Origin of the sequence: Streptococcus parasanguinis (assembly GCF_015556095.1) — a bacterium.
Taxonomy (GTDB): domain Bacteria; phylum Bacillota; class Bacilli; order Lactobacillales; family Streptococcaceae; genus Streptococcus; species Streptococcus parasanguinis_Q.
On record NZ_JADNLT010000002.1, the window covers coordinates 57,672 to 115,342 of the forward strand.

Annotated in this window: 54 protein-coding genes (1 of these 54 only partly in view); 50 read left to right on the forward strand and 4 right to left on the reverse strand. The window is 42.9% G+C overall.

What is annotated here, in order from left to right:
* Positions 1-99: 99 nt before the first annotated feature.
* The 19 genes from I2E70_RS03470 to I2E70_RS03560 all read left to right on the forward strand — a co-directional run bounded on the left by I2E70_RS03470 (position 100) and on the right by I2E70_RS03560 (position 16,630).
* The gene (locus tag I2E70_RS03470; protein WP_024056335.1) at positions 100-408 is read left to right on the forward strand and encodes a hypothetical protein; all 309 of its coding nucleotides are present in this window, start codon (positions 100-102) and stop codon (positions 406-408) included.
* A 13-nt stretch (positions 409-421) separates the two neighbouring features.
* The gene (locus I2E70_RS03475) at positions 422-631 is read left to right on the forward strand and encodes a helix-turn-helix transcriptional regulator (protein ID WP_024056334.1); all 210 of its coding nucleotides are present in this window, start codon (positions 422-424) and stop codon (positions 629-631) included.
* Between the two features lies 1 nt (position 632).
* The gene (locus I2E70_RS03480; protein ID WP_155167555.1) at positions 633-1,430 is read left to right on the forward strand and encodes a DUF3169 family protein; all 798 of its coding nucleotides are present in this window, start codon (positions 633-635) and stop codon (positions 1,428-1,430) included.
* An 11-nt stretch (positions 1,431-1,441) separates the two neighbouring features.
* Entirely contained in the window at positions 1,442-2,335 is an 894-nt protein-coding gene (locus I2E70_RS03485; protein WP_155167557.1) for an ABC transporter ATP-binding protein, read from the forward strand.
* Positions 2,332-3,546, forward strand: coding sequence for an ABC transporter permease (locus tag I2E70_RS03490; protein WP_195423452.1), 1,215 nt, complete (start codon positions 2,332-2,334; stop codon positions 3,544-3,546). Before I2E70_RS03485 ends, I2E70_RS03490 begins: the two co-directional genes overlap by 4 nt.
* A gap of 181 nt (positions 3,547-3,727) precedes the next feature.
* Positions 3,728-4,006: a hypothetical protein gene (locus I2E70_RS03495; RefSeq protein WP_049475332.1), complete on the forward strand. Its 279-nt coding sequence runs from the start codon at positions 3,728-3,730 to the stop codon at positions 4,004-4,006.
* 2 nt (positions 4,007-4,008) lie between these two features.
* Entirely contained in the window at positions 4,009-4,356 is a 348-nt protein-coding gene (locus I2E70_RS03500; protein ID WP_083312226.1) for a hypothetical protein, read from the forward strand.
* Complete coding sequence (locus I2E70_RS03505; RefSeq protein WP_070674400.1) at positions 4,347-5,951, forward strand: virulence protein; 1,605 nt, start codon at positions 4,347-4,349, stop codon at positions 5,949-5,951. The genes I2E70_RS03500 and I2E70_RS03505 overlap by 10 nt, the downstream gene beginning before the upstream one ends.
* A 10-nt stretch (positions 5,952-5,961) precedes the next feature.
* The gene (locus I2E70_RS03510; protein WP_070674403.1) at positions 5,962-6,570 is read left to right on the forward strand and encodes a hypothetical protein; all 609 of its coding nucleotides are present in this window, start codon (positions 5,962-5,964) and stop codon (positions 6,568-6,570) included.
* Positions 6,567-7,196, forward strand: a complete 630-nt coding sequence (locus I2E70_RS03515; protein WP_003007942.1) for a hypothetical protein — start codon at positions 6,567-6,569, stop codon at positions 7,194-7,196. The genes I2E70_RS03510 and I2E70_RS03515 overlap by 4 nt, the downstream gene beginning before the upstream one ends.
* Positions 7,193-7,825 (forward strand): hypothetical protein, encoded by a 633-nt coding sequence (locus I2E70_RS03520; protein WP_070846038.1) that lies wholly within the window; start codon positions 7,193-7,195, stop codon positions 7,823-7,825. Before I2E70_RS03515 ends, I2E70_RS03520 begins: the two co-directional genes overlap by 4 nt.
* Positions 7,822-8,451, forward strand: a complete 630-nt coding sequence (locus I2E70_RS03525) for a hypothetical protein (RefSeq protein ID WP_024056326.1) — start codon at positions 7,822-7,824, stop codon at positions 8,449-8,451. The genes I2E70_RS03520 and I2E70_RS03525 overlap by 4 nt, the downstream gene beginning before the upstream one ends.
* The gene (locus tag I2E70_RS03530; RefSeq protein ID WP_195423453.1) at positions 8,448-9,056 is read left to right on the forward strand and encodes a hypothetical protein; all 609 of its coding nucleotides are present in this window, start codon (positions 8,448-8,450) and stop codon (positions 9,054-9,056) included. The genes I2E70_RS03525 and I2E70_RS03530 overlap by 4 nt, the downstream gene beginning before the upstream one ends.
* Positions 9,057-9,167: 111 nt before the next feature.
* On the forward strand, positions 9,168-10,091 hold the full coding sequence (locus I2E70_RS03535; RefSeq protein ID WP_195423455.1) for an aldo/keto reductase: 924 nt from the start codon (positions 9,168-9,170) through the stop codon (positions 10,089-10,091).
* A 148-nt stretch (positions 10,092-10,239) separates the two neighbouring features.
* Positions 10,240-10,815, forward strand: coding sequence for a TetR/AcrR family transcriptional regulator (locus I2E70_RS03540; protein WP_003002793.1), 576 nt, complete (start codon positions 10,240-10,242; stop codon positions 10,813-10,815).
* Positions 10,812-11,492, forward strand: coding sequence for an ABC transporter ATP-binding protein (locus I2E70_RS03545; protein WP_070466246.1), 681 nt, complete (start codon positions 10,812-10,814; stop codon positions 11,490-11,492). Before I2E70_RS03540 ends, I2E70_RS03545 begins: the two co-directional genes overlap by 4 nt.
* 3 nt (positions 11,493-11,495) lie before the next feature.
* Positions 11,496-12,641: an FtsX-like permease family protein gene (locus I2E70_RS03550; protein ID WP_195423457.1), complete on the forward strand. Its 1,146-nt coding sequence runs from the start codon at positions 11,496-11,498 to the stop codon at positions 12,639-12,641.
* Between the two features lie 385 nt (positions 12,642-13,026).
* Positions 13,027-14,772 carry an ABC transporter ATP-binding protein gene (locus tag I2E70_RS03555; RefSeq protein ID WP_045759643.1) on the forward strand — a complete coding sequence of 582 codons (1,746 nt, stop codon included), beginning with the start codon at positions 13,027-13,029 and terminating at the stop codon, positions 14,770-14,772.
* Positions 14,762-16,630, forward strand: a complete 1,869-nt coding sequence (locus tag I2E70_RS03560; protein ID WP_195423459.1) for an ABC transporter ATP-binding protein — start codon at positions 14,762-14,764, stop codon at positions 16,628-16,630. The genes I2E70_RS03555 and I2E70_RS03560 overlap by 11 nt, the downstream gene beginning before the upstream one ends.
* Positions 16,631-16,903: 273 nt before the next feature.
* Here I2E70_RS03560 and I2E70_RS03565 read toward each other — a convergent pair whose 3' ends face one another.
* The gene (locus I2E70_RS03565; protein WP_195423461.1) at positions 16,904-17,386 is read right to left on the reverse strand and encodes a glutathione peroxidase; all 483 of its coding nucleotides are present in this window, start codon (positions 17,384-17,386) and stop codon (positions 16,904-16,906) included.
* Between the two features lie 159 nt (positions 17,387-17,545).
* Here I2E70_RS03565 and rexB point away from each other — a divergent pair, with 159 nt between their 5' ends.
* From rexB to I2E70_RS03585, 4 genes are all read left to right on the forward strand, one after another.
* Positions 17,546-20,812 carry an ATP-dependent nuclease subunit B gene (gene rexB, locus I2E70_RS03570; protein WP_195423463.1) on the forward strand — a complete coding sequence of 1,089 codons (3,267 nt, stop codon included), beginning with the start codon at positions 17,546-17,548 and terminating at the stop codon, positions 20,810-20,812.
* Positions 20,809-24,474 (forward strand): helicase-exonuclease AddAB subunit AddA, encoded by a 3,666-nt coding sequence (gene addA, locus I2E70_RS03575; protein WP_195423580.1) that lies wholly within the window; start codon positions 20,809-20,811, stop codon positions 24,472-24,474. The genes rexB and addA overlap by 4 nt, the downstream gene beginning before the upstream one ends.
* A 3-nt stretch (positions 24,475-24,477) precedes the next feature.
* A complete protein-coding gene (locus tag I2E70_RS03580) occupies positions 24,478-24,795 on the forward strand; it encodes a DUF4298 domain-containing protein (RefSeq protein ID WP_024054950.1) in 318 nt (105 codons plus the stop codon).
* A gap of 346 nt (positions 24,796-25,141) precedes the next feature.
* Complete coding sequence (locus tag I2E70_RS03585) at positions 25,142-27,067, forward strand: LPXTG cell wall anchor domain-containing protein (protein ID WP_195423465.1); 1,926 nt, start codon at positions 25,142-25,144, stop codon at positions 27,065-27,067.
* A gap of 45 nt (positions 27,068-27,112) precedes the next feature.
* Here the strand turns inward: I2E70_RS03585 and I2E70_RS03590 are convergent, their stop codons facing one another.
* Positions 27,113-27,283 carry a DUF3042 family protein gene (locus I2E70_RS03590; protein WP_003002781.1) on the reverse strand — a complete coding sequence of 57 codons (171 nt, stop codon included), beginning with the start codon at positions 27,281-27,283 and terminating at the stop codon, positions 27,113-27,115.
* Positions 27,284-27,366: 83 nt separating this feature from the next.
* Between I2E70_RS03590 and miaA the strand changes: the two genes are divergently transcribed.
* From miaA to I2E70_RS03640, 10 genes are all read left to right on the forward strand, one after another.
* Positions 27,367-28,254, forward strand: coding sequence for a tRNA (adenosine(37)-N6)-dimethylallyltransferase MiaA (gene miaA / locus I2E70_RS03595; protein WP_195423467.1), 888 nt, complete (start codon positions 27,367-27,369; stop codon positions 28,252-28,254).
* A complete protein-coding gene (gene hflX, locus I2E70_RS03600; protein ID WP_195423469.1) occupies positions 28,247-29,494 on the forward strand; it encodes a GTPase HflX in 1,248 nt (415 codons plus the stop codon). The genes miaA and hflX overlap by 8 nt, the downstream gene beginning before the upstream one ends.
* Positions 29,478-30,107, forward strand: a complete 630-nt coding sequence (locus tag I2E70_RS03605; protein WP_195423471.1) for a cystathionine beta-lyase — start codon at positions 29,478-29,480, stop codon at positions 30,105-30,107. The genes hflX and I2E70_RS03605 overlap by 17 nt, the downstream gene beginning before the upstream one ends.
* Positions 30,108-30,110: 3 nt before the next feature.
* Positions 30,111-31,040 (forward strand): ribonuclease Z, encoded by a 930-nt coding sequence (gene rnz / locus I2E70_RS03610; protein ID WP_003011107.1) that lies wholly within the window; start codon positions 30,111-30,113, stop codon positions 31,038-31,040.
* A gap of 1 nt (position 31,041) precedes the next feature.
* On the forward strand, positions 31,042-31,797 hold the full coding sequence (locus tag I2E70_RS03615) for an SDR family NAD(P)-dependent oxidoreductase (RefSeq protein ID WP_195423473.1): 756 nt from the start codon (positions 31,042-31,044) through the stop codon (positions 31,795-31,797).
* Between the two features lie 10 nt (positions 31,798-31,807).
* Positions 31,808-32,518, forward strand: coding sequence for a class I SAM-dependent methyltransferase (locus I2E70_RS03620; protein WP_195423474.1), 711 nt, complete (start codon positions 31,808-31,810; stop codon positions 32,516-32,518).
* Between the two features lies 1 nt (position 32,519).
* Positions 32,520-32,924 (forward strand): GNAT family N-acetyltransferase, encoded by a 405-nt coding sequence (locus tag I2E70_RS03625; RefSeq protein WP_195423476.1) that lies wholly within the window; start codon positions 32,520-32,522, stop codon positions 32,922-32,924.
* 241 nt (positions 32,925-33,165) lie between these two features.
* Positions 33,166-34,644: a hypothetical protein gene (locus tag I2E70_RS03630; protein ID WP_229060254.1), complete on the forward strand. Its 1,479-nt coding sequence runs from the start codon at positions 33,166-33,168 to the stop codon at positions 34,642-34,644.
* 188 nt (positions 34,645-34,832) lie between these two features.
* Positions 34,833-36,224 (forward strand): hypothetical protein, encoded by a 1,392-nt coding sequence (locus tag I2E70_RS03635; RefSeq protein ID WP_195423480.1) that lies wholly within the window; start codon positions 34,833-34,835, stop codon positions 36,222-36,224.
* Positions 36,225-36,258: 34 nt separating this feature from the next.
* Positions 36,259-37,023, forward strand: coding sequence for a hypothetical protein (locus I2E70_RS03640; RefSeq protein WP_195423481.1), 765 nt, complete (start codon positions 36,259-36,261; stop codon positions 37,021-37,023).
* A gap of 191 nt (positions 37,024-37,214) precedes the next feature.
* On the opposite strand, the gene I2E70_RS03645 is transcribed toward I2E70_RS03640, so the two are convergent.
* Positions 37,215-39,401: an LPXTG cell wall anchor domain-containing protein gene (locus I2E70_RS03645; RefSeq protein ID WP_195423483.1), complete on the reverse strand. Its 2,187-nt coding sequence runs from the start codon at positions 39,399-39,401 to the stop codon at positions 37,215-37,217.
* Positions 39,402-39,880: 479 nt separating this feature from the next.
* Here I2E70_RS03645 and recJ point away from each other — a divergent pair, with 479 nt between their 5' ends.
* The 5 genes from recJ to I2E70_RS03670 all read left to right on the forward strand — a co-directional run bounded on the left by recJ (position 39,881) and on the right by I2E70_RS03670 (position 45,106).
* Positions 39,881-42,106: a single-stranded-DNA-specific exonuclease RecJ gene (gene recJ / locus I2E70_RS03650; RefSeq protein WP_195423485.1), complete on the forward strand. Its 2,226-nt coding sequence runs from the start codon at positions 39,881-39,883 to the stop codon at positions 42,104-42,106.
* Positions 42,103-42,696: a TipC family immunity protein gene (locus I2E70_RS03655; protein WP_195423488.1), complete on the forward strand. Its 594-nt coding sequence runs from the start codon at positions 42,103-42,105 to the stop codon at positions 42,694-42,696. The genes recJ and I2E70_RS03655 overlap by 4 nt, the downstream gene beginning before the upstream one ends.
* Before the next feature lie 158 nt (positions 42,697-42,854).
* Positions 42,855-43,367 carry an adenine phosphoribosyltransferase gene (locus I2E70_RS03660; protein WP_195423490.1) on the forward strand — a complete coding sequence of 171 codons (513 nt, stop codon included), beginning with the start codon at positions 42,855-42,857 and terminating at the stop codon, positions 43,365-43,367.
* Positions 43,368-43,468: 101 nt separating this feature from the next.
* Entirely contained in the window at positions 43,469-44,413 is a 945-nt protein-coding gene (gene metA, locus I2E70_RS03665; RefSeq protein WP_195423492.1) for a homoserine O-acetyltransferase MetA, read from the forward strand.
* A 9-nt stretch (positions 44,414-44,422) separates the two neighbouring features.
* The gene (locus I2E70_RS03670; protein WP_195423494.1) at positions 44,423-45,106 is read left to right on the forward strand and encodes a DnaD domain-containing protein; all 684 of its coding nucleotides are present in this window, start codon (positions 44,423-44,425) and stop codon (positions 45,104-45,106) included.
* A gap of 38 nt (positions 45,107-45,144) precedes the next feature.
* Here the strand turns inward: I2E70_RS03670 and add are convergent, their stop codons facing one another.
* The gene (gene add, locus I2E70_RS03675) at positions 45,145-46,164 is read right to left on the reverse strand and encodes an adenosine deaminase (protein ID WP_195423495.1); all 1,020 of its coding nucleotides are present in this window, start codon (positions 46,162-46,164) and stop codon (positions 45,145-45,147) included.
* 136 nt (positions 46,165-46,300) lie between these two features.
* Between add and yghU the strand changes: the two genes are divergently transcribed.
* The 12 genes from yghU to dnaX form a co-directional block, all read left to right on the forward strand.
* Complete coding sequence (gene yghU, locus I2E70_RS03680) at positions 46,301-47,089, forward strand: glutathione-dependent disulfide-bond oxidoreductase (RefSeq protein ID WP_195423497.1); 789 nt, start codon at positions 46,301-46,303, stop codon at positions 47,087-47,089.
* A gap of 270 nt (positions 47,090-47,359) precedes the next feature.
* On the forward strand, positions 47,360-48,049 hold the full coding sequence (locus I2E70_RS03685) for a tRNA (adenine(22)-N(1))-methyltransferase (protein ID WP_070595013.1): 690 nt from the start codon (positions 47,360-47,362) through the stop codon (positions 48,047-48,049).
* Positions 48,036-48,833 (forward strand): Nif3-like dinuclear metal center hexameric protein, encoded by a 798-nt coding sequence (locus I2E70_RS03690; RefSeq protein WP_195423499.1) that lies wholly within the window; start codon positions 48,036-48,038, stop codon positions 48,831-48,833. Before I2E70_RS03685 ends, I2E70_RS03690 begins: the two co-directional genes overlap by 14 nt.
* Positions 48,834-48,839: 6 nt before the next feature.
* Positions 48,840-49,931, forward strand: a complete 1,092-nt coding sequence (locus I2E70_RS03695; protein ID WP_195423501.1) for an NAD(P)/FAD-dependent oxidoreductase — start codon at positions 48,840-48,842, stop codon at positions 49,929-49,931.
* Positions 49,932-50,480: 549 nt separating this feature from the next.
* Positions 50,481-51,350, forward strand: a complete 870-nt coding sequence (gene rfbA / locus I2E70_RS03700) for a glucose-1-phosphate thymidylyltransferase RfbA (RefSeq protein WP_003016930.1) — start codon at positions 50,481-50,483, stop codon at positions 51,348-51,350.
* Positions 51,350-51,943, forward strand: a complete 594-nt coding sequence (locus tag I2E70_RS03705; RefSeq protein WP_195423503.1) for a dTDP-4-dehydrorhamnose 3,5-epimerase family protein — start codon at positions 51,350-51,352, stop codon at positions 51,941-51,943. Before rfbA ends, I2E70_RS03705 begins: the two co-directional genes overlap by 1 nt.
* A 268-nt stretch (positions 51,944-52,211) precedes the next feature.
* Positions 52,212-53,258, forward strand: coding sequence for a dTDP-glucose 4,6-dehydratase (gene rfbB, locus I2E70_RS03710; protein ID WP_195423505.1), 1,047 nt, complete (start codon positions 52,212-52,214; stop codon positions 53,256-53,258).
* A gap of 126 nt (positions 53,259-53,384) precedes the next feature.
* Positions 53,385-54,497, forward strand: a complete 1,113-nt coding sequence (locus tag I2E70_RS03715; protein ID WP_195423582.1) for a hypothetical protein — start codon at positions 53,385-53,387, stop codon at positions 54,495-54,497.
* A gap of 141 nt (positions 54,498-54,638) precedes the next feature.
* The gene (gene udk, locus I2E70_RS03720) at positions 54,639-55,277 is read left to right on the forward strand and encodes a uridine kinase (protein WP_003002524.1); all 639 of its coding nucleotides are present in this window, start codon (positions 54,639-54,641) and stop codon (positions 55,275-55,277) included.
* A 193-nt stretch (positions 55,278-55,470) separates the two neighbouring features.
* On the forward strand, positions 55,471-56,151 hold the full coding sequence (locus I2E70_RS03725) for a YoaK family protein (protein ID WP_195423507.1): 681 nt from the start codon (positions 55,471-55,473) through the stop codon (positions 56,149-56,151).
* A 482-nt stretch (positions 56,152-56,633) separates the two neighbouring features.
* Positions 56,634-57,131 (forward strand): GAF domain-containing protein, encoded by a 498-nt coding sequence (locus tag I2E70_RS03730; RefSeq protein WP_118397466.1) that lies wholly within the window; start codon positions 56,634-56,636, stop codon positions 57,129-57,131.
* Positions 57,131-57,671: the start of a DNA polymerase III subunit gamma/tau gene (gene dnaX / locus I2E70_RS03735; protein WP_195423511.1), read on the forward strand. Its footprint extends 1,136 nt past the window's final position; only the first 541 of its 1,677 coding nucleotides appear in the window; its start codon is at positions 57,131-57,133; the stop codon falls past the right edge of the window. Before I2E70_RS03730 ends, dnaX begins: the two co-directional genes overlap by 1 nt.

Consider the following 57,671-nt stretch of genomic DNA (forward strand, 5'->3'; position numbering starts at 1 on the left):
CTATTATTGACAAATATTTTTATTTTTTTGACAAATATGCTTGTCAAAAAGAAAAAGAAGTGTTACAATGTTTTTAGTTGAAAGAAGGGGAGGTTTCTTATGGGAGCCATATGGATTCTATTTATCCCTTTTCTGGTTATCGTTTATGCAAGCTCAGAAAAGAAGATAAAAGGATTGAACAGACGCATCAGACGATTAGAAAAACAAGTGAAAGGAAATCAAGACATGTCTAGACTTTTAGAAGAATTGAAAGGCCAAACGGCCACTGTTACAGTAGATGGTGTTGGATTTGAGTATGAAATTATAGATATCGATGAAGATTGGGTCAAACTGACCCGTGTGATTCATAAACAACAGAGGGAAACCAAGTTAGTCCGTATCGAAGATATTCAAGGTATTCAACTATAAGGGGGCTGATGCCATGATTTTAAAAAATCGATTGAAAGAGCTGAGGGCGCGTGATGGACTCAACCAATCCGAGCTAGCCAAGCTAGCAGGGGTCTCGCGCCAGTCCATCAGTCTCTTGGAACGTGGTGAGTATACACCTTCTGTCATTATCGCCATGACCATTGCCCAGATCTTCAATGAACCAGTGGAGAATGTCTTTAGTCTAGTAGAGGGAGAAGAATAATATGAAAAAGCAACAACAAGAACGATCCGCTCGTTTTCGTTTTTGGAGAAATGTAGGGATCATTACAGTTTCCGGCTTGATAGGAGGAGTTATCAGTTTTTTGACAGGAATGTTTGGATCCGAAAAGCCCCTAGAAATCCAATCCTTCTTTAGTAAAGAAGTACTTCTTTTGGGCTCAGCAGTTTTATTCTTAGTCGCATTTATACTCACGATAACCTTACTGATGTGCGCGAGAAAAGTCCATCAAAAAATGCTCCAAATAGAAGACGATGATGAAGCCTATCACTATGACATCCAGAAGAAAAAACTATATGGCTTAGCGACCATTTTTAAAGGCATCATGATCTTGCCCTACTTTTTATTCGTCATTTTTTATAGTCAATTGGTTTACTTAGATAGACCTGGCGCTGGGGACATGGCTTTTATCTTTGGAGACTTTACCATGCTCTATCTCTTTCTTGTCTTGATTGCCCTATTTTTCCTATCGGATATCTTCTTTCGCAAGACCTTCCATCTGATTTATGGAAAACCGATTCCCCGCAATGCCAATGCCAAGGAAGTGCGTGAATTTATGATGAGTATGATGGATGAAGCAGAAAAGCAGATTAGCTACGAGGAAAACTATGAAATTATCATTAAGTTAAGCAATTATATCTTACCGATTTCCTTAATTGCGATATTCTTAGTTGGCATTGCTTTCCATACAGATATCTTGTTAGCATTAGTAGTGGTATCACTGATTTATGTCTATATCTTGGTCTCACAATACAAGATTACCAAACGTTATTATAAAGAGTAGAGGAGTCATCTATGTTAGAAATTAGACATTTAGAAAAAAGCTTTGGGAATAAGCAGGTTCTCTTCGGAGTAGATCTGACAGCTCAACAAGGGCATATCCTTGGCTTAGTTGGGAAAAATGGGGCCGGGAAAACAACTATTTTCCACAGTATCTTGCGCTTTTTGGACTACAGCGGCGAGATTCGCCTAGGTGGCAAAGCGATCACCCAAGAAACCTACAAGGAAATTGGCTATTTGCCAGAAGAACGTAGTCTTATGCCAAAACTCACGATTTTTGAGCAGGTCCGCTATTTGGCTGCCTTAAAAGGAATGAGCACTGCTGAGGTCAAGGAAAAATTACCGACCTGGATGGAAAAACTCCAAGTAAAAGGAAAATTGACCGATAAAATCAAGAGTCTCTCAAAAGGGAACCAACAGAAGGTTCAATTGATCATCACCTTGATCCATGAGCCTAAATTGATCATTTTAGATGAACCCTTTAGTGGCTTGGATCCGGTCAATACAGAAGTGCTCAAGCAGGTCATCTTTGAAGAAAAAGAGCGTGGGGCAACCATTATCTTTTCTGACCACGTCATGACCAATGTCGAAGAGTTGTGTGATGATATCCTAATGATCCGTGATGGTTCGGTTGTTCTATCAGGACCTGTCCAAGAGGTCCGGAATAGCTATGGCAAGACTCGCCTCTTTGTCTCTAACGACTTTAGCAAAGAAGAGCTAGAAGCTCTGCCACACGTGACCAAGGTCAGCATGACCAAGCAAGGGACTTGGAAGCTGATCTTGGATGATGCGTCAGCTGGTCCAGAATTATTTGACCGCTTGACCAAGGGCCACTACCTAGCAACCTTTGACCACCAAGCCCCAACTATTGATGAGATCTTTAAACTTGAATCAGGAGTAGAAGTATGAAACAGATGTTTGTCGTAATGAAAGAAACCTATATCAGACAAGTGAAATCATGGAGTTTCCTCTTCATGGTCTTCGGTCCCTTCCTCTTTTTAGGATTGAGCATTGGAATCGGTTATCTGACAGGTTCTTCTACAGATGCCAAAAACCAAGTGGCCTTGGTGACAGAAATTCCAGCTGTCAAAGAAAGTCTCAAAGGAACTGATGGCTTGACCTTGGACTACACGGATGAAGCTGCAGCTAAAAAAGCCATCAAGGATGAGAAAGCAGCTGCTTACCTAACGGTCGATGAAAAAGATGGCCAGCTAGAAGCCACTTATGTGGGCGACCAAGCCATGAAAACAGATTTGAAATCGCTTGTCGCTGCAAAATTAAGCCAAGTCCAACAAGGGATCAATATGGCCCGTGCTAATCTAAGCAAAGAGCAACTGACAGCCTTGTCTCAACAGGTTTCTCTCAAAGAAAAAATTGATGAGAAAAAAGAAGGCTTGAAAATGGTGCAAACCATGGTTGCAGGTGGTCTAGGAATGTTGCTTTATATGATTTTGATCTTCTACTCGAGTATCACAGCCCAAGAAGTAGCCAGTGAAAAGGGAACTAAGATCATGGAAGTGGTCTTCTCTAGTATCAAAGCAACCGACTATTTCTTCGCACGCATGCTCGGACTCTTCGGAGTGATCTTTACCCATATTTTTGTCTATGTCATTGGGCTAGTAGCCGTTTGGATCTTTAGAGCAGATATCCCAGTTGTCAAGGATATTCTCGCTCCAAACTCTCCAATTACCCAACACCTAGCAGAAGCGATCTCGCTTAATACCGTCTTCTTCATTATCCTTGGGATCTTTATGTATGTGGTGCTCTCTGCCTTCTTAGGATCCACAGTAGCACGACCTGAAGATTCAGGAAAAGCGATTTCGCCACTGATGATGTTAGTCCTCTTTAGCTTCTTTGGGGTAACCACCTTGGGAAGTGCCGGTGATGTCTTCTTATTGAAGATCGGTTCCTACATTCCATTCATTTCAACCTTCTTCATGCCTTTCCGTACCATTAATGGATATGCGACTGGTCTTGAATCTTGGGCTTCATTGGGAATTGCGGTTCTCTTTACCATCGTGGGAACAGTTCTCATCGCTCGAATTTACGCGAGCTTAATCCTCCAGACCGATGACCTCGGACCGTGGAAGACCATCAAACGTGCTCTCAGCTATCGCTAATTAGATAAGCCCTCAGTTACAGCTGGGGGCTTTTTGAATGGAGGTTACAATTTTTTGAAAGACTTGTCTCTAACTATTAATAAATTGCAGAAAATTTAGTATGTTTTTTCATGGAAGAAAGAGTATTTTTCTTCAAATTATGATATGATGGAGGGGAATAATAAGATTTGAGGGTGAATATATGGATAAACTCCAAATAAAATCCAGCCCAATTGATGCGCAAGCGGCTATTGGTGAGTTGACTGGTGTTGATGTATCACAAAATGAGAATAAACAAGTAGAGTTTAGTTATTCTGCTGGTATTGCAGGTATGGAGAAGGGAAAAGAAGTAAATAATCACTTACTTCAAGCTGTGGGTAAATTTAGTGAAGCTGTTCTAATTCAAGCTAATAAATTTCCTCAAATTGCCGCTGTGCTTGAAAAACGTGATGTAGAACAGGCTCAAAGATGGGAAAGCTAACCATGATGGAGGATGTTAATAAAAATAAGCGAGATAAACTATTCCAAGAAATTGTGAAAACAGAGCGACAAGAAGATCTTATTTTAAATTTAAGTCTTGAGTATCAACAAAGTTTAGATGAATTTTTAGAAGATCTTTCGTTGATCACACGAGAAGCAGAAGAAAAGTTGTCTATTTCATCTCAAAATATCTTATTTTTTCAAGAAAAGAATGAAATGGATTTAATTGCAAGAAATTTTGTGGTTAGACAGATGGATGGTGTCAGTGAAGAGTTTCGGAATGTTTTAAAAAACTTAGACATTCAGAGAGAAAAATTGATAAGAGAAAGGAATAGTTTGCCGTGGGAGTGAGATACAGTTCATCAGAATCTGCTGCTTTGATTGAAGCTATGAGCAGTAATATTCAAATTGCTACTCAGATTACAGAAAAACTTACTAGTGGAAGTGATCATTTAATTGCAGAAATCGAAGCAGGAATACTTCAAGGTGCTGCATATGAGGCAGGGAAAAATTTATTTGGGAATATTATTATCCCATGTATCAAAAAATTACAAGAAGCGATCGACGATATTCAGATTGAATTAAATTCATACAAAAACGCAGATGCAGTTGTATCAAAATATGGAGAATTAGATTTAGATGATTTGAAGACACAAAAACAGAGTTGGGAAAAACAGCTTTCAAAGTATCAAGATCTGATCAGAAAGAATGAGGATTTTTTCAATCGTGTAGGAGCATTTCTTACTGCAAATCTGGATCAAAATTTATCAGAAAATAGAGTACTTCATGAATTGGCTGATAAAACACGGATGCAAATCAAAGATCTTGAAGAAAAAATTGAAAAATTAGAGTGGTTTGTTGAGCAAGTCAATCAGTATTTTTCAGACAGCCTTGAAATTCTTAATTTAGCGATTGAAGGAGCAGGACAACTAAGTCAAATTATAGTTGATAGCAACGGAAATTACTATGCGGATGGTGTAGACATGACTTGGTTTGACAAAATGAAACAAACAAAAGTTGTTTCCTACGCTAAAAGAGACTATCAGGATGCCTTAACAAGGACTTTAAATCAAGCGTCGAGAGATATGTTATTATCAGATGATGGTGATACCTATTATCGGGAAGAGTTAAAAAAACGCTTAAAAGGACATGATCGGTCACAGTGGAAAAAAATAATTGATGATTATAACCATACTCTAAAAATTGACAATGAAGGGAATTTAATTGAAATTTTTGATAATAGTGCTTATAAAGATCGACATTATCAAAAAGATGATAACTTTTCTGTTCTAAAAAATGGGAAGTATGATAGTGCTTCTACGAGATTGATCAACGAAAAATATCAAGAACTTCTTCAAGAAAATTTTGAAGCTAATTCTGCTGAATTTTGGGGTGGAGTTAGTCAGATGTTATCAGGTTTACTACTTGACTTTGCTAGCGTAGCAGCAGAAACTGGAGGTTTAGCTTTAGCTCCTGAGACAGGTGGGGCAAGCTTTATTGCTGGAACAACTGCAGCAGAGGTTGCTTTAGATGCAGGCAACGCACTCATATTTAGTGGGGTAGTATCTGTAGGATCCGCTATTAGTAAAACAGGTAGCGCAAACGCTGAAATTCAAGTTAATTATTCTAGCAACTACGATAGCTGGCAGGCAAATAAACCGACGAGTAAGACTTTTGGGAAAAAGGTTTCTGGACGAGTTAAAGGTAAAAAAGTCGATAATATTCGAGTTGATGCGGAGCCAGATAGTGGGAAAATCCAAGTTCAATCGGGAAGTGGGAAATCGGGTTATGGCCTCGACATAGATATCGAGGTTTCAAGGATTTCAAGTAGGCAGGATATTGTAGACTGGGTAAGCAAACATTCTGAACTAAAAGGACTTGGAAAAGGAGCTAAAGAAGAAGTTATCAAAAATATGTGGAAAGCTTTTAAATACTTAACGCAATAAGGAGTGAACAATGAAATTATATTTAAAAGGCGATTATACAAAAAGAGTACCTTATGGTTATTTAGAACTAGCTGGCAAAATGTGGTTTCCAGAAGAAAAGCAAGTATCTTACTCAAATGCAGGAGACAATGATGCATTACAAGAAGATTTTTCTGTAAATTTATCCCTGAGGAAAGGCACTGCCGATAAGAGATGGTCTAGTTTCCCCCTAAAGGAAGGGGTACGAAGACTCTTTTCACATCTTGACGAATGTATTGAGATAGAGTTTGAAAATGCATTCGCTACGGATTATAATGAAAAGGGAGACTATCTCCGTATTTTAACCAGCCATCTAGAAGTTTTAACAGTTGATAAACGCGCCATGTACATTATGGCGCTTGAGATTGCAAAGGTGATTGACGGGCAAATTAGCGAGGATAATAAGAAGACATGGCTAACAGTCGAGGAGTTTAGGAAAAAGCACGAGGCTATTCTATCTCTAACTTTTGAAGAAGCAAATGAACGAAGTTTGACTGAAATTCAAATGATGGATGTGGTAGATGACCCTCTTTGGGAGGAAGAAGCCACTCGTCGAAAAGAATATATACTAGCACATGGAGGCGATATCTCAGATTTATGAGACTATACATCAAAAGTGATTTTACGAAAAAAATAGACTTCACAACTAGAGAGCTTGTTTGGAAGATGTGGTTTAAGGAACGGAATGGCAAGAAAATAAGTTTCTCCAATGTTGGTGATGATGCTATGTTACAGGATGATTTTTACTTTGGTGTTCGGTTACACAAATGGTCTTCAGTTGACGAAAGATGGGATAAGGCTCCTTTTATAATTCCTAGTAATCCTTGGTTGTCTTTGGAATATGAGAGTATAACACTTGAATTTGAAAAAACTTTCATTACAGAGTGGAGAGAACGTGGAGATTATCTACGTATCGCAACATCTCATATAGATGTTTTAACTGTAGACAAACGTGCTTTATACATTATGGCAGCTGAAGTAGCATCTGCCATTGATGGTCAGATTAGCGAGGACGGCAAGCAAAATTGGCTAAGTGTAGAAGAATTTAAGGAATATCACAAGGATGTTCTTTCACTGACTTATGATGAAGCTGTTGAAATCAGTTTGGAAGAATTAAAGACAATGGTACCGGTAAGAGATCCTCTATGGGAAGAGGAGGAACGGCTTCGAGAAGAATACACCAAAATCCATGGTGAACGTGTTTATGACGATGAGGAAGACGATTGAAATTATATATCAAAGGCGATTACACCAAAGAAATTCCGTTTGATTATTTAGAACTAGCGAAGAGAATGTGGTTCGAAAGCTATCAAGGAGAAGGTATATCTCTCTCCTATTCTGGTTTTCTTCAAATCAGAGATGGGAATGATATAGCCATTCATCTAAAACTAAATAAACAGGATTATGACGAACGTTGGTTGTGTATTCCGATACAAGAAGGGATAAAATATCGTTTTTATTCACAAATTGATGAAGACCTAAATTTGGAATTTGAGAATGCTTATGTAACAGATTTTCGAGAAAATGGAGACTGTTTGCGTATCGCTTCTACCCACCTTGAACTGCTCACTCTTGATAAAAGAGCGTTCTATATCATGGCCATTGAGATTGCCACAATCTTTAATGGACAAATCAGTGAAGACGATAAGAAAACATGGCTAACAGTCGAGGAATTCAAGGAAAAGCACCAAGATATCTTATCTCTAACTTTTGATGAAGCAAATGAGATGAGTTTGGAAGAAATTCAGACGATTGACGCTATTGATGATCCCATCTGGGAAGAATTGGATAGGAAGCGTGAAGAGTACATCAAAATCCATGTCGAACGTGTTTATGACGATGAGGAAGAAGATTGAGAATTTATATTAAAGGTGACTATACAAAAGAAATCCCGTTTGATTACTTAAAACTAGCAAAGAGAATGTGGTTTGGGGAAAAAGATGGAATAGAACCTGACTTGTCGTATGCAGGGTATCTAGATTTACCAATCGAGAAACTTTCTATCCACTTAAAATTAAATAAGTGGATGCATGATAATAGATGGAGTAATGTTCAGATTAAGGAAGGGATAAAATATGATTTTTTATCCCATAAATATGAAGATATAGAGCTAGACTACGAAGATGCTATGATGTCGGACTTTCGTGAGAAAAGTGAATGTTTAAGAATCGCTACTAAGCACCTTGAACTCCTCACCGTTGATAAACGTGCTTTCTATATTATGGCCATTGAAATTGCGACTGCTATTGATGGTCAGATTAGCGAAGATGATAAAGAGAGCTGGTTAAGTGTGGAGGAATTTAAAAACCGGTATGAAGATATCCTATCGATGAGTTATGAACAGGCTAATGAGATGAGTCTGGAGGAAATTCCGTTTATGGATGATGTGAGAGACCCGGTTTGGGCAGAAGATGACCGCAGAAATGAAGAATACATCCGAATCCATGGAGAAGTGGAGTTGGATGACGAGGACGACGAGTGAAACTATATCTTAAAGGTAACTACGAAACTAACATCTATCAAGCCTGTATGGAATATCCTTGGAAAATGTGGTTCAAGGAACGTAAGGGAGTGCAGGTTGAGTTTTCTTATGCACGTGATGATGACTTCTATTTTAGTGTTAGTTTGGATAAATTTTCTTCAAATGATGAGCGTTGGGGAATGGCTGATTTTAGAGTAGGCAACGATCCTTGGGCGACTTTTAAGTATGAAGATATAAATTTAAATTTTGTAGATTCCTATGAAAGTGATGGACGAGAAAAAGGAAACTATCTACGAATCATCACGATTCATAAAGATATTCTAACGATTGATAAGCGAGCTCTTTATATCATGGCAATTGAGGTAGCCTCTGCCATTGGTGGTCACATTAGCGAAGATGATAAGGAAACATGGCTGAGCATTGAAGAATTTAAAACAAAACATGCAGATTTGTTGCATTTGACCTACAATGAAGCGGTTGACATTAGCTTGAAAGAGATAGAAGTAATGAAAGCTGTTGATGAGCCACTCTGGGAAGAATTGGATCGAAAGCGTGAAGAATACATCCGAATCCATGGAGAAGTGGAGTTGGATGACGACGAATGAGGCATTCTACTTCAATCTGTAAGCCTTCAGTTGTTTCTGAGGGCTTTTTGCTTGCAAATTGACTTTTGCAAGCCTTTTCACTACAATAGAACTACAGAAAAGGAGGCGGACATGAACTATATTGAGTTTGCTGAAAATGAGCGTCTGTCCACGATTGTCCTTGGGATGATGCGGATCAGTCAGATGAGTGAAGACGAGGTGGAGGCCTTGGTGGAGGCGGCCTTATCGATTGGGATCAACACTTTTGATCTGGCGGACATCTATGGCGATGGCCAGTGTGAGGTCCTGCTGGGGAAGGTTCTCAAGCGCCGTCCGGATCTTCGGGACCAGATGTGGATCCAGTCCAAGTGTGGGATTCGCAAAGATGGCTTTACCTATTTTGATTTTTCGAAGGACTATATTTTGGACTCCGTCGATGGTATCCTTGAACGCCTGCAGATCGAGCGCTTAGATAGTCTCCTTCTTCACCGACCGGATGCCCTCATGGAGCCGGAAGAAGTGGCGGCAGCTTTTGATCACTTGGAGCAAGCGGGCAAGGTCCGTCATTTTGGGGTGTCCAATCAAAATCCTATGATGATGGAATTGCTTAAAACAGCTGTCAAACAACCTCTCAAGGTCAACCAGTTGCAGTTGAGTGCCGCCTTTACACCGAGCTTTGAGGCTGGTTTTCATGTCAATATGGAAGGGCCTAAAGCAGCCGTGCGAGATGGCAGTGTCTTTGAGTATTGCCGCTTAACTGATACGGTGATTCAGGCCTGGTCTGTCCTCCAGTATGGCTATTTCAAGGGGAATTTTGTCGGCAAGGAAGAGTTTGCAGCTCTCAATCATGTCCTCAATGACTTAGCGAAAAAATACCAGGTCACTCCGACAGCCATCGCCCTTGCTTGGGTCCTTCGCTATCCGGGTAAGATGCAGGCTGTCATCGGAACGACCAAGCCCCAGCATGTCCTTGAAGCAGGGAAAGCAGCAACAGTCACTTTGACGCGCAAGGAGTGGTACCAAATCTACTTGGCGGCGGGAAATGATTTGCCTTAGAATAATGGTTATCAAACCAGATTCCACTCTTATCGGTGGTCTGGTTTTTGTTTTGTGGTTTTCAGATTTTTCTTGACAAGTTTTTCTTTTTTATGGTATTCTTTAGGCAACAAGTGTTGCGCAACGAATGTTGCGCGAAAGGAGTCTTATGCCACCAAAGGTTAAATTTAGTAAAGAGGCTATCATTGGGACAGCTTTACAATTGGTGAGAGAAGAGGGAATGGCTAGTTTGACAGCTCGAGCATTAGCGGAGAAACTGGGAGCCACACCGAGAGTCATTTTTGGGCAATTTGCTAATATGGCTGAGTTACAAGCAGAGGTTATTGGTGCTGCGGAAATGGTCGTGGTGGAGTATATTCGCAAGGCCTTAGAAGATGAAAAGCCTTTCCGATCTGTCGGGGTTGCTTATATCCTTTTCGCCTCAAAAGAGCCCCAACTTTTTCAATTGCTTTTCCAAAATCCTAGCAAAGATCCGATTCGTCGCTTTCAAGATTTTCTTCCCATGAAGGATCATAGTTACCAATTGGTTCTGGATTCGATTGTTGCAGACTATCCTTTGACTGTAGAGGAAGCTAGTCGCTTGTACCAGCATCTATTTATCTACTCACACGGGATGGCCTCTATGGTTGCTTCTGGTATTTATCAGTTCGGCATGGAAGAAGTGATTGGATTACTGACAGAGGTTTGTCAATCTCTCATCAAAGAAATGGTAGGAAAGAAATGATTCAACTAGAAAATGTGCACAAAAGTTACGGCCAAACCAAGGTTTTAAAGGGGATTGATTTGCAGATTCAAGACCAGGATGATGTGGTTATCCTCGGCCCTTCTGGATCGGGGAAATCAACTCTCTTAAACGTGTTATCAGGCTTAGAAAAGGTAGATGAGGGACATATCCTCATTCAAGGACAAGATTTGTCTCAACTCACGGATGCTCAATTGACGGCCTTTAGACGGGAGAAGATTGCCTTTATTTTCCAGCAGTATTATCTATTGCCGAATCTAACGGTCAGACAAAATGTAAAAATGGGGGCTGACCTGGCAAACAATCATGATTTTTTGCAGATCATCGAGGATTTGGGGCTTGGCGATAAGCTGGACAAATATCCGAGTGAATTGTCTGGTGGGGAACAGCAGAGAGTCTCCATTGCTCGGGCCTTGGCCAAAAAGCCAGAGATTCTCTTTTTAGATGAGCCGACGGGAGCTCTCGATGAAGAAACAGGGCGCAAGATTCTGGACTATATCTGGAAGTTAAAGGAAAAGCTGGGCTTCACCCTCATCATGGTGACGCACAACCAAAATATTGCGGATATGGCCAGAACCATCATTCGTGTCAATAGTGGCAAAATTACCGAAGTTGTGTCCAATGATCAACCTCAGACTGCCTATGAGATTGGATGGTAAGCCATGTTTTCAGTAAAAGATATTCGAAAATTAGTTGTCGTCAGTATCATTGGAGCCTGTGCGGTCTTTGTGGCTAATCTCTTCTTGAATTTTTACCTAGATATCGAGCAGTTGGAGATTTCGAAAACCAATCCCATGATTCAGACCTACTATGATGCCCAGGTTTCGCTTTCCTGGATGGTGGCCATGGTCAGTGGGGTCGTCTTGTCCTTGACGTCGGTCCTTCTCATGTGTTTTTATATCAAACAATTTGTCGATGACCACAAGGAACAATTAGGAATTTTAAAGGCCTTGGGCTACAGCAATGGCCAGTTAGCGAAACGGTTTTGGGCCTTTGGACTCAGTTTTGGAGCTGGAGCGCTTCTTGGCTATTTTGCTTCTTTTCTTATGATGGGACATTTTTACGACTTTCGAAATGAGAAGGGGATTCTGCCAGAAATCACCATTCATTTTCACTGGCAGCTCTTGCTTGCTTTGGTAATGCTACCAACGACCTTCTTTATGGTTCTCGCGATTGGTTATGCTAGAAGACAACTCCAAACCCCGGCTCTTCGATTATTGAAAAAGTCCCCAAGTCCTATCAAGGTCAAAAGGAGAAAGAGGGTTCCTAAGAAAGAGAATGGCTTCTTAAAAGAGCTGTCCTCATCACTGATTTGGGGGAGAAAATCGATCTTGTTTTTTGTGGTCTTTGGCTCCATGTGTTTTGCGGCCATGGTTCAATTGTCCTTTGGCCTCAGGGATTACACAGATGATATCATCCAAACCATGATGATCATGATTGGCTTAATCCTCTCTTTCTCGATTCTCTTTTTGTCATTGGGGATTGTGGTCTCAGAAAGCCGCGAAACCTTGGCTCTTATGAAGGCTTTTGGCTACACCGATCGTGAATGCCAAAGTCATATTCTCGCTCCCTATCGTTTCTGGGCTTATCTAGGATTTGTTCTTGGGACGGTTTACCAATACGGTATCATGGAGATTTTGATCGGTGTGATCAAAGATACGGTTCCTGAAAAGATTGAGCATCACTTTGATGGGAATGTGTGCTTTTGGACCTTGCTTGGTTTTGCGGTGGTTTATGAAAGCCTCTTTTATCTATCCAACAGAAAACTCCAAAAACAAACCATCAAAGAAGTGCTCTTAGCAGAATAAATAGAAAAGAGAGTGGGACAGAAATCGGTCATTCGTTAGAATTCGATTTCGTCGTCCCACCTCCGCACAGTTGAGTAGGGCTGTAAAAGCTGATAAAATCAGCGTAGTATAGCCCACTCAGCCACTGCGTCTTGCTCGACAATCCAAAAACAATTGAGAGGCTAGGACTTTTGTCCCAGCCTCTTTTGTACTGGATAAACAGAAAAACGGATGCTGTCTAAAAATCTTGCATTTTTTTGCAATTTAGGTTACAATGAAGACTATAAAAAATGCGTAATCCCTACGGTCTTTCCCTCAGGGAATTTTGTGTGTTTTGACCTATTTTCGATGGAAAGAAGCTTTGCTTCTACCGCAGGAAAAAGTATGAATAACATTGGAGGTAATAATGATTCGATCCTTAATTTCCGAGATCAAAGAATTTAAGAAGCCCTCGATTTTGGCTTCCTTGTTCATGGTCTTTGAAGTCATGTTTGAGATTTCGATTCCCTTTGTCATGGCGAGTCTTTTGGACCAGGGTGTTCAACAAAGAAACATGAACAATATTTTGTTTTACGGTGGGCTCATGCTGGTCTGTGCCTTTTGCTCCCTCTTTTGTGGGATGCAGTCTGCCCGTTATGGCGCCTATGCATCGGCTGGTTTTGCTAAAAACCTTCGTCGGGCCATTTTCAAAAAGGTTCAAACCTTCTCATTTGAGAATATTGATCAGTTCTCATCAGGTGGGTTAGTCACTCGGATGATGACGGACGTGACCAATGTGCAAAATGCCTATCAAATGGTGATCCGGATCTGTGTACGGGCACCGCTCAATTTGATCTTTGCCATTGTGGCTTGTTTCTTGATCAATCCGGAAATGGCCATGATCTTTGTCTATGTGACCATCTTTTTGGCAGCTGTCTTAAGCATCATCATGAAGATTGTGTATCCGCTCTTCACAGAAGTATTTGAAGCTTATGACAATCTCAACAACAGCATTCAAGAAAACATCACCAATATGCGAGTGGTGAAGTCCTACGTTAAGGAAGCAGATGAAACCGTTAAATTCAAAAAAGCTTCACGCCGGATTTATAACATGTTTATGAAGGCTATCCGTGTCGTTGTCTTGAGTAGCCCAGCTATGATGCTTTCCATGTATGCTTCTTTCCTTTTGATCTCTTGGATTGGGGCTCATCTGATCGTTGGTGGCCAACTCTCCACTGGGAATCTGACTTCTATGTTTAGCTACACCATGACCATTCTCATGTCGCTCATGATGTTTATGATGATCTTTGTCATGTTGTCGATTTCCATGGCCTCTGTCGAGCGGATCAATGAAGTCTTGACGACCAAAACGACGATTGACTCTCCAGAAAATGGGATCAAAGAAGTTGCTGATGGCTCCATCAACTTTGAGGATGTGACCTTTGCTTATACCGATGAAAATGGCGACAAGACCCATGTCTTACAAGGGATTAATCTTTCTATTCGTTCAGGGGAAGTGATTGGTATCTTGGGAGGAACAGGATCAGGAAAATCAAGCTTGGTGCAGTTGATTCCTCGTCTCTATGATGTCGAGTCTGGTCGGGTGACAGTAGCAGGCCACGATGTCAAAGAATACGATCTTGATTCCCTTCGTAAGCAAGTGGCCATGGTTCTTCAGACCAATGTCCTTTTCTCTGGTACGATTAAAGAAAATATGCGCTGGGGAAATAAGGATGCGACAGATGAAGAGATCATCGCAGCTTGTAAGATTGCCCAAGCCGATGAATTTATTCAAGATTTCAAAGAGGGTTATGACACCATGATTGAGCGTGGGGGATCCAATGTCTCTGGTGGTCAACGCCAGCGTCTTTGTATCGCGCGTGCCCTTCTTATGAATCCGAAGATCTTGATCTTGGATGATTCGACTTCAGCGGTCGATACCAAGACGGATAGTTTGATCCGTCAAGGATTGGCAACCAGCTTGAAAGAGACCACCAAAATCATCATTGGTCAACGGATTTCCTCTATTCAAGATGCAGATCGCATCATCGTGATGAATGATGGTCAAATCGATGCGATCGGTCGTCACGAGGAATTGCTTGCGACCAATGCCATCTACCAAGAAGTATATGAAATGCAAACACAAGGGAAAGGAGAAGCAGATGAAAACTAAGAAAAAAGCAAATCTAGGCTCTATCCTTCGCCTGCTCGACTTCCTTTGGAAAAACTACAAGGTATCCTTGATTGTTTCCTTTATCTTAATCATTCTATCATCTCTTGCGACGGTCAATGTAACAGCTTCGATTCAGTCCCTGGTCGATGTCTATGTAGAGCCTATGCTAACGTCAAACAGCCATGATTTCGGACCGCTCTTGTCCTTCTTAACACGGGTCGGTTTGATTTGTTTGATCGGGGTCCTTGCTAACTATGGCTTTACCTTGATTATGGCGACCGTTTCACAAGACTCACTTAGAAGTCTTCGAAATCAGTTGTTTGCCCGCATGCAAAAACTGCCCGTTCGTTACTTTGATACCCACCAACACGGGGACATCATGTCTATCTATACCAATGATATTGATGCTCTTCGCCAAGCGATTGAAGAATCCATTCCTCAACTCTTATCCTCAGCGATTACCATCCTTGGGGTAACGATTACCATGCTGACGGTTAGTCCGCTGCTGTTCTTGATTGTCCTCGTCATGGTCTTTATCATGACGATGGTTATCAAGAATGTCTCTAGCAAGTCAGGTCGTTACTTTGGGGCCCAACAAAAGAACTTGGGGATTGAAAACGGCTTTATTGAAGAAATGATGTCTGGTCAAAAGGTAGTCAAGGCCTTTGTGCATGAAACTGAAAGCATTGAGGATTTTGACCGTATCAATGACCAACTCTTTGAATCCTCTTACCAAGCCAATCGCTACGCCAATGTCCTCATGCCAATTCTTGGGAACTTGGGAAATGTTTCCTTTGTCCTGACAGCCTTGATCGGTGGACTCTTTGCGCTAAACGGCATCGGTGGTTTAACCATTGGTGGTCTCATGGCCTTCTTGCAATTGAACCGTTCCTTCACAGGCCCCATTGCTCAGGTTTCTCAACAATTGAACTTTGTCCTGATGGCTTTGGCTGGTGGAGATCGTGTCTTTGATCTCTTGGATGAAGAAGAAGAGGTCGACCTTGGAAAAGTGACGCTGGTCAATTATGAACTGGTCGATGGAGAAATGGTTGAAACCGATCAGAAAACTAACAAGTGGGCTTGGAAACACCCACGTCCAAATGGGGATTACCAGCTTGTGAAGATGGTTGGAAATGTGGTCTTTGATGATGTTGATTTCTCTTATGATGGGAAGAAACAAATCCTTCATGGCATCAACTTGTACGCGGATAAAGGTCAAAAAGTGGCCTTTGTCGGAGCGACTGGTGCAGGAAAGACAACCATCACCAACTTGATCAACCGCTTCTATGACATCCAGTCAGGAATGATCACCTATGATGGGATCGATATTAAATTAATTGAGAAAGATTCTCTGCGTCGTTCCCTCGGAATCGTTCTTCAAGATACCCACTTATTCACTGGTACGATTGCGGAAAACATCGCTTACGGTCGTGCTGATGCAACACGGGAAGAAATCCTTGAAGCAGCTCGAATTGCCAATGTGGATTCCTTTGTCAAGCACTTGGATCAGGGCTATGAAACAGTCTTGACGGATGATGGGGCTGGCCTATCTAATGGTCAACGACAATTGATCGCCATTGCCCGTGCAGCCCTAGCCAATGCGCCTGTTTTGATTCTGGACGAAGCGACGTCTTCTATTGACTCACGGACAGAGAAGATGGTGCAAGAAGGGATGGACCGCTTGATGGAAGGCCGGACAGTCTTTGTCATTGCCCACCGTCTATCGACGATTGTCAATTCCGATGTCATCATGGTGATGGACCACGGACGTATCATCGAACGAGGCAACCATGCTTCCTTGATGGCAGAACGTGGCACCTATTACCGCCTCTACACCGGTGGACTTGAAATTGATTAAAGAAAAAAAGCTTGAGCATTGGCTCAGGCTTTTTTGGCTTATGGATAATGACTTCTTAGAAACTTTCCTTAGGTGAGTACGGACGTTAGGTGAAATTATCCAGTGGATGATTTCAGCAATCCAGGAAGTTCCATGACTTAGTTTTGGACCCAAGGTTCCAAAACTCCCGAGTTTTAGAAACAATCGTGTTTCTAAAACTTTTCTCACGGCGGAAAGTCTCGAAAATAAATAGCCATTCATCAAAAATCCTGACTACACTTTCAGGATTTTTGCTTATTTCTCAAGTAATTCTTGGATCAAGTCTTCCATGGCAGCTGGTTCTGTTTTGGAGGAGAAGCGTTGGGCGACGTGGCCTTGTCGGTCGATGACAAATTTTGCGAAGTTCCATTCGATGCGTTTGCCTAGTGGTCCGGCTGCTTGGCTTTTGAGCCAGTCATAAAGAGGAAGGGCTTCTTTACCATTGACCTTGGCTTTAGCGAATCGTGGGAAGGTGGTCTGGTAATTGAGGCTGCAGAAGCTATTGATTTCTTCTGCAGTTCCTGGTGCCTGACCCATGAATTGGTTACAGGGAATGTCTAGGATTTCCAGCCCCTTTTCCTGGTAGCGCAGGTAGAGATCTTGCAGTCCTTGGTATTGCGGGGTCAAGCCACAGCCTGTTGCTGTATTGACCACAATGAGGACCTTACCTTGGTAGTGAGAAAGGGGAATCTCCTCCCCATTCTGGTTTTCTAAAGAAAAATCATAGATGCTAGTCATAGGTGGTATCCTTTCTGTCTCTTCAACTTTTATTGTAGCACAAATCTCCTAAAATTGGGCCAGGAGGAGCATGACTTCTTGCTTTAGTCCCTCCTGTGAAAATGATATAATAAGAAGATAACAAGCTCTCAAGAAAATGCCAAAAGGAGAACGGATCGGATGAAATTACTCTATACGGATGTTCGGACCCCCTTGACCCAGGTCCTGACACAAGAAGCCGTAGGGTTAGTAGAACAGGGCAAGCGTGTGTTTTACATTGCACCCAACTCTCTTTCCTTTGAAAAAGAAGCCAAGGTCTTGTCCTATTTAGAAGGTCAGGCTTCTTTTGCCATTACCGTCACGCGCTTTGCCCAAATGGCCCGTTATTTCATCCTGAATCAGGTTTTTGAGGAGCAACCCTTGGATGATATCGGTCTCGGCATGCTATTTTTTAAAGCTCTTTCCCAGATGAAGGAGCAGGATCTCAAAGTTTACGGGGCCCTGCGCAAGGATCCTCAGTTTATCCAGCAACTGGTCCAGCTCTATCATGAATTGCAGACGGCCCAGATGGATTTTACAGATTTGGAGTTGCTCGAGGAAGCTGAAAAAAGAGAGGACCTCTTGGCGATTTTTGAAGCGGTCTCTGAGATGCTGGTCCAGCACCAGTATGAATCCCAGTCCAAGATGGCCTTTTTCCTCAATCAGGTCGAAGAAGGGCAGCTGGAAGAGCAATTACAGGATGTGGCGATCGTCGTCGATGGCTTCACGCGTTTTTCTGCAGAAGAAGAGGCTTTGATTAGTCTCCTTCACCGAAAAGGAGTGGAGATTGTCATCGGGGTCTATGCCAGTGAAAAAGCCTATCGGGCAAGTTTTAGAGAGGGCAATCTTTACCAGGCCAGTGTTGACTTTCTCCTCCAGCTGGCAAAGACTTTTGAGGTACAGCCTCAGTATTGTGGGCAAGCGATCGAAGACTCTTTTAGTCGCATTACCCGCATGCTAGAAGCGCGCTACGATTTTTCACAAGTGGAAAATGAGCTGGAGGACCAAGATCGAACAGCTATCCAACTCTGGCAGACCAATACGCAAAAAGAAGAGTTGGAATTTGTTGCCAAATCCATCCGTCAGCGTCTTCATGATGGGGCCCGCTATCGGGATATTCGGGTCTTGTTAGGCGATGTGGAAGCTTATCAACTGCAACTTAAGACCATTTTTGATCAGTATCAGATTCCCTTTTACTTGGGACGAAGTGAGGCCATGGTCCACCATCCCTTGATTCAGGTCATTGAATCGCTAGGGCGGATCAAGCAGTTCAATTATCAGACAGAAGACGTCATCAATCTGTTGAAAACGGGTCTGTATAGTGATCTGACGCAAGCAGAAGTTGATGCTTTTGAGCAATACCTTCGCTTTGCGGAAGTAAAGGGTGCTACAAAATTTCACAAGCCTTTTACTAGCAATCGTCAGGGCAAGTTTAATTTGGAAGAGCTCAATACTCTCCGGGAACGCGTCGTAGAATCTCTAGCTCCCTTCTTTTCACAGCGCAAACAAAAGGTGACCCAACTCTTAACCGCCTTTACAGAGTTTCTGCAAGAGGCCCAGCTTTCTCAGAATCTACAAGCTTTGATCAAGGATCTAGCCTTGGAGGAGCAGGAGCGCTATGAGCAGGTCTGGAAGGCCTTCCTCCACGTCTTAGAAGAGTTGAACGTGGTCTTTGAGAACCAAGAGTTGACAGTGGATGACTTTCTAGCTCTCCTTTTATCGGGGATGCAATTGTCTCAATACCGGACAGTTCCTGCTACGGTCGATGTGGTGACGGTTCAGTCCTATGACTTGATTGAACCCTTGACAGCGCCTTATGTCTACGCGATCGGGCTGACCCAGGAGCGTTTTCCAAAGATTGCTCAGAACACCTCTCTACTCAGTGAAGAAGAGCGCCAGCAGTTGAATGAGGCTACCCAAGAAGGAGCAGAGCTCCAGGTGGTGACTAGTGAAAATCTCAAGAAAAATCGCTTTGTGGCAGTTTCGCTCCTCAATGCGGCGACCAACCAACTGGTCCTATCGGCTCCTAGCTTGGTCAATGAAATGGAAGACAGTGTCTCTCCTTACCTTGTCGAATTGACCAAGGAACCTATTGCCATCGAGTGGACGACCAAACAAGCCCAAGCTTCGAGTGATGATATCGGGACCTACCGAGCCCTTTTAGCGCGGGTGATTGAACTCCATCAAGAAGAGATTACGAGTGAGTTGTCTCCTGAAGAAGCCAGCTTTTGGGGTGTGGCGGTACGGGTCTTGCGCAAGAAATTAGCCGCTGAAGGCATTCAGATTCCTCAGATTTCAACGGAATTAAAGAGCCGTCAGCTTCAGTCGGATACGCTTCAAGCGCTCTATCCAGAGGGCAAAGCCTTGACATTATCTGCTTCTGCCTTGAATGAATACTACAAGCACCAGTATGCTTTTTATCTGCGCTATGTCTTGGGCTTACAAGAGGATGAAACCATCCGGCCAGACGCTCGTAGTCATGGGAATTTCTTGCACCGGATCTTTGAACGAGTCTTAAAAGATAGTTCCGATCAAGCGTTTGATCGGCGTTTAAATGAGGCGATTCGAGAAACCAGCCAAGAAGCAGAGTTTCAGCAATTGTATACAGAAAGTGGAGAGACCGAGTTTATTCGCAACTTGCTTCTTGATACTGCGAAAACAACGGGGCGTGTCCTCGCCCAGCAAAATGGCATCGAGACCATCGGTGAGGAGACCCTCTTTGGTGGAAGTACCCACACCTCTTATCCATTGTCCGATGGCCGTCTCCTGCAGCTACGAGGCAAGGTGGATCGCATTGATCAATTGAGGGATCACGGAGCCCTCGGAGTCGTGGACTATAAGTCCAGTCTGACGCAATTTCACTATGACAAGTTCTTTAATGGACTGAATTCTCAATTGCCGACCTATCTCTCTGCGATTCAGGATTTGAAGGAATACCAAGAGGAGCAGGGGATTTTCGGGGCCATGTATTTGGAAATGGGAGATCCCCTAGTGGATCTGAAAAAGACCAAGACAATAGAGGATGCCATCAACCAAACCATGAAAAGTCAACAGTACAAGGGGCTCTTTATGGCAGATCAGGCGCCTTATCTGGGCGAGGCCTATGACAAAAACAAGGCCATGATGCTGAGTAAGGAAGAGCTGGACTTGCTCCTCTTGTACAACGCTTATCTCTATAAAACGGCAGCAGAAGGGATCCTCAAGGGGCAATTTGCCATCAATCCCTATAGTGAAAATGGGCGCAATATCGCACCATTCGTGGAGCAGTTTAAATCCATCACAGGATTTGAAGCGGATCGTCACCTAGGTCAGGCACGGTTCTTGACCAAACTAGACCAAAAAGGAATACGCGGTGAAAAGGTGAAAGCCGCTTGGATCGAGAAGATGAAGGAGGTCTTGAACAAATGATCAAACAAGCATTTTTGACAAGAGAAGAAATCAAGGCCCTCCAGGTCCAAGAGGCAGCTTCTACCAAAGAGCAAAAGCGGACGCCAGAACAGATCGATGCCATCTATAGTTCGGGGACCAATATCCTGGTGTCAGCCTCTGCTGGATCAGGAAAGACCTTTGTCATGGTGCAGCGGATACTGGATCAGATCCAGCGTGGCATTTCGATTAAGGAACTCTTTATCTCGACCTTTACGGTCAAGGCGGCAGGAGAGCTCAAGGATCGTTTGGAAAGTGAACTTGGAAAAGCCCTGCAAGCGAGCGATGATCCAGAGCTCAAGCAACACCTGGCCCGTCAAATCGCAGATGTCGCCACCAGTGATATTGGAACCATGGACTCCTTTACCCAAAAGGTCCTAACGCGCTATGGTTATTTGCTTGGGTTGGCGCCTCAGTTTCGCATTTTACAAAATGCCAGTGAGCAACGCCTCTTACAAAATGAAGTCTTTCAAGCTGTTTTTGACCGCTATTACCAGGGGGAAAACCAAGAAGCCTTTGTGCAGATGGTCAAGAATTTCACCGGCCAGCGCAAAAATTTATCCTTGTTTAAAGAGCAGGTCTACCAGATCTATGACTTTCTTCAGTCGACCAGCGATCCAGAGAAATGGCTGGAAGAGCATTTCCTAAAAGGCTATGAGGAGACCGATTTTGAGCAGGTTGAAGGTGATCTGATGGAGAGCATCCAGCAGGCCCTTTATGAGGCAGAGAGCTTTTTTGCCTTTCATTTGTCCAATGAGGGCCAAGCATTTGGCAAGGCCAAATATTTGGAAGCTGTTGAAGAGGTGCTCGATCAGATTGGAAGCCTGACAGGTCGCACCAATAAAGAGCAAGTGACTTCTGTCCTAAAGGCGGTCGTGGCGATTAGCAGGGCTTCAAATGGGGGAGCCTTGACCAATAGAGCCCGAAAGGAAGAGCTGAAAGACCTAGTTACGGCTTATAACCAAGACAAAAACCTTCATATCAATCGCCTCAGAGACTTGGAAAATCAGCTCTATCAGCTGGAATTTCAACAAACCTTCCACCAAGAAGAAGGCCCCATGCTCTCTTTGCTGCGGGACTTTATCAGAGACTTTGCTCGCGCTTATCTGGAGCGAAAAATCCAAGAAAAAGCTTATGAATTTGGGGATATCAGTCATTTTGCGATTCAAATTTTAGAGCAATTCCCAGAGGTGAGACAAGCCTTTCAAGAGCGATACCATGAGGTCATGGTCGATGAGTACCAAGATACCAACCACACCCAAGAGCGGATGTTGGACTTGCTATCAAATGGTCACAATCGCTTCATGGTGGGGGATATCAAGCAATCCATTTACCGCTTCCGTCAGGCAGATCCACAGATTTTCAATGATAAGTTTAAGGCTTATCAAGAAGAAGGAGCAAAAGGGCGGTTGATCCTCCTCAAGGAAAATTTCCGGAGTCATGTGGAAGTGTTGGATGCGACCAATGATGTCTTTCGCCATTTGATGGACGAAGAGGTGGGAGAGATTGACTACAATCAAACCCACTATCTAGTTGCAGGAAGCGATAAGCAGCGGATAGCCTTGCCACAACATCGGGCTGAATTTTTGCTCTATGATGGTAGCCAAGACCAGGAAGAAAAGGCCGAAGATGAGGAAGCTGCTTCTGGACTTGAGACGGTTTCTAAGGGAGAAATTCTTCTAGTGATCAAAGAAATTTTACGCCTCCATCGGGTAGAAAAAGTACCTTTTAAAGAGATCACGCTCTTGACTGCGACTCGAACGCGAAATGACGCCATTCTGGAAGCTTTTGACCAGTACCAGATTCCGATTGTAGCAGATGGCGGACAGGTGCATTATCTAGAGTCGCTGGAAGTGATGGTCATGCTGGATACCTTGCGGACCATTAACAATCCTTTGCATGATTATCCCTTAGTAGCCCTTATGAAATCCCCCATGTTTGACTTTGATGAAGATGAGCTGGCACGAATTTCCTTGCAGTCGCTTCCAGAGCAAAAGCAAGTGGCCTTCTACCACAAGGTCCAGTTAGCTCTTGAACAGACTGCAGAGCATGCCAATCTGATTGATGCCAAGCTCCTCGCTAAAATCGAGAACTTCCTCCAGGTTTTATCTGCTTGGCGGGCTATGGCCAAAACTCATTCGCTCTATGATTTGCTGTGGAAAATCTATGAGGATCGCTATTACTATGACTATGTCGGCGCCCTTCCAAATGGCGCACAGCGCCAGGCCAACCTCTATGCCTTGACGCTTCGGGCCAATGATTATGAGAAGGCCAGCTTTAAGGGCTTGTCGCGCTTCATTGCCATGATCGATAAGGTAATCGAAAATGAACACGATTTGGCCAGCGTCCCTCTGGCGGCACCAAAAGATGCCGTTCAGCTCATGACCGTCCATAAGAGTAAGGGGCTGGAATTCAAGTATGTCTTTATTCTCAATATGGACAAGGCCTTTAACCGCAAGGATCAATCGGGACCGATCATTCTTAGCCGTCAAAAAGGGATTGGCTTTAAATATATTGCGAGTCTGCCAGTTGAGACCGAAAATCCAGTCGCCCCTGAAACTATTCGCCTGCAGATCGAAACACCTTGCTACCAAGGCAATGTGGAAGAAACAAAATTAGCCACGATTTCAGAGCAGATGCGTCTTCTATATGTTGCTATGACACGGGCCGAGCTCAAGCTCTATCTGGTCGGAAAAGGCCGTGAGGACAAACTGCGCGATACCGATTGGGGGACTAGTCGCAATGGCAAGCTGGATCCGGAAAAACGAAAAGAATGGACCTCTTATCAGGACTGGCTCTTTGCTATTCAAGATGTGTTTGCCAAGAATACCTTGGCCTATGACACGCGTTTTGTGACAGACGAAGATCTGACACCGGATCAGCTGGAGCCACTAGAGAAGGAGAAGGATTCCCGCCTGGATCAGCTCAAGGATGTCCGCCAGTCAGAGGATATTCGTCGGGCTTTGGATATCTTGGAAAATGTTGATCGTCTCAATCAGCTCTATGCTCCGGCCATTCATTTGCCAAGTGTCCGTACTCCTAGTCAGATCAAGAAATTCTACGAGCCGGTCATGGATGCCAATGGCGTCCAGATCATGGATGCGAAGCTTGTTGCGCCTGAGTTTGAGCTTCCAACTTTTGGTCAAGAAAAAGCTGTGACAGGAGCACAAGTTGGTAGTGCTGTCCATGAACTCATGCAGCGCGTGCCTCTTGAAGAAGAAATCACTCTTGATACACTGCGTCAGGCCTTGGAACAGGTTCAAGTAGAGCCAGCAGTCAAAGCCCGCATCAAGCTAGAGGCCATTCTCGCTTTCTATGAGACGCCTTTGGGGGCCTTGCTTCAAAGAGAAGCCCCTCGTGTTCATCGTGAAGCCCCCTTTGCCATGCTGAAGAAAGATCCAGCTAGTGGAGAGGACTTTGTCGTGCGGGGGATCTTGGATGGGTATATCGTGCTAGAAGACCGAATCCTGCTCTTTGATTACAAGACGGATCACTACAAGTTCCCTAGCCAATTGGTCGAACGCTACCGAGATCAGCTCGATCTCTATGCAGAAGCTCTTCGCCGTTCCTATGGCCAAGAGCACGTTGAAAAATATCTGGTACTTTTAGGTGGCCCTCATCTAGAAGTGGTGAAAGTGGAGTAACACATGACAATTGCAAAGAATAAAATTGAACGCATCCAAAGGATGGAAGGTTATTTGAATGACTATGCTAAGACTTTGGAAGAAACCAAAAAAGCAGTGGATCGACTAAAAGAGCATCAAGAGAGCTATATCCAACTGCGCGATTATTATAGTAGTCAGGCCTATTTTGACGACTTGGACCTGTCCAATCAAGCGGACTTTCCAGCAGATCTACCTTGTGGTGTCTTGTCTGAAGATGCCGTCTATGATTTGTTAGACGAGCATTTTCAGATGGGAGTTGAACTCTTGGAGATCGCAACGAAGATGATCAAAGAACGGTGAAATCTTTATTTATTTTTTATCTTTCCTTAGGTGACGGCGGACGCTAGCGAACTTCTACGAAGTTCCATAGCTAATTATTGAGCCCCTTCGCTCTTGAAATTCTTAGCTCAGGCTAAAACAGTTCCCCGAACTGTTTTACTCTCAATAATTCCGAGTACCTGAAACAGATTCTGTTTCAGGTACTTTTCTCACGGCGGAAAGTAAAATATAGTTAAATAATAGTATAGAAAATAGGAATATAGTTTTGAAGAGCCATTTTTATATGTTAAGCGTTTACAATTATAACTATATAGTGTAGAATATAGTTATTAAAAACACTACTTGTAGTATTATTTGGGAGGTTCTTATGAACAAAAAAGTTAAAAAGGTTTTAGGGTATGGACTAGTGAGCTTAATGCTATGTGGTCCAGCGTTAGTTAGTAAGGTTGGTGCGGAAGAATCTGGATCTATCCAAACCACAGTCCAATTTAAAAATCATAAAGATGGTAGCCAGTCAGTTATAGGTAAGACAACGCCAAATACTAGATTAAGAATTGGTTATGATGGTACGGTAGAGACTGTATCCGATGGAGAAGGAAATTATGAATTGAAGATCCCAAGTGGGAGTGCTTTTAAGAATTATGAAAGGTTTACAATTTATAAAATTAATTCTGATGGAAACTCACGTTATGATACGGATGGTGTTGCAGATACTGAGGCTCCCAGTATTCCAGATTTTCATCTTATTGCAGGAGATAAAGTTATCAATGGAGAAGCAAATTACAATGATAGAGATGGAAATGCAACATTTAAAATAATTTTACCAAATGGAGATACCAAGGAGACTTCTACTGATTCTGAAGGAAGATGGGAATTCGAACTACCTGATGTCGGTCCAGGAGAAAAGATTAAAATCATATCAAGTGATAATGCAGGTAATACTTTAGAAAAAGAAATTATAGCATCAGAAGTTGAAGCGCCAGAAGTTGAAAAAAATATTCAGTTTAGCCCCAATTATCAACAATTGTCAGGACGTACCTATCCAAATTCTACAGTATATGTTTTATTACCAGATGGTACTAAATTATCTGCGGAAACAGGGGATAAAAGTTATTATTCGATAAATATTCCTGAAGAACACTATTTTTATAAAGGTGAAGGAAAAGCAGAGGTCTGGGTTTCAAAAAATAATAAATTTGAATCAAAAAAAATAGAAGTTGAAGGCTTTTCTGATGATGAGTCTAATTCTAATAGTGGTGTAAAGGAATTAAGTGGTACTTTATTTGTAAGGAATGATAAAAGCCAAAAATTTATGGGGTTCTCAACTACTTTTCCAAGAAATGTGTATTCATTACTTGAACTACCTGATGGATATGTAATAGAAGGTAGAACAGACGAAGCTGGATGGATAAACTTTAATATCCCAGCGGAACATGCACTTAAGAATGGTGAAAAAGGTGTTATTACTTTTAAATCTCCAGGTGGAGTTTTTAAAAACGAATTTACTGCTTATATTGTTCCACCAAAAATTGGAGAGGTAAATAATGTCATAGAAGGAAACAATACAATTGGAGGATTAGTTAATCATCATATAACGGATGAAAATGCACTAAATGAAAAATCAAAAGTTTTAATCATTCATGTAATACTTCCTAATGGGACAGAACGTTTAGTTGAGCCTGATAGTAAAGGAAATTGGATTTTATCAACCCAAGTATTAAAAAAAGGAGATGTCTTTAAAGTATTCACAGAAGATACAGTAGGTAATTTATCAGACACCTATATCATTAAAGTTGGAGAGACACCATCAGTGGTGAAACCAGAAAGTAATAATAAAGAGGAACAAAAGGTAGATAACGAACAAGGTACAAATAAAGAAACTAAGGAGAAAAGTGAAAGTAAAGAAAAAGGGAAAACGGAAATTAAACCTGCTGAGGAAAAAGTAACAACAAGTTCTCAGACTAGTCATAAGGAAACAAGTAAAGAGATTGATTTGGATAGCACATCCGGTGATAAAACTATAAACTCAAACTCTTATGTTTCAAAAGATCAGCAAGCTACTTCTAATAGTGATCGTAAAGAGAACAATGGGACAGTAGTAGGAGAGAAATCAAAAACTGGATATTCTAATAATACGAATTCAGGCTTAACTTCTTCTGTTCAGAAGGTCCAAGGTAAGCAGAATAGATCATTACCTAATACTGGTACTGTAAATCATTTATTTGCTATGATTTCAGGTCTTGTTTCATTTATAGTTGGATCAGTCATTTTTAGACTGAAAAGAAGCAACTAACAACCACACAAAAAAAGCTCCGGTTTCCCGGAGCTTTTTGAATGATTAGTGTGAGACACGGCGACGTGCTGCTTTTTTGCGGTTTTCTTCGATGAAAGCTGCTTTTTGTTCTTCTGGTTCGATTACTTTTTTCTTGAATGTGTAAACTGCACCTGCGACAGCAGCAACTGTACCAGCAACACCAGTAACAAAACCTTTACCAAATCCTTTAGCCATGAGAATTTCTCCTTTTCTGAACTTTAAATATTTATGTTATAATATATGGTAACGAAAAAACGTGAATTTTGCAAGGAAAAACGATGAAAACCAAGATAATTGTGATTGTGGGACCGACTGCTGTTGGAAAAACAGCTCTTGCGATCGATTTGGCGCAAGCCCTCAATGGTGAGATTATCAGTGGCGATAGCCAACAAGTCTATCGCAAGCTAGATATTGGAACAGCCAAGGCGACACCAGAAGAGCAAGCTGCAGCTCCCCATCATTTGATCGATGTACGGGAGGTGACCGAGTCTTACTCGGCTTTTGATTTTGTAAGAGAAGCCAAGATTGCCATTGAAGATATCACAGCTCGAGGAAAGCTTCCTATCATTGCAGGTGGGACGGGTCTTTACATCCAAAGTTTGCTCGAAGGTTATCATTTAGGTGGTGAAGTTCCTCATGAAGAGATTCTGGCCTATCGCGCTCAATTGGACTTGTTGTCGGACGAAGACTTGTACCAAAGAGTGGCGGAGCAAGGACTTGTGATTCCTCAGCTCAATCGCCGTCGGGCCATGCGGGCTCTTGAAATTGCGCATTTTGGGCAGGACCTTGCAAACGAAGAGACCGATTATGACCCCTATCTCATCTGTCTAGATGATGAACGGTCCTTGATCTATGAGCGCATCAATCGCCGAGTAGATCGCATGCTAGAGGAAGGCTTGCTGGATGAAGCCCGTTGGCTCTATGATGACCATCCGGAGGTTCAGGCAGCTAAAGGCATTGGGTACAAGGAACTCTTTCCTTACTTTAAGGGAGAGCAGAGCCTTGAGGAAGCCAGTGAGATCCTCAAGCGCAATACGCGGCGGTTTGCCAAACGGCAGTTGACTTGGTTTCGAAATCGAATGGAAGTGACCTTTTACGCCATTTCTGCACCTCACTTCAAGGAGCAGGTTCTTGCAGATGTAAAGGAGTTTTTACAGCATGATTGAAACAGAAAAGAAACAAGAACGCATCCTTTTGGTCGGTGTGGAACTTCAAGGCACGGACAATTTTGATATGTCAATGGAGGAGTTGGCGAGCCTGGCTAAAACAGCTGGTGGAGATGTCCGGGGCTCCTATACACAAAAGCGGGAGAAATACGACACCAAGACCTTTGTCGGCTCAGGAAAACTAGAAGAAATCGCTCAAATGGTCGAAGCAGATGAGATTACGACCGTGGTGGTCAATAACCGCCTAACCCCCCGTCAAAATGTCAACTTAGAAGAAATCCTTGGGGTTAAGGTCATTGACCGGATGCAGTTGATTTTAGATATCTTTGCCATGCGGGCTAGAAGTCATGAAGGCAAGTTGCAAGTGCACTTGGCCCAGCTCAAATACCTTTTGCCACGTCTTGTCGGTCAAGGGATCATGCTCAGCCGTCAGGCTGGGGGAATTGGTTCTCGTGGACCAGGAGAAAGTCAGTTAGAGTTGAACCGCCGGAGCGTTCGCAATCAAATCACCGATATCGAGCGTCAGCTCAAGGCAGTTGAAAAGAACCGAGAAACCCTTCGTGAAAAACGCTTGGAATCACCTGTTTTCAAGATTGGTTTGATCGGCTATACCAATGCAGGAAAGTCGACCATTATGAATCAGCTGACCAGTAAGAGCCAGTATGAAGCCGACGAACTCTTTGCGACCTTAGACGCAACAACCAAGAGCATCCATCTAACAGGCAATCTGCAAGTGACACTGACCGATACGGTTGGCTTTATCCAAGATCTACCAACAGAGTTGGTATCAAGCTTTAAGTCGACCCTGGAAGAAAGTAAGAATGTAGACCTCCTGGTCCATGTCATCGATGCGTCTGATCCCAATCATGAAGAGCATGAAAAGACCGTGCTTTCGATCATGAAGGACCTGGATATGCTGGAGATCCCTCGCTTGACGCTTTACAACAAAGCAGACAAAGTAGCAGACTTTACACCAACCCAGACACCTTTTAGCTTGATTTCAGCGCGCTCTGAGACAGCCCGTGAAGATCTCCAGGCTTTGCTACTAGAAAAACTGAGAGAACTCTTTGTTCCCTTTACCATTCGCGTTCCTTTTTCAAAATCTTATCGGACACATGATCTAGAAACAGTTGCGATTATTGACCAGCGCGAATTTGAAGAGAATGTCGAGGTCATTCAAGGTTATATCACAGAGAAAAATAAGTGGAAGTTGGAAGAATTTTATGACGGATTACGTTGATTTAGCAATAAAATATGGAGGTTATACCAGCCTGGATCGGGTCTATCTGACCAATCTTTTAAGCACGATCCCTGAGGAATTGCGTCTCCGTGTGATTACGCCTCCCCCAAGTGTGATCAACGCCTATTTTGCTGAGCTCTACCAAAAGAAGAGCCCCAAGGAGGCCATGGATTATTTCTTGGACTTGAGCCGGGCATTTGACTTATTCACAGTTCAGCAAACCTTTGATGAACGAAAGCCTTTTATCCGCCTCAATTTATCAGGTAAGTCTTATGGCTTGGCTTACGTAAATGAAGAGCTAGCCTGTGTCTTTGCTGAACATCCAACAGAGGATATCACCCCTGCTATTTTATTCGAAATTGCAGAGATCTTTCCACATTGTTTGGTCTTTGAAAAAGATGGCAAGATCTGCTTGCAAGAGGCTGAACCAGAAGGGGTCACTAAAACAGAAGCCCTCTCAGCCCTAACTGACTTGATGACCTTGGAAGATGGACGCTTGAAACTGTCAGGATATAACCAAGAAGAGCTCCTCGAGTTAGCGCAAGCCTACCCAGGCAACCTTTCTTTCCGTTCAGAGAACCGGACGGCCATGATTTATATAGATAGAAAGTAGACAATGGACATTCAATTTTTAGGAACGGGAGCTGGGCAACCCTCAAAAGCCCGAAATGTATCGAGCTTGGCGCTCAAATTGCTAGATGAGATCAATGAAGTCTGGCTCTTTGATTGTGGTGAAGCGACACAGAATCAAATTTTAGAAACGACCATTCGTCCACGAAAGGTTAGCAAGATCTTTATTACTCACCTACACGGAGACCATATTTTTGGTTTGCCAGGTTTCCTATCTAGTCGGGCCTTTCAGGCCAATGAAGAGCAGACAGATCTGGATATATATGGACCAGTAGGGATCAAATCCTTTGTGATGACTAGTCTTCGCGTATCAGGCTCTCGCCTGCCTTACCGCATCCATTTTCATGAATTCGATGAACATTCTCTGGGCAAGATTTTAGAAACTGATAAATTCACAGTTTATGCGGAAGCTTTGGACCACACCATTTTCTGTGTGGGTTACCGGATCATGCAGAAGGACCTTGAAGGGACGCTCGATGCAGACAAACTCAAGGCAGCAGGGGTTCCTTTTGGTCCACTCTTTGGTCAGGTCAAAAATGGACAAGATGTCACCCTGGAAGATGGCACTAAGATCATTGCAGCGGATTATATTTCAGCCCCTCGGCCTGGTAAGATTATCACGATCCTTGGAGATACCAGAAAGACGGATGCCAGCGTCCGCCTTGGAGTCAATGCGGATGTCTTGGTCCATGAGTCCACCTATGGCAAGGGCGATGAGAAGATTGCTAAGAAACACGGCCACTCGACCAATATGCAGGCGGCAGAAGTAGCGCGTGAAGCTGGAGCGAAGCGCCTTCTTCTCAACCACATCAGTGCTCGCTTCTTATCAAAAGACATCAGCCAATTGCGCAAGGATGCATCTAGCATTTTTGAAAATGTCTATGTGGTCAAAGATTTGGAAGAAGTGGAGATCTAAGATGCGAACCATTCTCGTAACAGGAGCAAGTGGAGGCTTGGCCCAAGAAATGGTCAAGCTCCTCCCTGAAGATCGGCTGCTTCTCCTAGGCAGAAATCAAGAAAAACTGGAAAAGCTCTATGCCAGTCATCCTAAAGCTGAATGCATCGGGATCGATATCACTGATTCTTCAGCCGTCCAAGATTTGGTAGAAGAGCTCTATCAGCGCTATGGGCAGATCGATATCTTGGTCAACAATGCAGGCTATGGGATCTTTGAAGAGTTTGACCAGATTACCAATGAGCAAATTCATGCTATGTTTGAAGTCAATACCTTTGCCCTCATGCAGTTTTCACGCTTGATGGGTGCGCACATGAAGGAAGCAGGCAAGGGGCACATCGTCAACATCGTCAGCATGGCGGGGCTCGTTGCAACAGCCAAATCCAGCCTTTATTCGGCGACTAAGTTTGCGGCCATTGGCTTCTCCAATGCCCTGCGGTTAGAACTGATGCCCTTTGGTGTCCATGTGACGACGGTCAATCCAGGCCCCATTCGGACCACTTTCTTTGATCAGGCAGACCCAGACGGAAGCTATGTCAAAGCTGTGGATCGCTATATTTTGGAACCAGACTTTGTGGCTAAGAAGATTGTGAAGAACTTTGGAAAAGCAAAACGTGAGCTCAATCTGCCTTGGCTCTTGAACCTGACCCACAAGCTCTATACCCTTTTCCCACGTATCTCGGACAAGCTAGCCTGCAAGATGTTCAATTTCAAATAGGAGGAGATCGATGGCTGCAAATATTCAAGCTTATTTAGAAAACCTCCAGCAACCCTGGGGACAGATCTATTATGATATCCTTTTTGAACAATTGAAGGACATCAAGGGTAAGAGAGTGCTTGATTTTGGCAGTGGTTTTGGCCTTGTAACTAACCACTTGGCGCAAGACAATGAAGTCCTTGCTGTGGAGCCTAATGAGGAAATGGTAGACTTGCGGGCCCAGGACCATCCCTACCAGCAACTCGTTGGGAGTCTGGACCAGTTGGCAAGTCTTGAAGAGGCCAGTTTTGATGTCATCTTCTGCCACAATGTCTTGGAGTATGTCGAGGATCGCAAGGTGGTTCTCAAGGAATTCACCCGTCTCTTGAAACCAGGAGGCCTGCTCTCTATTGTCAAGCACAATGAGGTTGGCCGCGTCCTGCAGACCGTCGTTTTTGAAAATGATACTCAGAAAGCTCTCGATTTGCTAGCAGGCCACGATCTGGAAACCCACTCCATGGGCTTGGCTCAGGCCTATGATCTCGATCTAGCTGTTGAAGATCTAGCCCTTGAAGTTCAGGACTACCAAGGAATTCGAGTCTTTTATGCCTTACAGGACAATCGCTTCAAGGGCCAAGAAGGCTGGCGAGAGTCTATGCTCAAGATGGAGTTGGCGGTCTGTCAAGAGTCCCCTTACAGGGATATCGCCTTCTTCCAGCACTATACCTTAAAAAGGAGTTAAGATGTTAGATTATAAAAAAGAAATTCCAGCGATGACAGACCTACTCGCATTGTACAGTTCGGTCGGCTGGACCAATTATACCAACAACCCAACCATGCTAGAAGAAGCTGTCAAAGCCAGTCTCTGGCAGTTGGCAGTCTATGATGAGAAAGAGCTCGTCGCCTACATTCGCTTGGTAGGAGATGGCCACTCTGTTATTTTTGTGCAGGATCTTTTGGTAAGACCAGATCACCAGCGCCAAGGCATTGGAAAGAAACTCTTAGAAGAGGCTTTAGGGACTTTCCCAAATGTCTACCAACGGCTTCTTGCCACTGAACGTAGCGAGAAAAATTTAGCCTTTTACCAGTCCCTCGGCTTTGTCGAACTTTCAGAGCAAGCCTGTACAGGGATGATTTATATGAAATAAGAGAGTGGGACAGAAATCGGTAATTCGTTAGAATTCGATTTCATCGTCCCACCTCCGCACAGTTGAGTAGGGCAGTAAAAGCTGATGAAATCAGCGTAGTAGAGCCCACTCAACCACTGCGTCTTGCTTGACAATCCAAAAATAATTGAGAGGCTAGGACTTTTGTCCCAGCCTCTTATCTATTTGACTGACAAAAGGGGAGTTTGATGGTAAAATGAGGAAGAGATCAGGAGGAGATGGAATGAAGAAGAAAATAAAATGGGGCCTTGTCTTATGTTCGGTACTTATACCAGTATGTTTGAGTGCCTGCAAACAAGGAACTGTAGAAAAACAAGGTTCTTCGAATAAAGAAGTACAGAAGAAAATCGATCGAAAAAACATTCATTTTGACAAAACAGGACCTGCAGCAACATTTGATTGGGATGCAAAGAACAGTATCAGATACATAACGTTTGAAAAACTTCCACAATATATGAGGTCAGATGATAGCGATGGTATTTCAATATATGGACAGCAACCGAATGAAGCCTCTCTATCTGAGGAAGGAAGGGTTCAAAAAGCTTTGCAGGTTGTTGAAGGAGTCTATGTAGATCCAAGGGGAATAGACACAGTAATCAAGGCCAATGGGGCAAAAAATCAAGAGGATATGTATACTCGACTCTGGAACGATTATATTATCCCTAAAATTGAAAAAAACAGTAGTACTTTTGATCCAAATACTTATGTGGAATATCTTGGTGAGAAGTACCCCCTCAAAATATATGGTCCCATGTATTTGAAGCTCATGACGAATGCATTGAGCTTTGGAAAAAAATATGAATTAAAGGGCTATGCAGTTAAGGGAAACAAAGTATTTATTCGCATTCAGGTACCAACTTACTTCCCAGAGCTTTTACCGAGAGGGAATAAATATTATAAAAATCCTAATGAGTCAGATTTCAATCAAGCCTTCTATGATTGGCTCGATGAATTCCATCAAAGGTATGCTGAAAAAGAAATAAATCGAGATGATCATATTTCCTATATCATGCTTTCAACAGTTTTACAACAGTTAGTTAACAAAAATTTCGAGGCAACCTCATTATCCGGTTATGCTTATAGTAAAACTTCGCCTACGGAATTCACAGTTGAAATGGAAGTGACAAATCAAGGTGATGTTCGAATTGATTTAAAAAACTTGGCTATTCTCTTACAAATCCCTCAACAAATGAAGGGAGATAATCAGTATGGTAAGCAAGATGAGAATAATATCTTTTGGACCATCCCATCTGGAAATAATAGTGATGGACAAAAGGTAAAAGAAAAATTAAAGAATTTTAACCCAAAAAATCCTGTTAAAAGCTATGCGATTGGAGAGCCAGTTCTATTTGCTAATGGCTTAGAAGTTACACTGAATAGTGTAACAGACGATCCAAATTTGGATGTTCAGGATGATCAAGACCGTATCGATACAAAGAAAAAACAACATCGATTGATCGTCGAATTCACCCTATCAAATACAACACCTCTCAGTATTGAAAATACTCCAGATTATACAAATGTAGATCTCTATGATGGACATGGCAAATCTGCTTATATGCTGAATAATACTTTAAATTACAAACAGCCAACAGTCCTTGAAGCAGGAGAATCTGGTATATATAAAATTAACTATTTAACAGATGGGGATGGACCATTTACGGTTGTTTATGGTGATGCAAAATGGGTCTTTCAAAAATAAAGAAGAATCCTAACCTTTAGTCAGCTTATTGTAAAAGTTAGTTAGTTTAAGAAATTATCAGAAGCTTCAGTTATCAATGAATTATTAAAAAATTTATTCATATGTGGTTGGAAAAATCGGAAAACCTTTAAAGAAAACTGACAAACAAATAAGGTAATAAAATGCGGACAGAAAGTAGAAATGAGAGAATGAAGAAGGTTTTTAAATCAATCAAGTTTTGGATATTTGTATTACTCGTTACCTTGGCAGGAGGCTGGTTCATCCGGTATGAAATTCATAAGCGTGATATATCACAATTTGTAACTTGGAAACCTCGTCCAAACATAGTTGACTCCCAATTTATTGCAGGTGGGAAAGCAGTAGCCATTCAATGGGATAATAAAGAGGAAGTGGATGAGGCGCTGGAAGCATATTCGTATAATTCAAAAGTTAAAGTAGAATGGTTTATAAATGGTGGAAATAGTGAACGGTACATTGCACAAGAAAGTTACAAATTAAAATCTGACCCACGTCTCTATTTTCAATATTATATTCGTGGTAATCAAGTTCCTTACCTAACTACAAATAAAGCACAAAAGGGAGAGTACTGGCTCATTGATGTCTATGATACCAAGGACAAGCGCTTAGTGAAGAAAACATATGATGTTTTTAAGATAGTACGAGATATGGATAAGAATTATATCCCCTTATCTGTTAAAGTTTCTTCTATGTTGTTGGATACAGATGATGGAGAAACATACATTCCGATTGATATTCTTGTCGATAAGAAAGACAAATATATTGTAGAACCTGGAAATATCTATGTACAAACAGAGTATCAATCTCGTATAGGGTTAATGAATGTTAAGGATGGAAAGTTCGCTTGGAAAACCTCATCAGGCAAAGGTTATGAACAAGTTCAAAAAGAAAATCGAGAAAGCGACAAAGACTTACATCCATTTGAATACAATTTTGAAGGAGGACAATTGCAGCTCCAACATTCACGTTTGTTATTTACAGATCGTAGTGATTATACTAAGGACATCCCATTGAAAACACTCTATCCGAAAGTATATTCTATTTTAAGCAAAGGGAATAATCCAACTACTGTAAAATGGGGTGAAGAATCGACAAAAGGGGAGAATGCCTATCTATACTTTCTCGGACCAGAAGATCTCAACTTTGATATTTCATTTTTGGAACTGCTTTATAAAGTTCCAGAGCAGCGTTCAGGTGGATGGTATGATGTCCTACAGTATCATAAGATACCAGCAGAGCTTTCAAAAGATGGGCAAGAACATCTTGCGAATAACAAAAAAGAATTTTTCCAATATTTTAAAAAGGAATTAAATCAAAGTAAGGATACTACAGAGTTCTCATTGCTGAGACGCTTATATGAAGTACAGAACTACGTGGTCTCTAGAGATTTTGGTCAGTCCTTCGGTAATCTGACCATACCAGATGAGTATACTAAAGATGGGAAGGTTCATGTCGTTCAAAATGATGAAGAATTCTTCAAATATATGGATTTAGAGAAAATTCCTAATAAAAAGATGAAAGAAGATATTAAAAAAATGTTCCCATATGATGTAAAAAATTAATCGATTAGGTCGGATTTAACAAGGAGGTCAGGCTATGAAGCCAAACTATTTCAAACTATTCGCAGGAATTCCACTTATTCTTTGTTGCCTGTTTCTTTCCAGTTGTAAGATCATGAAACCGAGTGATTATAAAAAAGCGAAGGAAGTTGTCAGCAGTGAGCTTGCTAAGGTTGGTCTTCATGGAAATGTTAAAATTAATCGTCTTTCCTGGCAGGCTTTAGAAATTCCAGGTTATAATGTCGATTTTACTTATTCGGAGAAAACCTATGACGGTCAAACCGTACCTCTTGAGGTGCATGCTTTCTTACAAAATGACTGGTCTGATCCCTATGGACAAACCACTCCAAGTTATAAAGAAGTTTTTACAGAGCAGAAGATAGTACAGAAAAAAGAGGCCCAACTACTGGATAAGCTTAAAAAGCAGGATTTAGGCCTGACTCTCTCTTATTTTCATTTTATCTCCAATGTTGATTCTTCTTATCAAAAGGAGTCTGCAGAAGAGTTGGAAGAACTGGCGGCTCAAAATAGGCAAGAAGGAAAGAATGATTTCGCGGGTTATTACCAGATTCCGTACGCCACCCTTATTCAAAAGGGGATGGTTCGTATGATGATCTCAGTAGAAGATGACCAAGCCATCCAGGAAAAGGATTTAAAAGCTGCTGCTAAAAAGTTGGATGCCAGTGATATTCCAGATGGTGATTATGATTTCTATTATCTGGATTTCAAGAATAAAGATCATGAATCCATCACTTATAAATTCAACGTTAAGGATGGACAGGTTGTGAAATTGGATCAGTAAAAAAGGTAAAATAGAAAAAACGACAGCTCAGGATGAAGGTCCCTGAGCTGTTTTTGTTATCTATTAAAGAAAAACGAGATAAAAAAGAGAACCTTTCGGTTCTCTCTTATTTGTTTCAACTTCTACGAATGAGAGTAGAAGTTTCTTCGTTAGGGGGTTGATAGAAGTAAGGACTGTTCCTAATGATACGATTAGTTATCAGTCAATTTCCGTTTGATTCCAACAGCACCTGCTAAGACAAGAATTCCTGAGAAGACAAGTCCAGATGCAACAACTTCACCTGTATTTGGAAGAAGCGTTTTGCGACCTCCCCCATTGTTTCCACCATTTGAACCTGGCGCACTTGGTGTCGTTGTGGTACCAGAATGATCAGGTTTATTTGGTTTTTCGGGTGTAGTCTTAGGCTCTGCAGTAGTAGTTGTTGTTGTTGACGTTGTGCCTTCCTCACTACTATTGTGGTTTCCTGGTTCTTCTGGTGTTGTATCAGGAGTCTCAGGTGTAGTAGGTACAGTAGTCTTAGGCTCTTCAGAAGTAGTTGAAGTAGTCGAAGGTTCATCGGTAGTCGTTACTGTGGTCTTAGGCTCATCAGTTGTAGTTGAAGTCGTCTTAGGTTCATCAGTAGTTGTTACCGTAGTTGTAGGCTCTTGAGTCGTAGTAGTTGTGGTTGAAGGCTCTTGAGTCGTAGTAGTTGTAGTAGTAGGCTCTTGAGTCGTAGTAGTTGTAGTTGTAGACTCTTGAGTCGTAGTGGTTGTGGTTGTAGGCTCTTGAGTCGTAGTGGTTGTGGTTGTAGGCTCTTGAGTCGTAGTGGTTGTGGTTGTAGGCTCTTGAGTCGTAGTTGTTGTAGTAGTAGGCTCTTGAGTCGTAGTTGTTGTAGTTGTAGGCTCTTGAGTCGTAGTTGTTGTAGTTGTAGGCTCTTGAGTCGTAGTTGTTGTGGTAGTAGGCTCTTGAGTCGTAGTAGTTGTGGTAGTAGGCTCTTGAGTAGTAGTAGTTGTAGTAGTAGTCTCTTGAGTCGTGGTTGTAGTAGTCGTAGTGGTTGTTGTAGTTGGTTTATTTGAAGTGTTGACCACTTTAATCACGTTGTCATCATCAATTTTCTCAACTTTAGAAGTGTAACCTTCTGGAGTGTTAGTTTCCACTACTGAGTACTCAATCTTCTTACCGTCTTTGATACCTGGCAAATTCGTAAATGCTGCTTTCCAGCCAGAAGCTTTTGTAAGGGTTTGTGTTAACCCATCCAAGGCTTTCCCGTCCGCATACAATTGAACCGTGATATCTTTACGGTCAGCTTCTTCGTCTCCAACCCATTCTTTTTGAACAGTGACAGTTTTATCACCGCTCACCCAGAATTTCAATTCAGTGTTGTTCCAGAATGCTGGGTCAGTTTGAGGTGTTGTAATTTCATCAGCTGTCAATGTAGCATTGTTGTCAACGCGAATGGTTGTCTTAGGAATTAATGTTTGGTATTCAACGATCAATTCATCGCTAGATGCTGTTTTAAAGACATCACTGACATCTGATAAATTCACGGTAAATCCATTGCCGTCCGCATCGAATTTCACATGTTTCCAGAAGTCCCAACCAGAAGCCACCACTTGTCCACCTTTTCTTAATGTAAAGGATGGTTTCAAGTAAGTTCCCACAAAGAATTCATTTGCAGCGTGGTTTGCAGCAGGAGCAAAAGTGATTTTTGAGTAATCTACAGCTGGAGCTTGGATTTTATCCGATACAACAGGGTTTGTGATGGCTTGTTTCTTACCATCCCCGTTGATACGGATGAACCATTTTGTCAGATAGTAGTCATCACCAACATTCATCCATGCATAGTTTTCAGATGCGTCTAATTTGAATTGCTTAGCTACATAGTCACCTGTAAGGTTGTATTTATTTAAGACTGATTCAAATACGCCAGGACCGTCAGGACGTGTAATGATGACAGATTCTGAACCGACTTTAGAAGTGGCGGTCTTGTTTCCAGGATTTCCTGGAGTGCTATCCCATTCTGCTTTGTATGAGAATCCACCTTTGACATTTTCGTTCATTGACTCGATTGCTTTTTTAAAGGTAAAAGTAATCTTTTTGTTTGTCATCGAAATGGTTGCGACTTCAGCTCCATTAGCTTGGAGTGATTGTGTTGCGATTTCAGTGATATTGACACCCTCTGGAGCATCAATGGTAAATGTATCACCGTCTTTAACTGATTTACCAGTTAAATCCCAGTCAAATGAAAAGATAACTTTTTGTCCACTTGCTTGGGCCTTTAAGTTGGTGACGGTTGGTGAAACAGTGGCCGCGCTTACGGGTTTGATCACAGACAAGCCCAAGGCTACCACGCCGATGATAGCTACAAATGCAACTATCTTTTTATAAAGAGATTTCAATTGGCCTCATTTCCTTTCTTCTGCCTGCCCTTTCCGAGGCTTTTCTACATAGTGATATATCCCAAAATAGAAAGGCTTCTAATTTCTACTCCATGAAACCAGCTGCCTCAGTTTAGGATAGATCGATGAATTATATGCTCCTCTTTATGCATTAAAAGAAAACAAACCCACCGACAAAATCAGCTCAAACCCTCTAACTACGTTTGTTTAGATAGAAAAACAAGGGAAATGACAAGCGTCATAATGTTAAAGTGATAATAAACGTTGCAAATTTTAACTGAATAATCATCCCATTGCATATTTAAAAGATTATTATCAACATTATTATATTCTTTTAGTGTGATAAGTCAAGTTAAATGCAACAAAAATAAAGAAAAATGTTGATTTTGATTTTTGTATAAGTCGACCTTTTATTTCCCGCCATTTTAGCCTTTCATGTTATAATATTCAGATAAGAAAAAGAGGAGACCAAAAGCTAGATGATCACTTCAAAATACGATTGGCAGTTAGCTTCGCCAAGTGCAGATGAGGCCTTTTTAGCCCTTGCCAAAAAAGCAGGCCTGGAAGCGTCCGTAGCAACCTTGCTGTATGAGCGTGGCATTCAGACCAAAGAGGATTTAGAAGACTTTTTAGAACCCAAGCTGGAGAAGCTACACGACCCTTATTTGCTCCATGATATGGACAAGGCAGTGGAGCGCATCCGACGGGCCATCGAAGATTATGAGCAGATCCTCATCTACGGAGACTATGATGCGGACGGGATGACCTCAGCCTCTATTATGAAGGAAACCTTGGAGCAGATGGGAGCAGAGGTGCAAGTCTACCTACCCAACCGCTTCACAGACGGCTATGGTCCCAATGAGAGTGTCTATAAATACTTTATTGAGCAGCAAGGCATTTCCCTGATTGTCACGGTGGACAATGGGGTCGCGGGCAATCAAGCCATTGCCATGGCCCAAGCGATGGGAGTCGATGTCATCGTGACCGACCACCACTCTATGCCAGAGGTTTTGCCAGATGCCTATGCGATCATTCATCCGGAGCATCCAGATGCGGATTATCCCTTCCATTATCTAGCAGGATGTGGTGTGGCCTTTAAGTTGGCCTGTGCCCTCTTAGAGGAAGTACCAGTCGATCTCTTAGACCTGGTAGCAATTGGGACCATTGCTGACATGGTCAGTCTGACAGATGAGAATCGGATTCTGGTCAAATACGGTCTGGGTATTCTCCAACATACCCAGCGCATGGGCTTGCAGGAGCTTTTGGAGATCGCAGGGATTCGTCCGGAGGATGTCAATGAAGAAACGGTTGGTTTTCAGATTGCTCCTCGTCTCAATGCCCTTGGTCGCCTCGATGACCCTAATCCAGCTATCGAACTACTGACTGGTTTTGACGATGAAGAGGCGCACGAGATTGCCCTCATGATCCATCAGAAGAATGAAGAACGAAAAGAGATTGTCCAAGCCATCTATGACGAAGCCAAAACCATGGTCGATCCAAGTTTGTCCGCCCAAGTCTTGGCCAAAGAAGGCTGGAATCCAGGGGTCCTTGGTATTGTCGCCGGCCGTTTATTAGAAGAGCTTCATCAGCCGGTCGTTGTTTTAAGTATCGAAGATGGACGGGCTAAAGGAAGCGCTCGGAGTCCCGAGTCGGTCAATATCTTTGAGGCCCTCGATCCCCACCGGTCGCTCTTTGTCGCCTTTGGAGGACATGCTGGTGCGGCAGGGATGACGCTGGAGGTGGACCAACTTCCTGCCTTGTCTCGGGCTCTTACGGATTACATTGCTGAACAAGAGATTGATCTCAGTAGCAAGTCTAGCTTAGCCATCGACGAGGAACTGCATCTAACAGAACTAACGCTTGAGACCTTGAAAAGCTTTGATCGCTTGAGTCCTTTTGGCATGGACAATAAAAAACCAGTCTTTCTGGTCCGTAATTTCAAGGTAGAAGGGGCACGCTCGATGGGAGCCGGCAATACCCACTTGAAACTCAAAATTTCTCAAGAAGATGCGACCTTTGAGGTGGTTGCCTTTGGCTTGGGAAGTTTAGAGGCAGAGTTTGCACAGTCGCAAGACCTAGAGTTAGCTGTGCAGTTGTCGGTCAACCAATGGAATGGTCAAACGACTCTTCAGCTCATGCTGGTGGATGCGCGTGTGGACGGCGTGCAGCTCTTTAATATCCGCTCCAAAAATGCCAGCCTCCCCGCAGGTGTTCCCGTTCTTGATTTTACTAAAGAACTGCCAGATCTGACAGGCGAGCCCGCTGTTGTAGTTGGAAATATCCCTGAGGATTTAGAGCAACTACGGCAAATCTTCCAAGAGCATGATTTCCAAGCCGTCTATTTCAAAAATGAGATCGCCAAAGCCTACTATCTGACAGGATACGGCAGCAGGGACCAGTATGCCAAGCTCTATAAGACCGTCTACCAGTACCCGGAATTTGATGTCCGCTACAAACTCAAAGACCTAGCAGCCTATCTCAAGATCCAGCAGATCCTCTTAGTCAAAATGATTCAGATCTTCCAAGAACTGGGCTTTGTGACCATTGAAAATGGCATCATGAAGGTTAATAAAGAAGCAGAAAAACGCGAAATCGCAGAAAGCAGCATCTACCAAAACCTCAAACAAACCGTGAAAGAGCAGGAGTTGATGGCCCTTGGAACGGTTCGTGAAATCTACGACTATCTGACAGGTCAGGCCTCATGAAAAAACACCTAAAACAGTTTCTCTGGCTCACCCCCTTCTTGCTTTTTGCTCTTTATTGGCTAGGAATCTACCTGAGCCTCAAAAACCCCATGGAAGAAATTAATTACTCTGAAAATGGTGGGTGGATACGCTACGTGATGTTCAAGCCTTATACGCAGATCATTGGAAGTGATGATACTTTTCAAGAGGGTGAAGGACATAAAACTTTCTCTTTTTCCAAAAATATTGTTGATGATAAGCAACATCTTTCTGTAACAGTATTTAAGGGAACTTCTGATTGGTTATATTTGTATGATCATGAGTTGGATAGTAAAACCATGATTGGATTTGGATTTGTTTATGACTCTCATAAAAAAGCTATAGTGCAAGAAAAAGTATATCTAGAAACAGATAACAAAATCTATAAAGACCAGCAACTCCTTGATCAACTTGCCACCTACGGCAAAGACCGCACGCGGTTGAAAAACCAAAGCAAGAAAGTCGCTGAGCAATACATCCTCGGTACCTGGTTCAAGAATGGAAGTTCCCGTTATTCCTTGAAAAACTTGGGGGATATGAAAATCGAGTACAACAAATTGATAGAAGAGTAGTAAGTTTTTTTGGAATCCAATCCCACATCATTTTTCAGATGTGGGATTTTTGCTTTTGACGCGGGGAGCTTGGGAAAATGATTTGGCAAAAATGATGCAAGTTAGTAGAATTCATGGTATAATGGAATGTAAAAATTTTTTATGAAAGAAAGTTAACCATGAATTTAAAAGATTACATTGCAAGCATTGAAAACTATCCACAAGAAGGAATTACCTTCCGTGATATCAGCCCTTTGATGGCAGATGGTAATGCTTATAGCTATGCGGTTCGTGAGATCGTTCAATACGCAACCGATAAGAAGATCGATATGATCGTCGGTCCTGAAGCGCGTGGTTTCATCGTTGGATGTCCAGTCGCTTTTGAATTGGGAATTGGTTTTGCACCTGTTCGTAAGCCTGGTAAGTTGCCACGTGAAGTCATCTCTGCTGACTACGAAAAAGAATATGGTGTCGATACCCTCTGTATGCACGCAGATGCTATCAAACCAGGTCAACGTGTCCTCATCGTTGATGACCTCTTGGCTACGGGTGGTACCGTTAAAGCAACCATCGAAATGATCGAAAAACTCGGTGGGATCGTTGCAGGGTGTGCCTTCTTGATCGAGTTGGATGAATTGAAAGGTCGCGAAGCGATCGGCGATTACGACTACAAAGTCTTGATGCATTACTAATATAGTCTATTACTATAACTGGATACAGAAAAACCATAATTGAAAACTATAAGCTCCTATCATATAATGTTAGTTAAGAACTTGTAAGATGGGAGCTTTTTATGCCAATTACTCTAGATAAAAAATTACCAGCAGTCGATATCCTTCGTTCAGAAAATATTTTTGTCATGGATGATGTTCGAGCAACTCACCAGGATATTCGTCCTATAAATGTTCTGATTTTGAATCTCATGCCGACTAAGGAAGCAACTGAGACTCAACTGCTACGCCTCCTGGCCAACACGCCCTTGCAGATCAATGTAGATTTCCTCTACATGGCGAGCCATGAATCCAAGAATACAGCGGCAGAGCATTTGGAGAGCTTCTACAAGACCTTTGAGGATATCAAGGAGAATTACTATGATGGCTTGATTGTGACAGGGGCTCCTGTCGAAAAGATGGACTTTGAAGAAGTAGACTACTGGGAAGAATTGACCCAGGTCTTTAAATGGTCTAAGCGGCATGTCTTTTCAACCTTGCACCTTTGTTGGGGGGCCCAGGCTGGACTGTACCACCGTTACGGAATTCAAAAAGTAGAGCTCTGTGACAAGCTATCGGGTATCTATGACCAGGCAGTGGTGCGTCCCGATAGTCTGCTCATGAGAGGCTTTGACGATCGCTTCCTTGCCCCTCATTCTCGCTATACGGATGTTCCTTTGAAGGAAGTCCTTGAAAAGAGCAATCTTCAGGTGATCGCGCAAGGAAATGAAGTTGGCCTTTCCATCATTGCCAGTCCAGACATGCGTGAGGTGTATAGCTTTGGCCATCTGGAATATGATCGCGATACACTGGCAAAAGAATACCACCGAGATGTCAAGGCGGGCTTGGATCCGGACGTTCCCAAGAATTACTTTGATGGGGATGACGCTAATACAGAGCCTCGCATTCGTTGGAATCTAGCTGCAACGACCTTCTTTAGTAATTGGATCAACTATGCGGTTTATCAAGAAACACCTTACCGCTTGGAAGAATTGGAAAAAGATATTTCATTTTATGGTTACCTATAAAGGGGAATTATGACATATTCACAAGCATTTAAGTATGGCAACTTGGTTCTTCCAAGTGCCTTGCTTTTTCATTATCATGAATTGTTTGACCAAGCAGATGACTACTTGGTTTGGCAGTTTTTCTTCCTTCAAAATACGACCGGCCAAGAGGCCTTGACTCCTAATCAGATTGCTAGTCATCTAGGAAAAACAGTGACAGAGGTCAATCGGATTATGTCCAATTTGACCACCAAGGGACTTCTTCAATACCGGACGATTGAGCTCAATGGCGAGATTGAAGCCATCTTTGATGCGACCATTGCTCTGGAGCGCTTGGATGAGATTTTAGAAGCCCAATTACAAGGGAAGGCACAGAGCGCGCCTGCTAAGGGAAATGTCATCAAGGACTTGGTGGAAACCTTCCAACAAGAACTGGGACGACTCTTGACGCCTTTTGAGATTGAAGACTTGACCAAGACTGTGCGCGAGGATCAGACAGATCCAGATGTGATAAAGGCAGCATTACGAGAAGCTGTCTTTAACGGCAAGCCTCATTGGAAATATATCCAAGCCATTTTACGCAACTGGCGCAGTGAAGGCATCAACAGTCTAGCCCAAGTAGAGGCGAAACTACAAGAACGCGAGCAAGCCAACCCACGCAATGTGACCGTTTCAGACGATTTCTTGAAGGCCATGGATTTGTGGAAAGATTAAAAAAACTAGCACTTTATAAAAGTGCTAGTTTTTTTCGTTTATAGATAATCCGCATAGGCTTCTTCTAACTTGGTAAGGAGTTCTTGTTTTTCCTCGTCACTAGCAAAGGAAGCCTGGATGGCATGGACATTGTGTTGGTAAAAGTCAGTTTCCTTGGTTTGGAAGTGCTGATGGTAGAGGGCATATTCCTTGGTAAGATCGGTATCAGATACAGTCCGGTTATCGGTATTAATACTGATCCGAGCTCCGGCTGCCTTCATTTTCAAATAAGGGAAATCCTCTATAGTCGGCGCTGCTTTTGTCTGTAAGTTGCTGGTCAAGCAGAGTTCACCAGTGACCCCATTCTCAATAAAGGATTGGAGTAAGGCTGGTTCATGAGATAGAGCCGTCACGTGCCCATTGCGTTTGATGCCAAATGCAATCGATTGGGCAACAAAGTGTGGGCAATGACACTCACCTGCATGAAGCGTCATATGACGATGGTAACTCTTGACTTGCTCGATTAGAGTTCGAATATCTTCTGGAGAGTAGTTGTGCTCATCCCCGGCAAAGTCAAAACCAACAAAATCCTGATCACTAACTTGGTTGGCTTCTGCAAGAATGCGAGATGTGAGATCTTGATCGGACTGGCGCATGCCACAGACTAAGGCTTTTGCAACAATGCCAAATTCCTCCTGGGCTTGACGCAGTCCTTCACAGACAGCATCGATCGTTTCTGGGACGGTGAGCCCTTGGTCCATGGACAATTCTGGTGCAAAACGAACCTCAATATAAAGGACATTTTCGAGAGCAGCTTGCTTGGCCACATCGTAAGCAGCAAGCATCAAGGCTTCCTTGGTTTGAAGAAGGGGCCGAATGTAGTCAAAGGCCTCTAAATAGTCCAAAAGATTCTCACAGTGGGCAGGCGCAGTGACATGGTGCTTGAGCTCCTCATCGCTAGTAGGTAGGTCAATATTGGCCATAGCTGCCAACTGGCGAATGATTGGAAGCGACAAGGAACCGTCTAAGTGACAGTGAAGTTCCGTCTTTGCCAAACTATGAAAATCGATCATGGACATGGTTTTCTCCTTAAAATTGTATTTTTTCTATACTATCATTTTGACCAGAAAAGTCAAGTAAAGCTAGCGTAGCAGATCTTTGAAAGGGAGCCCAATATTTGATATGCTAGGAGTAGCGAATTAAAGGAGAATAAAGATGTCAGACTATCAATTACCAGAAGTATGGGAAGCACCGAGTCAAATGGGAGGAGCCTGGGGAGGTTTGAACCAACCAACAGCAGGTGCCCGCTTTGAACAAAGCCTTCCAAAAGGCGATCAGCCTTTCCAACTCTATACTCTTCCAACCCCTAATGGAATCAAGGCCACTATTATGCTGGAAGAACTAAAAGAGTTGGGTGTGGATGCGGGCTATGACGCTTATCGCATCAAGATTGCTGAGGGAGATCAGTTTGGTAGTGACTTTGTAGCCATCAATCCAAACTCGAAAATTCCAGCCATGTTGGATCAATCAGGTGACCAAGCCATTCGGGTCTTTGAATCAGCCAATATTCTCTTGTATTTAGCAGAGAAATTTGGCAAATTAATCCCGACAGATCCTGTTAAACGGACCGAAGTGCTTAACTGGCTCTTCTGGCAGACGGGTGCGGCACCTTTTTTAGGCGGAGGATTTGGCCATTTCTTCCATTATGCTCCTGAAAAAATCGAGTATGCCATCAACCGTTTTGCCATGGAAGCCAAACGTCAATTGGACTTACTGGACAAAGAATTGGCCACTAAACCTTATATCGCAGGGGATGACTATACCATTGCAGATATTGCCATCTGGTCTTGGTATGGCCGTCTAGCTCAAGACAAGGTCTGGGACCGTGCAGGAATTTTCTTAGATGTGAAGGAATATAAGCATCTGCAAGCTTGGACAGAGAAAATTGCCAATCGCCCAGCAGTGCAACGAGGCTTGGAAGTAGACTATAAGGAAATTGACTAAAGTCTAATATCGGCTTGTTGAGGATGATAGCGAGAGTTTCCGCCGTGAGTATAGCACATGAAACGTATAAGTTTCATGTGCCCGGAAGTTTTGAGACATTAGACTCAAAACTTAGTCATGGAACTTTGAAGAAGTTCGCTGACGTCCGGACTCACCTAAGGAAAGTCTAAAGTAATACCTTTCCATAATAGACAAGGCGCCGTTGCGCCTTTTTTTAATGGTGCAAACATGGTATACTAAAGGGTGGAATAAAAGTATAGAAAGTAGCACATGGAATTTACAAAATTATCAAATCGATTGGACTTGGTGGCTAGCTTCGTCCCAGCTGGAGCTCGTCTGTTGGACGTGGGGAGTGACCATGCTTATCTGCCAATCGCCCTCTTACAAGAAGGCAAGATTGAGGCTGCTATTGCTGGTGAAGTGGTAGAGGGGCCTTATCAATCTGCCCTCCAAAATGTCGCCGATAATGGTTTAGAGGACAAGATTGAGGTCCGCCTGGCCAATGGTTTGGCTGCCTTTGAACCAGCAGACGGCATTTCCTGTATCACCATTGCTGGTATGGGAGGACGCTTGATTGCAGACATCCTAGCCGCAGGTCTTGAGAAATTAGCCAATGTCTCTCGCTTGGTCCTACAGCCCAATAATCGTGAAGATGAACTGCGGGCTTGGTTAGTCGACCATGATTTCCGCATTGTTGATGAAGCGATCTTGGAAGAGAATGAGAAGTTCTATGAGATCCTTGTGGTGGAACAGGGTTCTCAAGAGTTGTCAGCCAAGGAACTGCGCTTTGGTCCCTATTTGATGCAGGAACAAGCTCCAGCCTTTGTCCAAAAGTGGTTCAAGGAAGTGGAGAAATTGACCTTTGCCTTGGAGCAGGTCCCAGTTGAGAATCAATCTGCCAGAGCATCGTTAGAAGAGCGCATCGCACACATCAAGGAGGTTCTACATGTTAGCAAGTGAAGTCATCAAACGCTATGAAGCCTACTGTCCACAGGAATTGTCTATGGAGGGAGATGTCTGTGGCCTACAGGTCGGCACGCTACAAAAAGACATCCAAAAGGTCATGGTGGCTCTGGATATCCGCGAGCAGACGGTGGCTGAAGCAATCGCTCATGGGGTGGACTTGATCATCGTCAAGCACGCGCCCATTTTCCGTCCCATCAAGGATCTGGTAGCTGATCGGGCACAAAATCAGATCTATATCGATTTGATCAAGCACGATATCGCAGTCTACGTCAGCCATACCAATATTGACATTGTCCCAGATGGGCTCAACGATTGGTTCTGCCAGCTCTTGGACATTGAAGATACAGAACCCCTCAGTATGACGGGAGAAGGGCTCGGAATTGGTCGCATCGGTCGGGTAGCTACTCAAACCTTTGGACAGTTGGCTAGCAAGGTTAAAGAAACCTTTGGCTTAGATGCTTTGCGCCTAGTCAGTTATGATCAGGCGGATTTGGATCGGGTTATTGAGCGTGTCGCTATCTGTGGAGGAAGTGGCCAGTCCTTTTACAAGGATGCTCTCGCTAAAGGGGCTGAGGTCTATATCACAGGAGATATATACTACCACACGGCTCAGGACATGCTGAGCGATGGGCTCTTGGCCTTGGATCCAGGTCACCATATCGAAGTTCTCTTTGTGTCAAAATTAGTAGAAAAGCTCAATCAGTGGAAGTCTGAGGAAGTCTGGGAGATTGAAGTGATTGGCAGTCAAGCCAGCACCAATCCTTTTTACCATATCTAAGGGGTCATGATGAAAGTTGCTATTATTGGTGCAGGGATCGTGGGGTCTACTGCAGCCTATTATTTATCTAAAGAAGCACAGGTGGATGTGACCGTCTACGACCATGGAGTTGGCCAAGCGACCAAGGCGGCAGCGGGCATTATCAGTCCCTGGTTTTCTAAACGGCGGAATAAGGTTTGGTATCGCCTGGCTCGTCTGGGAGCAGATTTTTACCAAGAATTGGTAGAAGACCTGGCAAAGGACGGTATTAATACAGATTTTTACCAGCAGACTGGCGTCTATCTCCTGAAGAAAAATGAGGAAAAATTAGACGAACTCTATCAGTTGGCGCTGAGTCGACGAGAAGAATCTCCCTTAATCGGGGACTTGGCAATTTTGACTAAGGAAGAAGTAGCCCAGCAATTTCCTGATCTACAAGGCTTTGAGAAGCTCCTTTATGCCTCAGGTGGAGCCCATGTAGAAGGAGCCCTTCTGACAGAAACCCTTCTTCAGGCAAGTGGGGCAAGAGTGATCAAGGAAGAGGTTGCTCTCTCTGTCTCAAGTGATGGCTATCAGATTGCAGGAGAAAGTTATGACCAAGTTATCCTGGCAACAGGAGCCTGGTTGGGGCAAATGCTCGAGTCTCTTGGCTACCAAGTTGATGTCCGTCCGCAAAAGGGGCAACTGCGGGATTATCAGCTAGACTTAGATACTGCTGATTATCCAGTGGTCATGCCTGAAGGAGAGCTGGATATCATTCCCTTTCAAAAGGGCAAGATCAGTATGGGAGCCACTCATGAGAATGAGATGGGCTTTGACCTGACGGTGGATCAAGCTCTGCTTAATCAGATGGAAACAGAAGCCTTGGCCTACTATCCAGAACTAGCTCAAGCGGAAGTTATCGGGGAGCGCGTGGGAACTCGTGCCTACACCAGTGATTTTTCACCATTTTGGGGAGTTGTTCCTGATCAAGCAGGCCTCTATGTCGCTAGTGGACTTGGTTCGTCTGGTCTCACAACAGGTCCCCTCATTGGTTGGCATCTAGCTCAACTAGTGGTAGGAGGAAACCTGCGCTTAGATCCAGCGGATTATCCAGTTGAACAATATGTGAAGAAGTAGGCTGGGACAAAAGTCCTAGCCTCTCAATTGTCTTTGGATTGTCGAGCAAGACGCAATAAAGAGTATGAAGTTAGCCTTATAAAGACCTTGAAGAATTCTTACGAGGGTATTGAGGAGATTGAGATTATAAATCCATCCTATAGCTCCATTCCTTCAGAAGCATGGGGAGCTGAGGTGAAACTCACATTTGTTGACGGGACTTGCAAGAAACATGTATTAGCTTATGATAAAGATGCGAATAAAATTAAGATAGGGGTCTATCATAATGAAGATGAGGAATTTCAGAGCTTTATGGATTCTAGGAGAGGAACGACAAAATCAAGAGTAAGGGTAAGATATTCGGATGGTTCAGAAGAGAAGCAGTGATCAGTGAATAAAAGTATATCAATGAGATTTAGTCCGAGCGTCCTATTTGAATCACTATAATGAAGATCGTTAACGAGACTTTTTCTCACAACCTGTCATCACCTTGTAACACAAATGCAAGGTGACTTTTTTATATAAACATGATAAAATAAGGGTAATGACTACGTAGAAAGGCCTACCATTATGAAAGGTATTATTTTAGCAGGGGGCTCAGGAACTCGCTTGTATCCATTGACACGAGCGGCTTCTAAACAGTTGATGCCCATTTATGACAAACCAATGATCTACTATCCGCTGTCAACCCTTATGTTGGCAGGGATCAAAGAAATCCTGATCATCTCGACTCCTCAAGACCTTCCTCGTTTTGAAGAGCTTCTTGGAGATGGTTCTGAACTAGGAATTTCTCTCTCTTATGCAGAGCAACCAAGTCCAGATGGCTTGGCGCAAGCCTTCATCATCGGGGAAGACTTTATCGGTGACGATCATGTTGCTCTCATCCTTGGGGACAATATCTTCCACGGAAATGGCTTAACCAAGATGTTGCAACGGGCAGAAGCGAAGGAAAAAGGAGCGACTGTCTTTGGTTACCAAGTTAAAGATCCAGAACGCTTTGGGGTGGTAGAGTTTGACGCGGATATGAATGCTATCTCTATCGAGGAAAAACCAGAACATCCAAAATCGAACTTTGCAGTGACAGGACTTTATTTCTATGACAATGATGTGGTAGAAATTGCCAAAAACATCAAACCAAGCCCTCGTGGAGAGCTTGAAATCACTGATGTTAACAAGGCTTATTTGGAGCGTGGAGATCTCTCTGTTGAGCTCATGGGCCGTGGTTTTGCCTGGTTGGATACTGGAACTCACGAAAGTCTCTTGCAAGCATCTCAATATATCGAAACTGTTCAACGCTTGCAAAATGTCCAAGTGGCTAACCTTGAGGAAATTGCCTATCGCATGGGTTATATCAACAAAGAACAAGTCCATGAATTAGCGCAATCACTGAAGAAAAACGAATACGGACAATACTTGCTCCGTTTGATTGGAGAAGCTTAATGACAGAACAATTTTTCGAAAAAGAATTAGCAGCCCGCAAAATTGATGCTATCCCAGGCTTGATGGAGTTTGATATTCCGGTGCGCGGAGATAACCGTGGTTGGTTTAAAGAAAACTTCCAAAAAGAGAAAATGCTTCCCCTTGGATTCCCTGAAAGCTTCTTTGCAGAAGGCAAGTTGCAAAACAATATTTCATTCTCACGTAAAAATGTTTTGCGTGGCTTGCATGCTGAGCCTTGGGATAAATACATCTCAGTAGCAGATGAAGGAAAGGTTCTTGGAACATGGGTTGACCTCCGTGAAGGCGAAACGTTTGGGAATACTTATCAAACTGTTATTGATGCCTCAAAAGGAATCTTTGTTCCTCGTGGTGTTGCCAATGGTTTCCAAGTTTTGTCTGACAAAGTGTCATATAGCTACCTTGTAAATGATTACTGGGCACTTGAACTTAAACCTAAATACGCCTTTGTCAACTACGCTGACCCAAGCCTTGATATCAAGTGGGAAAACTTGGAAGAAGCAGAAGTCTCAGAAGCAGATAAAAATCACCCATTGCTCAAAGACGTTAACCCCCTCAAACCAGAGGATTTGTAAGAATATAGCTCTTAAAACAATTAAGAAAATCATTATATAGTTTTTAGCTTTGTTATAAACGAGCGAAGCGAGCTATATGATTAGCTTTCCGCCGTGAGAAAAGCACCTGAACTATTTTGTTTCAGGTGCTCGGAAGTTTTGAGACACTAGGCTCAAAACTTAGTCATGGAACTTCGAAGAAGTTCGTTGACGTCCGTACTCACCTAAGGAAAGCTAAAAAAAGATTGATTTAAGAAATAATCAAAACTAAAAACTATTTGGAGAAAAAATGACTGAATACAAAAACATCATCGTAACCGGTGGAGCTGGTTTCATCGGTTCAAACTTCGTACACTATGTCTACAACAACCATCCAGACATGCATGTGACTGTCCTTGACAAACTCACTTACGCTGGTAACCGTGCCAACATCGAAGAAATCCTTGGGGACCGTGTTGAATTGGTTGTGGGAGACATCGCTGATGCTGAATTAGTTGACAAATTGGCTGCCAAGGCTGATGCCATTGTCCACTATGCAGCTGAAAGCCACAATGATAACTCCCTCAAAGATCCATCTCCATTTATCTACACAAACTTTGTTGGAACTTATACACTTTTGGAAGCAGCTCGTAAGTACGACATTCGTTTCCACCACGTGTCAACAGACGAAGTGTATGGAGACCTTCCATTGCGCGAAGATCTTCCTGGACATGGGGAAGGTCCTGGTGAAAAATTCACTGCTGAAACCAAATACAACCCATCATCCCCTTATTCATCAACCAAGGCTGCTTCAGACTTGATCGTGAAGGCTTGGGTTCGTTCCTTTGGTGTTAAAGCAACGATTTCTAACTGTTCAAACAACTACGGGCCATACCAACACATCGAAAAATTCATCCCACGTCAAATCACCAATATCTTGTCTGGCATCAAGCCAAAACTTTATGGTGAAGGGAAGAACGTCCGTGACTGGATCCACACTAACGACCACTCAACTGGTGTTTGGGCTATCCTCACTAAAGGCCGTATTGGTGAAACTTACCTGATCGGTGCCGATGGTGAAAAGAATAACAAAGAAGTGCTGGAGTTGATCCTTGAAAAAATGGGTCAACCAAAAGACGCCTACGACCGTGTAACAGACCGTGCTGGTCACGATTTGCGTTATGCCATCGATTCAACCAAATTGCGTGAAGAATTAGGTTGGGAACCACAATTCACAAACTTTGAAGCAGGTTTGGAAGATACCATCAAGTGGTACACAGACCACCAAGACTGGTGGAAGGCTGAAAAAGAAGCTGTAGAAGCCAACTATGCGAAAACACAAAAAGTTTTGAAATAATGAAGAAGGTCCAAGTGGAAAATCACTTGGACTTTTTTCAGATATTTTTCTGAAAATCAAAAAATTAACCATTGATTTGTGGTATAATATGGTTAGTTTTTATGATGAATCAATAAGGGGGATATGATGAATCAAAACGATTGGGTTGAATACTTTGAAGCGGTCAATGGTCGCAAGCCAAGTATGCAAGAATTTCAAGAAGCGCGTGAAAAAGGGGAGTTTGTCGTAGAGCGAAAAGAAGAGCCGACTCCAGCAACTGAGGCGCAGGCTCCAACGACAGAGGCACCAGCTCCAGCTCAAGAAGCACCTGTTGCACCTAGTGCGCCTCTTTCACAAGAGCAGCCAGCTGTTGTCCAACCGCAGCCATCGGCGAAAACATTACAACCTGTTCCAAGACCGAAAAAATTGACATTTTCTTTTAATAAACAAACCCAAATTGGGGCTGCAGTTGCGGGACTTGTCGCAGTGATTGCCTTTGCTTGGTTCTTTTTCTTTTCAGGTGGGCCAAGTCTAGATGGTGTTTGGTTGAGAAATACGGATTCTAGTCCGATCACTTATGAACTAAGTGGAAAGAAACAAAAAGTCAATGGTGGTGAGACCATCAAAAAGGTTCTCAAGGGGAATGAAGCGAAAAAAGAATTTAATACAGCACTTTCTTTGTTAAATGCAACAGACTTGCATTCACTTGCGGATGTCGATAAGAAATTTAACCTGAAGACGACAGAAATTGTTGTTATTAAGTCTGGTGGGAACACACGCTATAACTTGCTCCAAAAAGACGGAAGCAATATTATTTTAAGAAATGATTTATTCGACTTGAAAACTTATAAGTCATACAAAGGAAACTTTGAAGATAATTTGGTCTATCACAAGGTTGAAACACCAAAGGCCATGGTTGGAAAATGGAAGAATGTGACAGAAGGAGATAATACAACTGTTCAGATTTCAGATCATGGAATTATAAGTGATAAGTATTACGATAACAAGGCTTACGCATTCTATTCTCTAGCTGATCAAGAAAAGTATGATGGAGACACGACTTCTAAAGAAGAGATTGAACACACATTTGACGTAATTCAAGAAGCGGTGAAATCAGAAGGCTATCAAGTGAAGAGCGCTAAGGAAGTCTATATACAAGCTAATTCAAATTATTGTTTCGTACCTGTCAATGGTGGAAAAAATATACTCGTCTTACGTGGTGGTAATGAATTTGCCGCTAAATTAGAAAAAGTGAAGTAATGAAAGGACCGCAAGGTCCTTTTTGTTTTCAAACTTCTGACTGAAAAACTATTCATGTCTAGGCAAAAATATGGTAAAATGGATAAGATGTGTCTGAGATGTCTATTTCTTCTCAGGCGACTACAGGTAATGGAGTAGAAAATGCAAAATAGACCTATTATTATTGGTGTTACTGGTGGTTCTGGTGGTGGAAAGACCAGTGTGTCTCGTGCCATTTTGGCCAATTTTCCGAATGAAAAGATTGCCATGATTGAGCATGATTCTTATTACAAGGACCAAAGTCATTTGACCTTTGAGGAGCGGATCAAGACTAACTATGACCATCCTTTTGCCTTTGATACGGACTTGATGATTGCGCAGATCAATGAACTCTTGGAGGGTCGTCCGGTAGATATTCCAACTTATGACTATGCTGAACATACGCGCAGCAGCAAGACCTATCGTCAGGAACCACAAGATGTTTTCATCGTGGAAGGAATCTTAGTTCTTGAAGACAAGCGTCTTCGGGACTTGATGGACATCAAGATTTTCGTTGATACGGATGATGATGTGCGGATCATTCGCCGGATCAAGCGAGATATGGAAGAGCGTGGCCGGAGTCTGGATAGTGTCATTGAGCAATACCTTGGTGTAGTAAAACCGATGTACCACCAGTTCATCGAGCCAACCAAGCGTTATGCGGACGTGATCATTCCTGAGGGCGTGACCAACACAGTTGCGATTGACTTGATCACAACCAAGATTGAAAAAATCCTCAACGAAGCGCGTGAGGGAAAATAGAAAAAGAGAGAAGAAGGGCAACTGGTCACCAAGTGTCTACGGATATGAGGAGTGACGGAATGTCGCAGTAGTTGGTGAGACTCTTCATTCGCTAAAAGACTCGAAAGAGTTCTCAATCAATGTTGCGGGAGTGGTATGAGAAATGTTTTTTAATATTCTGTACCACTCCCTCTTTTTCCTAGGGAGAATGGAAATGAAAAGGGAGTTTCATTCGCGGACCAAGGCGTTCGCTTGTATATTGACCATGTGTGCTGGTTTTTCAGATGCTTATACCTTTATTTGTCGGGGTGGGACCTTGGCGGCAGGCCAGACGGGAAATGTGGTCTTTCTATCGGTTGGTTTGATCGGCCAGCAGATCTCAGATGTAGAAGTGAAGTTAGCCACGATGCTGGCCTTTATGCTGGGGATCTTTTTAATGACGGTCTTGCGTCGCTTGATTGATAATTCAGTCTGGCGCTTGAGTACCCTAGTGCCCTATATCCTCACAACTTTGGTGACGGGATTTTTGCCAGCATCGGTAAAAAATGTCTTCATCGTGCCTTTTTTTGGCCTGAGTTTGGGAATCGTAGCGACCTCATTTGGAGAAGTAGGTAGCTATGCCTACAACCACTCTTTTATGACCGGAAATCTCAAGAAAACCATGGTAGCTTATGGAAATTTTGTTAGAGACAGGGAGATGAAATTCCTCTGGGAAGCCATCTTTATGACCTGCTTGATCGGGAGTTTCGTCTGTGGGGCCATTTTTTCGACCTACTTGATCCAGTTTTATGGACTAAAGACGATTTGGCTGGTGGCCATCATCTTGACCATCTTTTTAATCTATCGGGCCATTCAATATTTTGAAGTCTTTCACTTCAATCGGCGGCATGAATAGATAAAATAATTTTTAGAAGAATGAGTTAAATGATTCTGCAAAGAAATAAAACTGAGATTTCATTTTTAAAATGAATCAAGAAAATATTGAAACTTTCCGCCGTGAGAAAAGTGCTAGAAACAAAATTGTTTCTAGCACTCGGAATTATTGAGACCTTAGGCTCAATAATTAGTCATGGAACTTCTTTGAAGTTCGCTGACGTCCGTCCTCACCTAAGGAAAGTTTCTAAGATAACTTTATCTATATTCCAGAGGCTGGGACAAAAGTCCTAGCCTCTCAATTGTTTTTGGATTGTCGAGCAAGACGCAGTGGTTGAGTGGGCTCTACTACGCTGATTTCATCAGCTTTTACAGTCCTACTCAACTGTGCGGAGGTGGGACGACGAAATCGAATTCTAACGAATTACTGATTTCTGTCCCACTCTCTTTTCTTTCGCTGTTTGAAGCTTAATTTTTGGGCAAAGATTTGGTATAATGGAAGGTATGAAACATTCGGAAAAAGAATCACAATACCAGCTCTTGCTGGCTCAATTAGACGCTCTCTTAACAGGAGAAAGCAATGCCTTGGCTAATCTGTCCAATGCCAGTGCGCTCTTAAATCAAGCCCTGCCTCGTTCGGTCTTTGCAGGTTTTTATTTGTATGACCAAACGGAATTAATCCTGGGACCTTTTCAGGGAGGTGTTTCTTGTGTCCATATCGCTCTTGGAAAGGGTGTCTGTGGAGAAGCAGCTCAAAAGCAGGAAACCATGATTGTCGATGATGTGCGCCAGCATGCCAACTATATTTCCTGTGATAGCCGGGCTATGAGTGAGATTGTGGTGCCTATGGTCAAGGACGGTCAGCTCCTTGGGGTTTTAGACCTGGATTCGGAGTGTGTCTCTGACTATGATCAGCTGGATCAAGAGTATTTGGAAAAGTTTGTCGCTCTCTTGATCGAAAAGACAAACTGGGACTTTAAGATGTTTGGGGTTAAGAACTAATGTATCAAGCTTTATATCGGAAATACCGTAGCCAGACCTTTGGCCAATTGGTCGGCCAGCAAGTGGTGGCACGGACATTGAGACAGGCAGTGGAGCAGGACAAGATCAGCCATGCCTATCTCTTTTCTGGTCCTCGTGGTACTGGGAAAACCAGTGTGGCCAAGATCTTTGCTAAGGCTATGAACTGTCCTAATCAAGTCAATGGGGAGCCGTGTAACGACTGCTATATCTGTGAATCCATTACCAATGGGAGCCTGGAAGATGTTATCGAGATCGATGCAGCCTCCAACAATGGGGTCGATGAAATTCGCGATATTCGCGACAAGTCCACCTATGCTCCAAGTCTAGCCAAGCACAAGGTCTACATTATCGATGAGGTCCATATGCTCTCAACAGGGGCCTTTAATGCCTTGTTGAAGACGCTGGAAGAGCCGACGGAAAACGTGGTTTTTATCCTTGCAACAACGGAGTTGCACAAGATTCCAGCTACTATTCTGTCACGGGTGCAACGCTTTGAATTCAAATCTATCAAATTGCCAG

Bases quoted from the DNA above. Each gene is read 5' to 3' on its own strand.
- I2E70_RS03470 (WP_024056335.1), top strand. From the start codon at position 100: ATGGGAGCCATATGGATTCTATTTATCCCTTTTCTGGTTATCGTTTAT.
- I2E70_RS03475 (WP_024056334.1), top strand. From the start codon at position 422: ATGATTTTAAAAAATCGATTGAAAGAGCTGAGGGCGCGTGATGGACTC.
- I2E70_RS03480 (WP_155167555.1), top strand. From the start codon at position 633: ATGAAAAAGCAACAACAAGAACGATCCGCTCGTTTTCGTTTTTGGAGA.
- I2E70_RS03485 (WP_155167557.1), top strand. From the start codon at position 1,442: ATGTTAGAAATTAGACATTTAGAAAAAAGCTTTGGGAATAAGCAGGTT.
- I2E70_RS03490 (WP_195423452.1), top strand. From the start codon at position 2,332: ATGAAACAGATGTTTGTCGTAATGAAAGAAACCTATATCAGACAAGTG.
- I2E70_RS03495 (WP_049475332.1), top strand. From the start codon at position 3,728: ATGGATAAACTCCAAATAAAATCCAGCCCAATTGATGCGCAAGCGGCT.
- I2E70_RS03500 (WP_083312226.1), top strand. From the start codon at position 4,009: ATGATGGAGGATGTTAATAAAAATAAGCGAGATAAACTATTCCAAGAA.
- I2E70_RS03510 (WP_070674403.1), top strand. From the start codon at position 5,962: ATGAAATTATATTTAAAAGGCGATTATACAAAAAGAGTACCTTATGGT.
- I2E70_RS03515 (WP_003007942.1), top strand. From the start codon at position 6,567: ATGAGACTATACATCAAAAGTGATTTTACGAAAAAAATAGACTTCACA.
- I2E70_RS03535 (WP_195423455.1), top strand. From the start codon at position 9,168: ATGAACTATATTGAGTTTGCTGAAAATGAGCGTCTGTCCACGATTGTC.
- I2E70_RS03540 (WP_003002793.1), top strand. From the start codon at position 10,240: ATGCCACCAAAGGTTAAATTTAGTAAAGAGGCTATCATTGGGACAGCT.
- I2E70_RS03545 (WP_070466246.1), top strand. From the start codon at position 10,812: ATGATTCAACTAGAAAATGTGCACAAAAGTTACGGCCAAACCAAGGTT.
- I2E70_RS03550 (WP_195423457.1), top strand. From the start codon at position 11,496: ATGTTTTCAGTAAAAGATATTCGAAAATTAGTTGTCGTCAGTATCATT.
- I2E70_RS03555 (WP_045759643.1), top strand. From the start codon at position 13,027: ATGATTCGATCCTTAATTTCCGAGATCAAAGAATTTAAGAAGCCCTCG.
- I2E70_RS03560 (WP_195423459.1), top strand. From the start codon at position 14,762: ATGAAAACTAAGAAAAAAGCAAATCTAGGCTCTATCCTTCGCCTGCTC.
- I2E70_RS03565 (WP_195423461.1), bottom strand. From the start codon at position 17,386: ATGACTAGCATCTATGATTTTTCTTTAGAAAACCAGAATGGGGAGGAG.
- rexB (WP_195423463.1), top strand. From the start codon at position 17,546: ATGAAATTACTCTATACGGATGTTCGGACCCCCTTGACCCAGGTCCTG.
- addA (WP_195423580.1), top strand. From the start codon at position 20,809: ATGATCAAACAAGCATTTTTGACAAGAGAAGAAATCAAGGCCCTCCAG.
- I2E70_RS03580 (WP_024054950.1), top strand. From the start codon at position 24,478: ATGACAATTGCAAAGAATAAAATTGAACGCATCCAAAGGATGGAAGGT.
- I2E70_RS03585 (WP_195423465.1), top strand. From the start codon at position 25,142: ATGAACAAAAAAGTTAAAAAGGTTTTAGGGTATGGACTAGTGAGCTTA.
- I2E70_RS03590 (WP_003002781.1), bottom strand. From the start codon at position 27,283: ATGGCTAAAGGATTTGGTAAAGGTTTTGTTACTGGTGTTGCTGGTACA.
- miaA (WP_195423467.1), top strand. From the start codon at position 27,367: ATGAAAACCAAGATAATTGTGATTGTGGGACCGACTGCTGTTGGAAAA.
- hflX (WP_195423469.1), top strand. From the start codon at position 28,247: ATGATTGAAACAGAAAAGAAACAAGAACGCATCCTTTTGGTCGGTGTG.
- I2E70_RS03605 (WP_195423471.1), top strand. From the start codon at position 29,478: ATGACGGATTACGTTGATTTAGCAATAAAATATGGAGGTTATACCAGC.
- rnz (WP_003011107.1), top strand. From the start codon at position 30,111: ATGGACATTCAATTTTTAGGAACGGGAGCTGGGCAACCCTCAAAAGCC.
- I2E70_RS03615 (WP_195423473.1), top strand. From the start codon at position 31,042: ATGCGAACCATTCTCGTAACAGGAGCAAGTGGAGGCTTGGCCCAAGAA.
- I2E70_RS03620 (WP_195423474.1), top strand. From the start codon at position 31,808: ATGGCTGCAAATATTCAAGCTTATTTAGAAAACCTCCAGCAACCCTGG.
- I2E70_RS03625 (WP_195423476.1), top strand. From the start codon at position 32,520: ATGTTAGATTATAAAAAAGAAATTCCAGCGATGACAGACCTACTCGCA.
- I2E70_RS03630 (WP_229060254.1), top strand. From the start codon at position 33,166: ATGAAGAAGAAAATAAAATGGGGCCTTGTCTTATGTTCGGTACTTATA.
- I2E70_RS03635 (WP_195423480.1), top strand. From the start codon at position 34,833: ATGAAGAAGGTTTTTAAATCAATCAAGTTTTGGATATTTGTATTACTC.
- I2E70_RS03640 (WP_195423481.1), top strand. From the start codon at position 36,259: ATGAAGCCAAACTATTTCAAACTATTCGCAGGAATTCCACTTATTCTT.
- recJ (WP_195423485.1), top strand. From the start codon at position 39,881: ATGATCACTTCAAAATACGATTGGCAGTTAGCTTCGCCAAGTGCAGAT.
- I2E70_RS03655 (WP_195423488.1), top strand. From the start codon at position 42,103: ATGAAAAAACACCTAAAACAGTTTCTCTGGCTCACCCCCTTCTTGCTT.
- I2E70_RS03660 (WP_195423490.1), top strand. From the start codon at position 42,855: ATGAATTTAAAAGATTACATTGCAAGCATTGAAAACTATCCACAAGAA.
- metA (WP_195423492.1), top strand. From the start codon at position 43,469: ATGCCAATTACTCTAGATAAAAAATTACCAGCAGTCGATATCCTTCGT.
- I2E70_RS03670 (WP_195423494.1), top strand. From the start codon at position 44,423: ATGACATATTCACAAGCATTTAAGTATGGCAACTTGGTTCTTCCAAGT.
- add (WP_195423495.1), bottom strand. From the start codon at position 46,164: ATGTCCATGATCGATTTTCATAGTTTGGCAAAGACGGAACTTCACTGT.
- yghU (WP_195423497.1), top strand. From the start codon at position 46,301: ATGTCAGACTATCAATTACCAGAAGTATGGGAAGCACCGAGTCAAATG.
- I2E70_RS03685 (WP_070595013.1), top strand. From the start codon at position 47,360: ATGGAATTTACAAAATTATCAAATCGATTGGACTTGGTGGCTAGCTTC.
- I2E70_RS03690 (WP_195423499.1), top strand. From the start codon at position 48,036: ATGTTAGCAAGTGAAGTCATCAAACGCTATGAAGCCTACTGTCCACAG.
- I2E70_RS03695 (WP_195423501.1), top strand. From the start codon at position 48,840: ATGATGAAAGTTGCTATTATTGGTGCAGGGATCGTGGGGTCTACTGCA.
- rfbA (WP_003016930.1), top strand. From the start codon at position 50,481: ATGAAAGGTATTATTTTAGCAGGGGGCTCAGGAACTCGCTTGTATCCA.
- I2E70_RS03705 (WP_195423503.1), top strand. From the start codon at position 51,350: ATGACAGAACAATTTTTCGAAAAAGAATTAGCAGCCCGCAAAATTGAT.
- rfbB (WP_195423505.1), top strand. From the start codon at position 52,212: ATGACTGAATACAAAAACATCATCGTAACCGGTGGAGCTGGTTTCATC.
- I2E70_RS03715 (WP_195423582.1), top strand. From the start codon at position 53,385: ATGAATCAAAACGATTGGGTTGAATACTTTGAAGCGGTCAATGGTCGC.
- udk (WP_003002524.1), top strand. From the start codon at position 54,639: ATGCAAAATAGACCTATTATTATTGGTGTTACTGGTGGTTCTGGTGGT.
- I2E70_RS03725 (WP_195423507.1), top strand. From the start codon at position 55,471: ATGAAAAGGGAGTTTCATTCGCGGACCAAGGCGTTCGCTTGTATATTG.
- I2E70_RS03730 (WP_118397466.1), top strand. From the start codon at position 56,634: ATGAAACATTCGGAAAAAGAATCACAATACCAGCTCTTGCTGGCTCAA.